Raw genomic sequence first — 56,643 nt, forward strand, 5'->3', positions numbered from 1 at the left:
ACCGACGCCGTTGACGACCGGACCATCCGCCAGCGGGAGGCCGATCTGCTCAGCGCCTGGCTGCGCGATGGCCACTGCTACAGCACACCCATCTCAGCCAAGATCTGCGTGATGGTCCCGGAGGAAACACTCACCGGGGACTCAGAGGAACCCGCCATCACCACCGACCGGGCCAGCATCATCCCCGCGGCAGACATCCGAAAACTCGCCGCTGATCCCGAGGCGGATCACGAGTGGTACACCGCAGGCACCCGCACAAATAAGAGACGTGCTGACCGGGACATCCTCTCGGTGGTCTACAACGGGCGCTTCGCACCAGAACGACTACGTGACGCTGTGATCTTCCGCGACGGGATCTGCCAGGCCACTGGCTGCACCATCCCTGCCGAACGATCCGATCTGGACCATCAGATTCCCTACGAACGAGCCGGACCCACCACAGGATCAAACCTCTGGGCACTCTGCCGGAGACATCACCGGCTCAAATCCCACGGGTACCTCCCACCACCGAATGGGGATCCGCCTCCAGTAAGCCCGGCCGAGAGTTCACACCGTAGGGCCGCGTAGAAGGACACTCACTCCAATTGCTCGCTTAACTGAACCTGCCCAGCGGGACAGGGAACGTACTCTCCTACCCCGCTGGGCAGATAACAGGCGTAGAAACCCGGAATTTAGCCGGGGTGAGTCATGCTCATAACATCGAGGGCCTTATCCAACTGCTCCTCGGTGAGCTCACCGCGCTCGAGGTAGCCCAGAGCGACCACGGCTTCGCGGACGGTGACCTTGTTCTTCACTGCGTGCTTAGCAATCTCAGCAGCAGCCTCATAGCCGATGTACTTATTCAGCGGGGTCACAACCGAGGGGGAAGCCCCGGCCAGGAATGCTGCACGCTCCTCGTTGGCGGTCAGGCCCTTGATCATCTTGTCGGCCATCACGCGGGAGGTGTTGGCCAGCAGGCGGATGGACTCCAGGAGGTTCTGGGCCATCACGGGGATGCCGACGTTCAGTTCGAAAGCACCATTGGTGGAGGACAGCGCCACAGTAGTGTCATTGCCGATCACCTGAGCACAGACCTGGATGGCCGACTCGCAGATGACCGGGTTGACCTTACCGGGCATGATCGAGGAGCCCGGCTGCAGATCCGGAATAGCGATCTCGCCCAGACCGGTGTTCGGGCCGGAGCCCATCCAGCGCAGATCGTTGTTGATCTTCATCAGGGAGTAGGCGATATTGCGCAGCTGACCGGAGGCCTCCACGAGACCATCGCGGTTGGCCTGAGCCTCAAAGTGGTCACGGGCCTCAGTCAGCGGCAGGCCGGTGCCCTCGGCGAGGTTGGCGATTGCCTTCTCAGCGAAGCCCAGCGGAGTGTTGATACCGGTGCCCACTGCGGTACCGCCCAGCGGAACCTCAGCCACGCGAGGCAGCGATGAGTCCACCCGCTCGATGCCGTAGCGGACCTGAGCCGCATAGCCGGAGAACTCCTGGCCCAGGGTCACCGGGGTGGCGTCCATGAGGTGAGTACGGCCGGACTTCACGACCTCAGCGAACTCCCCGGCCTTCTCCTCCAGCGCGGTGGCGAGGTAGTCCAGGGCAGGCTTGAGATCGTTGATCAGAGCGCCGGTGGCAGCAACATGCACCGAGGTGGGGAACACGTCATTGGAGGACTGCGAGGCGTTGACGTGGTCATTGGGGTGGACCTCATTATCCGACCCCTTCTCCTTGAGGTACTTATTGGCCAGGGTCGCCAGCACCTCATTGGTATTCATATTGGAACTGGTGCCCGAACCGGTCTGGAAGACATCCACCGGGAAGTGCTCATCCAGCTCCCCGGAGATGACCTGGTCGGCGGCATGGACAATAGCCTCGGCCAGTTCGTTGTCCAGCACACCGAGTTCCGCATTGGCCTGAGCGGCAGCCTTCTTCACCTGCGCCAGGGCCTGGATGTGGGTGGCCTCCAGAGTGCGCCCGGAGATCGGGAAGTTCTCCACAGCACGCTGGGTCTGCGCACGGTAGAGCGCGTTGACGGGCACTTTGACCTCGCCCATCGTGTCGCGCTCAATACGGTATTCGGTCTCAGTCATGGCATACTCCCGGAACTCGACGGTAGGTGGTGAGCCGCAGTCCGGCTCAGTCTTCAGCCATCCTATCTACCGGGCGGACCAGCCGCCGTCCATGACATAGGCCGAACCGGTCACCATCGCCGAAGCATCCGCGGCCAACCACAGTGCCAATGAAGCCACCTCCTCAGGCTCCACCAGACGCTTCACTGCCGCTTCGGTCAGCATGACCTGCTCGACGACGTCCTCCTCGCTGATTCCGTGGATCTTCGCCTGGTCAGCAATCTGCTTCTCCACCAAGGGAGTGCGCACATAACCGGGGTTGATGCAGTTCGACGTCACCCCGTGTGGGGCTCCCTCCAGGGCGGTGACCTTTGAGAACCCCTCCAGGGCATGCTTAGCCGAGACATATGCCGATTTATAGGCGCTGGCCCGGATCCCATGAATAGAGGACAGGTTGATGATCCGCCCGAAACCACGCTCATACATCCCCGGCAATACAGCTCGGGTCAGCAGAAAGGGTGTCTCCACCATCAGCCGGTGAATCAGGCGCCAATCCTCAGGGACAAACTCATGGATAGCTGCCACCCGCTGTACCCCAGCGTTGTTGACCAAAATATCGGCCTCAAGGCTCAGCGACTCCAAGGCCGCGGTGTCCGAGAGATCAGCCACCCAGGCCTTACCGTCCAGCTCATCGGCCAGGGGCTGGGCGGCCTCCGCATTGAGATCACAGACGGTGACCTCAGCCCCCGCGGCAGCAAAGGCCCTCGCGCAGGCAGCCCCAATCCCAGAGGCACCTCCGGTGATGATCGCCCGGCGCCCGGCCAGGCTTGGGCCCTGTACATCCTGATTCACAGTCATCTGCTCCTACTCCTGGATGTGAACTCGTTACTGTCAATGATCAGCCCAGCAGGGTCACACCGGCGACAAGCAGGGCGACCACAGTGGTCGGAATGGCCAAAGTGACCATGCCGATGTCCTTATACCCCTGCCGGTGGGTCAGCCCACAGACGATCAGCAAGGTGATGACCGCACCCGAATGCGGCAGGGTATCCAGACCGCCGGCCGCCATGGCCGTCAGCCGGTGCATAATCTCCAGGGAGGTTCCCTCATCCTCGGCCATCGCCCGCAGGTCACCGCCCAAGGCGTTGAGCGCAATGGTCATACCGCCCGAGGAAGAACCGGTGAGCCCCGCAGTGATTGAGACTGTGACCACCGAGGTCACCAGGGCATTGGCACCCATGCCGAAGATCGAATCACGGATCACAGCGAAGGCGGCCACGGAGGCTACCACCGCCCCATAGCCAATCTCCGAAGCCGTGGAGAAAATCGGCAGCAGCGAGCGCTTAGCACCCTCGTAGAACCCGGTCTTCAGCTCCTGCCGGTGGCGGAAGTTCAGCACAATCACCAGCCCGATGGCGGCCACAATTCCCAGCAGCACCGCCCAGAGTCCGGCACGGTCATCCAGGCCGATTCCGCCAAAGGTGTCTTCCTCCAGATAGGACCAGTCAAGACGAGGGAAGATGAATAGTGTGCAGGCAAAGTTCACGGCGAAGACAGTGGCCAGCGGCAGGAAGGGCACCACATTATTCGGCGGGGCCAGGACTGCCACAGGTGCCGAGGCGCCGTCGTCGGCCATTCCGCCTGAGACCTTCTCGGACTCCTTGGAGTCGAAGTACTCCCCCTTGGCCTTCAGGCTGCGGCGGCGGTACTCCAACCACAGCAGCCCGATCCCCAGGATCAGCACTGCACCGGTAATACCCACCCCGGCGCCGGCAAAGGAACCAGTGGCGAAATGCTGTGCGGGGATGATGTTCTGCACCTGAGGCGAACCCGGCAGGGCGGTCATAGTGAAGGTGAAGATGCCCAAGGCGATCGTGCCGGGGATCAGACGGCGTGGAATATTGGCCACTCGGAACATCTCCCGAGCCAGGGGATACATCACGAAGGCGACGACGAAGAGACTGATTCCGCCGTAGGTCATCAGTGCCGAGGTGATCACCGTGGCCGGGATCGCACCCTTACTGCCGATCCACCCGGTGACAATCCTGGCGATCGCCTCGGCATAGCCGGTGACCGTCATCAGGATGCCGAATATCGCTCCGGTGAGGAAGACCGGGAAGAAATCCCCGACGAACCCCGCAAGGGCAGGCATATAGACCTCGGTATAGGAGGCCAGGATCGGCGCCCCGGAGAAGACCACACACACCACCGAACAGATCGGGGCCGCAATGATGACCGGCATCCCGCGGTAGGCCAATGTGATCAGCAGAACCAGCGAGAGAATGATGCCGAAGATTCCCAGGAGCATTACGCCTCCATGTCAGTTACCAGGTATTCACCGGAGGTGACATTACATCAGACATGTGACTCACACCACACCAGGGTTAAATCAGGGGGTGACGCAGGACTGATCTTCCGTACGATGGGACTATGACGGATAAGGCCGATCCCTCCCTCGGCAGCGACCTCAAAGCTGCCATGAAACGAACATTCATCCCCGTGCTGGTGCCCCTGGTGATCATGTGGGTGATGTTCCTGTTCTTCATGATCTTTGGAAACCAGTTCAACCGAACCCTCGCCCTGGAGGCGCGGACGGTCTCAGGGCTGAGCGGAATCCTCTTTATGCCGCTGCTGCACGGCGGAATCTGGCACCTGATCAGCAATACGATGTCCTGGCTGGTGCTGGGCGGGATGACCTCCATGCTGACCAAGCGCTTCACCTCGGTGATGCTGGGCCTCTGGCTGCTCTCCGGGGCGATCCTCTGGGTCATCGGCACCCCCTGGCACCCCGGCAGCGTCGGCTACCACGTGGGCGCATCAGCGGTGATCTACGGCTTCGCTGCCTTCATCATCACCTATGCGATCCTCGCCCGGCGGTTCCTGGCGATGATCTTCGGAATCTTCGTCGCCTTCGCCTATGGCATCTCCATGCTGATGAACCTCATCCCCGGCACCCAGGGGATCTCCTGGACCGGTCACCTCGCCGGCGCCATCGCGGGTGTGCTTGTGGCCTTCATCCTCACCAAGGAGGCCCGGGAGGCTCGGGCCCAGAAGAAGGCCCCCATGGCTGCCGCGTCACCGGCCGTTGAGGGAAAACCAAACCGCCGCCGCAGCTCATCGAAGAAAAACGATGAGAGCGACGACGGTATGGATATCGACTACTCGAAGTACATCGAGTAAGCGGCTCAGCCCTCTTCCAGAAGCTCAGTCACCAGGGCTGCGATCCGGCTGCGTTCGCTGCGGGTCAGTGTCACGTGGCCGAAGAGCGGGTTGCCCTTGAGGATTTCGACGACGGCCGCCACACCGTCATGCCGGCCCACCCGCAGATTGTCCCGCTGGGCGACATCGTGGGTCAGTACAATCTTGGAGTTCTGCCCCATCCGGGACATCACGGTCAGCAGGACATTCTTCTCCAGGGACTGGGCCTCATCGACGATCACCCAGGCATCATGGAGGCTGCGGCCGCGGATATGAGTCAGCGGCAGCACCTCCAAAAGTCCGCGGGCCATGATCTCCTCGAGCACGTTCTCACTGACCAATGCGCCGAGGGTGTCATAGACGGCCTGACCCCAGGGGTTCATTTTCTCCGCCTCGGTTCCGGGGAGGTAGCCCAGTTCCTGACCACCCACGGCGTACAGCGGGCGGAAGACGATGATCTTCTTATGCTCGCGCCGCTCCAGGACTGCCTCGAGTCCGGCGCAAAGAGCCAGGGCTGATTTGCCGGTTCCAGCCCGTCCACCCATGGAGACAATGCCGATCTCGCGGTCCATGAGCATATCGATGGCCAGGCGCTGCTCGGCGGAGCGGCCGTGCAGCCCGAAGACCTCCTTATCCCCCCGGACCACCTGAACGTATTTCTTAGAGGTCGCATCGATCTTCACCCGGCCCAGGGCGGAGCCGTGTCCGGATTGGATGACCAGGCCGGTGTTGGTGGGCAGATCATCGGCGGCGTCGAGCTCAATCCGCTCGCCGTCGTAGAGCTCCCCGACCTGTTCCTCAGTGGCGGTGACCTCCGCCAGACCGGTCCAGCCGGAGTCGGCCACCCACTCATTGCGGTACTCATCGGCCGAAAGCCCCATGGCCGAGGCTTTGACCCGCATGGGCAGATCCTTCGAGACGACAGTGACCTCGCGGCCCTCATCGGCGAAGGACTTCGCCACTGCAAGGATCCGGGAGTCATTGTCACCGTGGCGGAATCCGACCGGCAGGACATTCTCATTGATGTGGTTGAGTTCGACCAGCAGATGCCCACCCTCGTCATTGAGTGGGATGGGCTGGTTCAGCGCCCCGTAGTTGACCCGGAGTTCATCCAGCAGCCGCAGGGCGGAGCGGGCGTAGTACCCCAGTTCGGAGTCGTGGCGTTTCTTCTCAAGTTCGGAGATCACCACAATCGGGATGATCACCTCGTGCTCGGCGAATCGGAGCACAGCTTTGGGGTCGGAGAGCAGGACCGAGGTGTCCAACACATAAGACTTCTGGGCCAGTTCGGCCGCTACAGCAGTCTCGAGTTCCTCAGCAACGTCGGGGGTGGTGTTCAAGGAGGCCACAGTTTCTCCAGACCGGGGGCGAACTCGGCAGCGCGGCGGAGCAGTCATAAGCCTGTTCCTGAAACTCTTCCCCAAGTTCAGTCTCAGGCTCGTCCTCCGCTGCGAGCGACGGCACGTCCCCGCAACGATAGTCGGGCGGTGGTCGGTCAGCCCCAAGCAGCCAGTTGCCCAGCCAGGGACCGTACCGGCCCCAACTGCGTATCGGCATCAAGCTGTGGGCCTTCCGGTCAGTGTTCTGACGTTTCCCAATGTAGACCGCGCGACCCCGTGACCGTGCGCAAAACACCGAACTGTATGTGACAGGTAGGTAAACAGTTGCTGAAGCCGCCAGTTCAGCTGCCGAAGCGCCGCTGCCGGTTGGCGAAATCGCGAAGGGCTCGCAGAAAATCAACCCGTCGGAAGTCTGGCCAGAGCGCCTCGGCGAAGTAGAACTCGGAATAGGCCGACTGCCACATCAGGAAACCGGAGAGCCGCTGCTCCCCCGAGGTGCGGATGATGAGGTCCGGATCAGGCTGCCCGCGGGTGTAGAGCCGCTGAGAGATCATCTCCGGGGTCAGCTCCGCGGCGACCTCGGCCGGAGTCTTCTCACCATCGGCCTCGCGCAGGAGGTCTTTGACGGCGTCGACAATTTCCTGGCGCCCGCCGTAGCCGATGGCCACATTCACATGCACACAGGGATCCTCCACCTCACCGGTTTTGGCGGTGACCTTCGGGATTGCCCCAGTGGCATTGGTGACATCCCAGAGCTTGGCGGCAAGGGGCTCGGGCAGCAGCTCGGGCTGCCCCACGGGGTGCACCCGCACCGGACGGCCGCCGGGCCGGGATTCGGCCAGCCGGTCGAGGGTGTCGCTGATGATCTCCAGCAACTGCTCCAGCTCAGCCTCGGAGCGGTTCATATTGTCAGTGGAGAGCATATAGAGGGTCACAGTGGGGATATTCAGCTCCGCACACCAGCCGATGAACTCCACAATCTTGTCCGCCCCAGCCAGATGCCCATCGGCTGTAGGACTGCCGGCGAGTTTGGCCCACCGCCGGTTGCCGTCGACCACCACACCGATATGCTGCGGGATCCGCGGAAGCGGGAGGTCCCGGCGCAGGCGACGCTCGTAGACCGTGTACGCGAGGTCGGTCAGCCCCAGGAGCGATCGTTTGATGGGTCCCCGTTCATTCACCTGCCCCACTGTAGAGGATGTGACTGTGACCAAGCTTCATCCAGAATAAGTTACTCACCGGTCACTTCTGGGCGTACACTAGATATATGGGAACACGAACTGGTGATGTGGCACCGGCGGATCGGCTCTTCGACACCGATGTGCCGCTGAAGCCACGGATGCGCGGCTGGCTGCATGCCGGCATGGTGCCGCTGGCACTGGCTGCCGGGATCGTCGTCGTCGTTCTTGCCCCGACTGCCCAGCTGAAGATCGCCTCTGCGGTCTATGCGATCACCGGTCTGCTGCTGTTCGCAGTCTCGGCCACTTATCACCTGGGGCGGTGGTCACCGCCGACTGCCCGGCTGCTCAAACGCCTGGATCACACCAATATTCTGCTGATCATCGCCGGCACCTATACCCCGCTGACTCTGGCCCTGCTGGAGGATCCGGCCCGGACCATTCTGCTGAGCGCGGTGTGGGTCGGGGCCCTGGGCGGGGTGGCCTTCCGGCTGTTCTGGACCGATGCCCCGCGCTGGCTCTACACGATCTTCTACATTGTGCTGGGCCTGGCTGCCGTGTGGTTCATCGGTGATTTCTTCGCCGCTGATATCGCTGCTGCCGTGCTGGTCTGCGCCGGTGGTGCCGCCTATATCACCGGGGCGATCTTCTATGCGCTGAAGCGGCCGAATATCTCCCTGCAGTGGTTCGGCTTCCATGAGCTCTTCCACGCCTGCACTCTGGTGGGCTTCATCTGCCACTACATCGCGATTGTGATGGGGCTCTACACCTAGAGCAGCTGGGCCAGGGCCTCATCAACTGACGACGACGGCGCCAGGCACCTAGCTGCCGCCGGAGAGTTCAGGCAGATACTGACCTGAAGCTCGTTCCCGTCACTGATGACTGATGCATCTACCGGCTCCACTGGGATGCCATACCGGGCACCTGCGGCCCGGACCTCTTCGAGATCCTCAGGCCCAGCGCTGAAGACCCGCAGTGCCGGGGAGCTGCGATGGGCCCGGCCGGCTGCCAGCAGCGATCCACCCACCGCCAACGGCGCCTTGGCCGCCAATGCCGGCACATGCTGCAGAATCTGATCCGGGGTGATCATTTGAGCCCCCTTCTGGATGCGGACCTCAAGGGCCTCAGCCGACTGCAGTGCTTGGGCCAGGGAGGCGATACTGCTGGGCTCGGGACCGTCCACGGGGGTGGCATGGGCCGCCAGGGCCGCTGAGCGTAGGAGCCCGCCCTCATCCAGGGAGTCCAGAATGGCCGACGCACCGGTGGGGCCTGGACCTTCAGCCTCAGTGATGAAGTTCGCCACGGTGAATTCCAGCAGTGCCGTTCCGCGCTGCAGCCAGGTGGTCGCATTCTCTGCCATACCGGCCAGTGCGAAGCACATACTGGCGGTATTGGCATGATCGGCCAGTGTGCCGAGCCCCTCGCCGCGGACTCCGTCGTAGGAGGTGCGGTAGACCCGGTCGTTCTCAACATGGATATCCCAGAGCCGCTGGGCCACTGAGATTGCGAAGTCCAGGACTTCCCGATCTGCCCAGGTGGCACTTGCCTGCACTATGGAGGTCACTGCCTGGGCGTTCCATGCGGCCACGATCTTCTCGTCTCGGGCCGGCTGCTGGCGGCCGCTGCGGATGCGCTGCAGCTCCGGGAGCACCTGCTGCCAGAGCTCGAGGTTCTCCCCGGTCAGCGGCTCATCGAAGTGCAGGGTCCGGGGTGTGGCACTGGTGATGTTCAGCGGTGCCCCAGAGCGCAGTGCGTGCTCATCGGCGGGAACCCCGCGGTTGAGTTCAGCAAGGGCTTGGGACTGCTGCTGGCTGAGCCCACTGGCAAGCCCTGCCTCGATCAGCTGATCATCGCTGAAGAGATAGGTATCTCCCTCGGCGTGGGTGCCGTCCTCGTAGACCGTATCGGCATCCAGGGAGGAGGCCAGCAGTCCCTGCTCGGTGAGCATCCTCAGTTTCAGCCATTGGATGCTCCGGCGGGTGAGGTCCTCGGCCATCTGGCGAGTCTCTGCATCGGCTGCCGGATGTCGGCTCAGCCGGGCATAGGAGCCGATGAGCTGGGCATTGTCGTAGAGCATCTTCTCGAAATGCGGCAGCTGCCAGGCCTTATCGGTGGCATAGCGGGCGAAACCGCCCTCGATATGGTCGAAGAGCCCCGAGCGGGCCATGGCCTCCATCGTGTGCAGGGCCAGACCGCCGGCTCTGTCGTCACGGCCGCTGTGCAGTGCCCACGATGATTCCTCCAGCAGCCAGTTCAGCAGGGGTGAGGGTGGAAATTTCGGTGCTGCCCCGAACCCGCCGTGGACGGGGTCTTCCTCCTCCACAAGAGCCTCCAGGGCAGCGGTGGCCAGCTCCTGGTGGCTATCACCTGAGTCTTCGCTGGGAATCAGGGTGGCCAGCTGGGACTGTTTGCGCCGCTGGTTGGTCAGTGCCTCGGCGATACTGCCGGCCTGCTCCTCTACCTGGTCCCGCCTTTGGGTCCAGGCCTCCCATACGGCATCGAGGACTTCGGTGAATCCGGGCATCTGCCCCATCCGCTGGGGTGGGAAATAGGTTCCGGTGTGAAAGACCTTGCCCTCGGCTGTGGTGAAGACGCTCATCGGCCAGCCGCCCTGACCGGTCATCGCCTGGGTAGCTGCCATATAGGCGTCGTCGACCTCGGGGTGCTCCTCCCGGTCGACTTTGATGCTGAGGAACCGCTGATTCAGGACCGCGGCGACTTCCTCGTCCTCGAAGGACTCCCCCGCCATCACGTGGCACCAGTGGCAGGCTGCGTAGCCGATGGAGATGAACACCGGCACATCCCGCCGCTGGGCCTCGGCGAAGGCCTCGCTGCCCCAGGGCCACCAGTCCACCGGGTTATGCGCATGCTGCCGGAGGTATGCGGACTGGGCGTCAGCGAGGCGGTTCGCCATGGCTCTCAGCCGGAGTACGGGGTGGCCGAGAGGATCTCGACCTCGATATCGCTGCCGTTGGGCGCCTGGTAGGAGACTTTGTCGCCTTCTTTGGCGCCGCTGATGGCCTCGCCCATCGGGGAGGCGTCGGAGTAGACGGAGAGATCCGTGTTGCCGGCGATCTCTCGGTTGCCGAAGAGGAACTCCATCTCGCGGCCGGCCACTTTGGCCTTGACGAGCATGCCGGGTTCAACCACACCATCATCCGGCGGGGTACCGCCGACCCGGGCGTTCTCCAGCAGGTGGGTGAGGTAGGCGATACGGGCCTCAGCCTTGCCCTGCTCCTCCTTGGCCGCGTGATAGCCGCCGTTCTCCTTGAGGTCGCCTTCGTCACGGGCTGCTGAAATCCGCTCAACGATCTCCTGCCGGCCGGGGCCCTTGAGGTGCTCCAGCTCTGCTGAGAGGCGATCATAGGCCTCCTGCGACAGCCACTGAGCGTTCTCGTCGGTCTCGGGCGTATTCGTTGCCACGGTGCTCTCCTCTTTCCTATGCCTTGGCGGCGGTTTTAGGGTCCACCTAAATACAGACCCCGCCGGGGGCGTTCCCGACGGGGTTGTTGCATGATGAAAACATCGTAGGCGCCCTGACCTGGAATCTCAACGATTTTCCTCAGTATTGCGCCTATTGTGAACGAGCTGAGGGAGGCTGCTGAGCTGCTCAGTCCTCCAACAGCCAGCAGGAGTCCACCACTCCGCTGACACCGCGGTACTCAGTGCGCAGCTCCGAGGTGTAGTACTGGGCGCGATCTGCCTCTCCGCCGCCTTCATGAGGACCGATGGTCACCAGGCGGGAGCCGACGATGGCGTAGGACTCATCGAGCACATGGAGCATGCACTGGGCGGTGGCATCGAAGTCCTTGGTCACCTCATATTCCACTGTGGCCCGGGTATCGGATTCGATGGTGTAGCCGACATCCTGGTACTCCAGCTGCCCGGAGGCTAAGCCGATGGTGAACCATGCGGAGACGGCCACAGCGATCACCAGCGCGGCGATGACGGCGATCTTCTGCCCCAGTGGGGTGATCCGCCGTTTTGTGGGGGTCCCATAACGCTGCGCCAACTCTGTGTGGTCATAGTCACGGGCGGATTCGATGGCGTTCATTACCGGCTATTCTACTGTCCATGCGTGACCAGTCTTTCACCGAGTCCCATGGAAGCGGTTCCGGCACGGTACCGGCCGATGACCCCCGGGCCGCCCAGGCAGGGGCCGCTCTGGCCCAGCAGGCTCCGGAGTCCCCGGCCCTGCCCGATTCCACCGGACTGCGCCTGCTGGCGGTACACGCTCATCCTGATGATGAATCCTCCAAGGGCGCTGCCATGATGGCCGCCTATGTGGCTGCCGGGGCACGAGTCATGGTCGCCACCGCCACCGGAGGCGAGGAGGGCAGCCTCCTGAATCCGGCGGCTGGCGAGATCCAGCAGTGCCACCGGGACCTCGCCGGTGTCCGCCGCCTGGAGATGGCCGAGGCAGCTGAGGCCCTGGGCATTGAGCACGTCTGGCTGGGCTTCAGCGACTCCGGCCTGCCCGAGGGCGATCCCATGCCCCCGCTCCCCTACGGCTCCTTCGCCACCCTGGACATTGAGCATGCCTCTGCCCCCCTGGTGCGGCTGATCCGCCGGTTCCGGCCACATGTTGTCACCACTTATGACGAATCCGGCGGCTATCCCCATCCGGATCACATCATGACCCACCGGATTTCGATGGAGGCCTATGAGGCCGCTGGCGATCCGGAGCGCTATCCCGACTGTGGTGAGCCCTGGCAGCCGCAGAAGCTCTACTACGACCGCGCTTTCAACCCCGCACGACTGAAGGCCCTGCATGAGGCACTGGTCGAAGCCGGTATCGAATCCCCCTATGGTGAGCGCCTGGCCCGCTGGGAGGACGGCGAGCGACCGGATTGGCTCACCGATCACCAGGCCACCACCCAGGTCCCGGTGGGCGACTATCTCGAGGCCCGGGATGCTGCCCTGCGTGCGCACCGCACCCAGGTCGAGCCCGAGGGCTTCTTCTTCGCCACCCCGAATGATTTTGTGCGCGAGGTGTGGCCCTATGACGATTTCGTCCTGGTGGACTCCAAAGTCGAGACCTCGATCCCGGAGGATGACCTCTTCGCCGGTTTGCGTTGAAGACCGGTAGAATAGTGCCGTGATCTCCTGGACCGACACCCTCACCCCCCTCCTGACCCAATGGTGGCCCGGTGGTGGCGGTGAAGAATCTCCTGACCTGGCTCCGGGGATCTCTGAATCGGATATCAGCCCGGGGATCGAGGGCTTTCTGTTCACTGCCCTGATCGTGGTGCTGCTGATTTTTGTGGTCCGTGATCTGGCTAAGCGCACCCGGCGGATGAAGTACCGCAATCAGATGGAGGCCGAGCTCAGCGGTGAAGAGGCTGAGTTCCCCGGTGAGATCACCCCCGCCGAGATCTCTGAGGCTCAGCAGAAGGCCCGCCGTGCTGCTGCTGAGGCCCGATTCGGCCCCAACAGCTAGCAGCTGCCTTCGAGCTAGTTCGTCACCGGCTCGTAGCCCTCGGCGCGCAGGGAGTTCAGCACCAGGGCTGAGTGTTCACTGCCCTTGGTCTCCATATTGATCACAATCGAGACATCCCCCATGGACAGCTCGCCGCCGATCCGGGAGTGATCCACACCGATGACGTTGGCGTCGGTCTCTGCGATGATCCGAGAGATCATGGCCAGCTCACCGGGACGGTCCTTGAGCATCAGCTTCACGGTCAGGAACCGGTCGGCTGCCGAGAGACCGTGCTGAATGACCCGAAGCATGAGCATGGGGTCGATATTTCCGCCGGAGAGAACAGCGACGACGTTCTCCGCCTCGATGCCCAGTTCCTCGAGTTTGCCCTCCATCAGGGCGGCCACACCGACCGCGCCTGCGGGCTCGACCACCAGCTTGGAGCGCTCCATGAGGAAGATCAGCGCCTTGGCGATGGCATCTTCGCTCACGGTGACGACCTCGTCAACCAATTCCTTGATGATCTCGAAGGGGATCTCTCCGGGGCGGCCTACCGCAATACCATCAGCGATAGTGCGCACACCCTGCAGGGGCACCAGAGCATCGGCAGCCAAGGAGGGTGGGTAGGCGGCGGCGTTCTCAGCCTGAACGCCGATGAGATTGATCTTCCGGCCGCGCCGGGCAGCCTCCTGCTTCAGTGCCACAGCGGCCCCGGCCAATAGGCCACCACCACCGATACCCATGATGACAGTATCGACTTCAGGCTCTTGGTCCAGGATCTCAAGGCCGATGGTCCCCTGTCCGGCCACAACGTCGGTGTGGTTGAAGGGGTGGATGAACACGGCTCCGGATTCCTCAGCGAAACGCTGGGCCTCGGCCAGGGCCTCATCCACATTGGATCCGTGCAGTACAACCTCTGCACCGTGGTCGCGGGTTGCGGCCAGCTTGGGCAGCGCGACACCGCGTGGCATATAGATAGTGGCCTGAACACCGAGTTTCTTGGCTGCCAGAGCCACACCCTGGGCGTGGTTGCCGGCGGAGGCCGCCACGACGCCACGGGCCTTCTCCTCATCGGAGAGCCGACTCATCCGTACATAGGCGCCGCGTACTTTGAAGGAGCCGGCCCGCTGCAGGTTCTCAGCCTTGAGGTGGACGGTGGCTCCGAGCATCCGGCCCAGGGCGCGTGAATGCTCCATGGGGGTGTCGACAATGACCCCGTCGAGCAGGCCCCGTGCAGCCTCGATGTCTTCGATCTGTACGCTGAGTTCGCGTCCGGGGAGCTGCTGGTCCACGGTTTGGGTCATGAGTCTTTGGTGTCCTTCTTCTCTTCAGCTGCTGCGGTCTCATCGGAGTCGCCGGCCTCAGTGGATCCTGGCTGGTCCTCCTGCTGGCGCCGGCCGAATGGCGGGCGGTCAGGATCCAGTCCCGGAATGGTCTCGAAGATGCGGCGCTTCAGGGTCGCCATCGTGGCCTGTTCCTCTGCCTCGAGGCGTTCCTTATGGGCTTCCTTGCGAAGGGCCTCTTCCTTGACCGTGCGTTCCATCTCCAGAGCTTCTTCATCACCGCGCCACTCCTCACGGTTGATGTACTGAGTGGAGCGCTTGATGAAGGCCAGCACCGGCACTGCCACCAGCGCACCGAAGATGCCGATCAGGGTGGTGCCGGCAGTCACGGCCAGAACAACGGCCAGCGGGTGGAGTTTGACGGCCTTACCCATGACGATCGGCTGCAGAACATTGGACTCGATCTGCTGGACCAGGATGACCACGCCGAGCATGATCAGTGCGGTGGTGAAGTCGTGGGCAACCCAGGCGAGCAGCACTGCGACTGCACCGGTGACGACGGCACCGACCACCGGGACAAAGCCACCGAAGAAGACCAGCACCGCAATGGGCAGGGCCAGTGGAACATCCAGGATGAGAGCACCGATATAGATACCGACGGCGTCCACAAAGGCCACCAGGACCTGGACCCGCATATACGTGGCCACAGCAGTCCAGCCGCGGCGGCCGGCGCCGTGGATGGCCGGGCGGTGCTTGGCGGGGCTGAAGAGCACCAGGAAGTCCCAGATCTTACGACCATCGGCCAGGAAGAAGATCAGGGTGAAGAGCACCAGCACGGTGCCGATGGCAATATTGGTCGCCGCGGAGCCCACGCCCATGGCCCCGGACATAATCGCGTCCTGGTTCTGTTCAATCCAGCTGAAGAGCTCATTGATCCACTGGTTGAACTCCTCGGTGGAGATTTCCAGTCCGAAGCTCTGGGCGGTCTCATCGGCCCAGTTGATGGCCTCGAAGATACCGGCCTCGACCTGGTTAGCCATCTCCCCGAAGCCAGTGATGATTTCTTGGCCCACGAAGTAGAGGATGCCGAAGACCACGCCCAGCAGAGCCAGGATTGAAGTCATCGCCGCCAGGACCCTGGGGAATTTAGCCTTCAGCAGCAGATTATGCAGAGGCCTCAGCAGGGTCGCCAACAGTCCCGCAATCATCAGCGGGATGAGGATGAGCATCACATGGCCCAGCAGCCAGATCGCCACTCCGACGGCGATCAGGATGATGATGACTCGCCATGCCCATTCGGCGGCGATCCGTACGCCCCAGGGGATGTCCTCGCGCAGCCGCTGCTCATCCGATAGCCGGGGCGAGGCCGTCCCTACGGGTTCGGCCACGGCGGGGTTCTGGGCAGCGTAGGTAGTTGGCGAGGCCTGAGAGGCGCCCTCCGGCGCATTTTCTGGTGAGGAACCAGTACTCATGTGTTCCATCTTGTCATGGAAAGTGGTCGAGCACGCAGTGGATACAACAAAACCCGCCGTAGACCAATTGTGGGGCTACGACGGGTTCTGTCGTAAAAGACTGAGGTCAGTCGGACATCGAGCGCAGGATGACGATCACGCGCAGGATCTCGATGTAGAGCCAGACCAGGGAGGCGGTCAGGCCGAAGGCTGCTGCCCAGCCGTACTTCTGGGCCACACCTGCCTCGACGCCTTCCTGGATGTTGGTGAAGTCAAGGACCAGAGAGTAGGTGGCCAGCAGAATGGCGAAGGCACCGATGGCCACACCGAGCCAGCCGGCACGCATACCGAACATGCCGATATCGGTGAACAGCACCAGGCCGAAGTTGACCAGGCTGAACACGAGGTAAGCGACCGTAGCGACCAGGAAGAACTTGGTGAGCTTGGGAGTGGCACGCACCTTGCCGGACTTGAACAGCGCCAGCACAGTGCCGAAGACCACCAGGGTCGCGGTGACTGCCTGGAAGGCCACACCCGGGTACATCAGCTCGAAGACCCAGGTGATTGCGCCCAGGAAGAAGCCCTGAGTCAGGGAGTAGGCCAGGATCAGCCCGGGGTTGGGCTCGCGCCGGAAGGCGTTGACCATGGCGAGCACGAATCCGGCCAGCACTGCGACCAGAGCCATGCCCATCACGAACTCGGGCACCATCGAAGCCAGGGTGACGGCCACACCTGCACCGAGGAGTACTGCGGCGAAGCTGATCAGGGTCTTGCGGATGACGTCGTCGTAGGTCATCGGAGTGCCCTCGAAACCTGCGGCATCGGGCAGGTTGTACTGGGCCTCGAGCTGCTCCGCACGCGGAACCCCGTGCTGCTGAGCATAGGTCTGCTGGTTCTGATCCTCACGGACAGTGCCCTGGTCAGAGTTCATGTAGAAGCGGCGGCGCTCACGTGCGCGCTGCCCCTCTTCATTGTTCTTGAACTCGGTCGGCATAGCAGCAGAGTTGAAGGCTGGGTTGCTCGAGCTGCCGAAATTGATGGCCATAGTGGTTCCGCTCTCCTTCGAATGGGTTCGTCGTCAACGGCGAATCCGTAGCTTGTATCCATTCTAACCATGTATGGGGCTGAATTATGCCGTCTGGCTCACAGATCCTCTGGCATAGTGGTCGGGTGATTCCGCTCTATCGCCCGGGGCATTCCCTCCTGCACCGCACTCCCGCGTGGCTGAAGCTTGCCCTGATGTTGGCTCTGGGAATCCTGATCGCTGCCTGGCGGGATCATTGGCAAATCGCCGCTTCCGCCTGGGCTGCGGTGCTGGCCGGTTACCTTCTGGCACGCGGCCCACTGCGCGGGTTGCGGGACCTGGGGGCGATGCTCTGGCGATTGAAATGGCTCGCTGTCCTGATAGTGATCCCCCAGCTGATCTTCCGAGATTACGACGACGCCGCCATCACGACCCTTCGGATTCTGGCGGTGGTGCTGCTGGCGGGTCTGTTTACGTTGACCACTCGGGTCTCCGATGTCATGGAGTTGATCCTGCGGCTTTTCACCCCGTTGGAACGGGCCGGGCTGGGCAGGATAGGTCTGACCGCGGAGCGGGTGGGACTGGCCATGTCCCTGGCCATGCGATCAGTTCCGGTGGTCTTCGGCTTCTATTCTGAGATTCGCCGCGCTCGGCAGGCACGAGGTGTGCGTTCTGGGGTCACCGGGACGGTGAAGATGACTACTCCCCTATTGGTGATGACCCTGCGGCATGCGGATCAGACCGCGGAGGCTCTGGCAGCCCGCGGGGTGCGCTGAGACTGAATCCTCGGCCGGGCGTTTACCGAGTGTTCACCGCCGGGCTACCGCCGTGGTGCGTGGAGTTCAATCCCTCTCCCTAAGTTACTCGTCGTATGAGGAGGCCTCTCAGTGCTGGGAGAACGCAGAGTACGGCGGCCCCTGGCGCGAGGGCGATAATGCCGCCCACTATGACCTCTTCAGCGCCGGTGGTGAGGACTTCATCGCTGTGCATCTCCCCTATGGCCACTCCACCCTTCTGGGCCACTATCCCTGGGCCAATGAGGTCCTGGCCGCCTATCCGGACCGCAATGCCATCATCCTGACCCACCAGTACCTGCGGGCTTCCGATGATCCTGCGGCTGAGAGCGGTCTGGGCCGCTATGGGATCGATCCCCTCTACGGCTTCGGCGGGCATGCCCCGATGCTCCGGGAGCGCGTGGTGAATCAGAACGACAATGTCTTCCTGGTCCTCTCCGGTCACTACCACGGTGTGGCCTGGGAGGTGAACTACGGGAACGAGGGCAGGTGGTCGATGAGTTCACCATCCCGGTGAACCTCAACACCCGGACCACCACCGTGCAGACCGATCAGATCTTCCTGGGTGAGGCCCCCGCTGCTCCGGAGGAGGAGCCGGCCGAGGAGCCGTCCCCTGCTGACGACGAGACTCCCTCTGAGGAAGCCACACCCACAGACGAGGCAACACCTGCCGAAGAGCCGACTTCCCCCGAGGAAACAACTCCTACTGAGGAAGTTGAGGAGTCTGTGGAACCCTCCGAGGAAGCTTCACCTACAGAGGAGGAAACCCCTGCGGAGTCCGAGCAGGAGACCCCTGCTCCGGAAGAGGCCCCTGCCCCTCCGACACCTGTGGCTCAGTGTGAGATTTCCGGTGGCACCTGGGATGAGCTGGACTGGGAGGCTGCCAGTGGGGACCTCTCTGAGGAAACCACTGGTCAGTTGGAGCTTCTCTCCGATGAGGCAGCACCTGGCACAGCGGTCGAGGGTGTGCTGAGCGCAGAGGCTGCAGCCAACTGCTCAGAGTTGGTGGCCGCGGTCTTCCCTGGAGGCGCCGGTACTGATGAGCCAGGACTGCCCGTGGAGATCAGCGCGGTCTGGGAGGACGGGTCTATCGTCTTCGAGCTGCCGGATGAGGAGGACCTCCCCGCCGGGCAGGCTGCGCTGGCGGTCTACAGCACTGAAGGCGACACCCTGGGCTGGGCCACCCTGGAGATTCTCTCTCCTGATGAGTTCCCCGAGGCGGAGGAGATCATCAGGCCGTGAGCGTCACCCTCAACCCAACACTGGCCGAACTCGAAGCTGATGAGGATGGCTCCATGGAGGCCGATCTGGTCATCGATGAGGAGGTCGAGGCTGGGGAGTACTCTCTGGTGGTCACCGGCGAAGAATCTGACCGGAGCGGATCTGCTGAGATCGAGGTACTGCCTGCTGAGGGGGACGAGGATGAGATTGCCGCCGCGGCTCCCGGTGATCAGAAGTCTGGTGCTCCCCTGGCTCAGACCGGTGCCAGCACCGCGATGTTGGTCGGCGGTATCGCCTTGGCGCTGATTCTCACCGGCGGTGTGCTCATCGCCCTGCGCCGACGGCAGAGCTGAAAGCTCCCGAGTGTGGGTTCGGGTCCCCCTGGTGGGATTCGAACCCACACTGTATCGATTTTAAGTCGACTGCCATCGCGCGCTCCGCGCGCTCAGGCACTCAATCGCCTCAGAAATGCTCGAGCAAGCTCGGCATTTCGTTCGGCTCAATCGTGCCCCTGCCGGGATTCGAACCCGGACTGAACGGATTTTAAGTCCGCTGCCTCTGCCGGTTGGGCTACAGGGGCGACCGCTTACTTGCTGGCAGTCTTCTTCTTGCCGCCAGCTGCTTCGACGAAGGCCTTTGTGGGGTCCTCGAGGTCGCGCAGCGGGGTGACGTCGCGGCCGAAGATCATCTCGTTGACCCAGCCGCCGGCCACGCGGAGCTTCCGCTCCACAGTGGGGATGGCCATACCGTGGTAACCGCGGTGGGCGGCCCAGGCCAGGACACCCTTGAGCTTGACGCCCATGGGGTTGCCCACGCCCTTGTAGAGACCCAGACCGGCGACAGCGCCGAGGGACTCGTGCTTGTACTCGCTGATCTCACCGGAGGCGAAGCGCACCGAGAAGAGGTTCTTGGCCAGCACCTTGGCCTGGCGGGAAGCGTGCTGAGCGTTCGGCACGCAGAAGCCGCCGGGGCCGGCGCCGGTGAGGTCTGGGATGGCGGCGATATCGCCTGCGGTCCAGGCGCCCTCGATGACCTCGCCGTTCTCGTTGAGGATCTGCAGGGTCGCCGAGCCGGTGATCCGTCCGCGCTCATCCACCGGGAAGGAGGAGGAACGCGCCACAGCATTTGCTGCCACACCGGCAGTCCACACCAGAGTGTCAGCGGCGAATTTGTCCACCTCGGACTTGTCCTTCATGGAGATCAGGGTCAGCTCGCCATCAACGGCCGAGCCCAGGGAGGTGTTCAGCAGCACCTCAACGCCGCGTCCGCGCAGGTGCTCTACTACGCCCTCGGCCTGCTCCTCGGAGACCTCGGGCATGATCCGGCCCATGGCCTCGACCAGCACGATGCGCACATCGGACTGGGCCAGCCGGGGGTTCTGGTCCACAGCAGCCCGGATGATGTCTTCCATCTCGGCGATGCACTCGATACCGGCGAAACCACCGCCGACCACAGTGAAGTTCAGGGCGCGCTTCTTAGCGGCCTCATCGGTCATCACCGAAGCAGTCTCGAGGCGCTCCAGGATGTGGTTGCGCAGCCCGACTGCCTCTTCGATGGTCTTCAGGCCGATGCCGTTCTCTGCCAGTCCCTCGATGGGGAAGACGCGGGTGGTCGCACCTGCGGCCATCACGATGTCCTGGTAAGGCACCTCCACGCTTTCGCCGTCGTCGAGCCCAATGGCTGCGACTTTAGCCTCGTGGTCGACTGAAGTGACCTTGCCGGTGATGATCTCAGTGTCCTTGAGGTGCTTACGGTGCGGGACCACGGCATGCCGTGCCTCGATGTGGCCACCGACCACCTCGGGGAGGAAGGGCTGGTAGGTCATATAGGGCAGGGGGTCCACCAGGGTGACCACACCGCCTGCTGCCTTGACCTTCTTCTGCAGCTGCTGGGCCACAGTCAGACCCACATAGCCGCCGCCGACAATCAGTACACGAGGTTTTTCGGAAAGCTTCAGTGCCATGGGCTCCATCCTATAGGTGTTCAGTGCGGGTCATTGCGGTATTGCGGGCTGAAGGGGCTTCAGCTTCGGTTTCTGCGCGAGAGCAGGTGCAGGGTGGCCAGTAAAAGCAGGAGCACAATGAGCACTCCCCCGGCCACGACAGTCACCGGTCCGGCCCAATCCTGGGCTGTTCGGATATCACTGGCCTGCGGCATCTCGCGGGGTTCACCATCGGGGCCAGCCACCACTCCGGAGTCCTCCGGGATGTCCTCATGGCCGGGCTGCTCATCGTCCTCAGCACGGCGGTGGACCCGGATCCAGTCCTCGAGGGTCTCGTAGTCCCCGGCGTTGAACTCGGGGACGCTGCCGTTGACGGCCTCATCCACATTGAGCACTCCGTGGCCGTATTCGGGGTCCACTCCTGATGCCCCTGTGGAATCCGCGGAGGCGAGCAGACGGTGTTTGACCTCGGCTGCCGAGAGTCCAGGGTGGGCAGCCATCACCAGGGCGGCAGCTCCGGTGACGATGGGAGTGGCCCCGGAGGTCCCGTTCCAGTTCGCGTACCCGCCCTCGGGAAGCGCTCCGACCAGCGGCTCGGAGGCGGCGGCGATATCGATGGCGATGCCCTGGGAGGAGGCGTCCTCGCTGATATTGCGGTCTTCATCGACCCCGGCGACTGTCAGCACGCCCGGGATCGTTGCCGGTGCGCCCACGGAGAAGTGCCCGGAGGCCCGGTTACCGGCCGCGGCGACGACCAGAACATCGTTCTCCTCGGCGTGCATGAAGGCCTCGTCCCAGCTCTCTGGCCAGTCCTGGACCCCGGAGCCGATGGACATATTGATGATGTCCGCCCCGTTGTCCACCGCCCAGGTCACGGCCTCGGCGATCTGCTCCTCAGTGCCGGGCCCATGCGGGTTGGGATCTTCGAGCACCAGGGAGATTGAGAGGATCTCGGCCTTGGGGGCGACGCCGACCACACCGGCAGGACGCTCGGAATATGGGACATCGGGGTCCTCATCGGCCTCCTCTTCGAGTTCCTCCATCCCGGGCAGTTCCCGGGTTTCGTAGAACTCGTCGAGGACTTCCTCATCGACGATCTCGTCGTAATCGTCCCCGTAGGTGTCCTCGAGGCTCTCCTGGAACTCATCGAACCACTCGTCCCACTCGTCGTCGTCGAGTTCGTCGAGCTCCTCGAATTCGGCCAGCTCCTCGGCCTCTTCCTCGTTCTCCTCGATATCCTCACCGCGGCCGGCGGCCAGGGAGGCCACCAGAGTGCCGTGTTCGGTGTACTCCTGCTCCACCGGGGATCCCTCGGAGTCGCCGCCGCCGGAGACATCGGTTCCGCCGATGACGGCGTCTTCGAGCCCGGGGTGGTCGGCGTCGACTCCGGTGTCGATCACCGCGATGGTGATGCCCTCGCCCTGGGTGGTCTCCCAGGCCTCGGCGACCCCGTAGTCTTCCAGCCAGTACTCCTGGTCCCGCCAGGTGATGCCCTGGGCTGGCTCTGCTACTACTGCCGGGGGCACCAGCAACGCTGCGGTGAGTCCGACTGCGCCGAGACCTGCTGTGCGGATTCGGCGACTGGTCATGCTTGGCCTCCTGCTGCGGCGGAAAGGGCGATTCCGTCCAGAATGTCGTGTTCGCTGGCCACTGCCGAGGTGATTCGGCCTTCGGTGACCTTATTGAGGTAGTCGAGGATAGTTCCCCAGATCAACGCGCCTGCACCGATGACATCGACTCGCCCCGGGTGCATGAACGGCATCGCCGCCCGCTGGCTGCGGGTGGTGTTGACCAGGTTGTCCACTGACTGGTGGATAGTGTCCAGGGAGAGTTCGGCACCGTGGATCATCTCGGCGTCGTAATCCTCCAGGCCGAGCCCATGGGCGGTGACAGTGGTGACAGTGCCAGCGACCCCGACAACTGCCTCGGTCTTGTGCAGGGGAATCACCTGGGCGACATCCTCGAGGAAGGACAGAGTCTCGAAGCTGGCCATGGAGCATTCGGTCTCCACAGGCGGATCGGAGCGCATATGCCGTTCAGTGAACCGCACGCAGCCCATATCGGTGGAGATGGCGTGCTGGGCTCCGGCGGAGGTGCCGAGGACGAATTCAGTGGAGCCGCCGCCGAGGTCGACCACCAGGATTTTGCGGTCGGGGTCCCAGTCGAGCACGCTGGCCGCACCTGCGAAGGACAGCCCGGCCTCCTCGGAGCCGCGGATAACCTCGGGGCCGGTGAAACTGGGCACCACCTGCTGCAACCGCTGGGTGATCCCTTTTTCGAAGACCTCTCGGTTGGCCACATCCCGGGAGGCGGAGGTGGCAACGAAGCGCACGGTTTCGGCCCGGTGCCGGTGGATGAGTTCTGCGTAGCCGTCCACCGCCGCGAAGGTCCGTTCCAGGGCTTCGGCGGAGAACTCCCCGGTCTCATCCACCCCTTCACCAAGGCGGACCACGGTCATCACACGCACGACGTCGGTGATCGAACCGGTGTGGGGATCTGTGGTGTCGAGGTCGACATCGGCGATCAGCAGCCGGATGGAGTTGGTTCCGCAGTCGATGGCGGCTACGCGCGTCATGATTCCAGCCTCCTGACATGCCGGGAGAGGTCCTTGGTGGGGACCTCGGCCTCGTGGTCCCAGGCCTGCTGGCAGGTGCAGCTCTGGAGGGTCCACTCATCGGCGATGAGCTCCAGGGTCTCATCCCCCAGCGGATTGAGCCCGGCTCCGGCGGCCAGGGAGTGGCCGAGCAGGGCGTGGAGGCATTTCACCCGATCAGGCATTCCGCCTGCGGTGACGTGGCCGATCTCTTCGACGAGATCGGTGCCTGATTTGACCCGGATGCGTTCGCGTTCGGCGAGGTAGTGCTCATGGGCTCCGCGGTAGCTGGCGGCGAGCTCCTCATCCTCGGCCAGGCGTTGGCTCATCTCTGCCATGACTCCGGCGGCCTCCTGGCGGGAGGCTGCGGCTGTCAGTGTGGGGTGGGTGAGGTAGAAGGTGGTGGGGAATGGGATCCCGTTGCTGAGCCGGGGGGCGGTGCTGGCCACCAGGGGGTTGCCGCAGCGACACCGGGCGGGGATCTCGACGACGTCGCGCACGGGTCTGCCCAGCTGCAGACTCAGGGTGTCCAGATCTGCGGCGGTGGGCTCGGAACGGATGCCGGTTGCGGCTGCTGCCTCATTCACAGCGCACTAGCCTACTCATCTGCCGATTCGACTACCGAATCCCAGAGCTGATCAGTCCATTCGTCCTGCTCTGGAGCGGTCTCCTCGGCGGAGTCGGTGGTGACCTCTGCTTCGGAGAGGTCCCCGATGACGTGATAGCGCCGCTCCCCCGGCATGACGAGGTTGATCCGTTCCCGGGCCTGCTGTTTGACGTATTCGGGGTCGTCCCAGCGGGCGAGGTCGGAGTAGAGCTCGTCCTGACGCTGTTCCTCGGCGGCGATCTGGTCTGAGAGTTCGTTGAGCTCGGCGCGCTGCTGGAGATAGCTGCGCACGGTGGGGACCAGGAAGGAGATGACCACCAGGGTGACGATGGTCAGCACAATCATCCGTCCGGAGAAGGTCCGTTCGGGCACCAGAGTGCGGGCGCTGACCGGGGTTTTTCTGGAGTTCTGGCCCGAGCTCGGGCTGGGCTTATCAGCCCGTTTTGCCCGTCGGGCGGTGATCGCATCGGGGGTGCGGATCTCTCCGGAGATCTGCTCGCGTTCGGCCAATCGGCGCTGGCGGGCTTTCTCCGCCCGTTCCTGTTTGCGCCGTTGGGCAGCGGTGTGTCCGACCTCCGAGGGTCGTGCGTGTCGGGCCACGGGTGGATCACCGCCTTCGCGGGCTTAACTAGGTATGTCTCGATGGTTCGGCTCACCGACCGAACCATCGAGCACACCAATGATGGGAAGCTATTGGTACCACGCTCAGATTAGTGGGCGCGGACTATAACAGCCCCCCTGGACACGCCCAGATACCCCCGATTGACTAGGAGCTGAATCGAGGGAAGGCATCCTTACCTGCGTAGCGGGCGGCGTCGCCGAGTTCCTCTTCGATGCGCAGCAGCTGGTTGTACTTAGCTACGCGCTCGGAGCGGGCGGGGGCGCCGGTTTTGATCTGCCCGGCGTTTACGGCCACGGAGATATCGGCGATGGTGGTGTCTTCCGTTTCACCGGAGCGGTGGCTGATCATGGTGGTGTAGGTGGCCCGCTGTGCCAGGGAGATGGCATCGAGTGTTTCGGTCAGGGAGCCGATCTGGTTGACCTTGACCAGCAGGGAGTTGGCGGTATCGGCGTCGATTCCCTTGGCCAGTCGATCGGGGTTGGTGACGAAGAGGTCATCGCCAACCAGCTGGACCTTGTCCCCGATTGTTTCGGTCAGGGTCTTCCAGCCAGCCCAGTCGTCCTCGTCGAGGGGGTCCTCGATGGAAACCAGTGGGTAGGCCTCGACCAGTTCCTTGTAGTACTGGCTCATCTGCTCGGGGGTCTTGGCCTCGCCTTCGAAGGTGTAGGCGCCGTCGGAGTAGAACTCGGTGGCGGCCACATCCAGGGCCAGGGCGACATCGGTGCCGGGAGTGTAACCGGCGCGGGTGATGGCTTCGGTGATGAGGTCCAGGGCGTCCCGGTTCGAGGGCAGGTCGGGGGCGAAGCCGCCTTCGTCACCGAGTCCGGTGGACAGTCCCTTCTCCTTCAGCAGGGCCTTCAGTGCGTGGTAGACCTCTACTCCGGCGCGCAGGGCCTCGGAGAAGGTGGCTGCGCCGATGGGGGCGATCATGAACTCCTGGATGTCCACATTGGAGTCAGCGTGGGAGCCACCGTTGAGGATGTTCATCATCGGCACCGGCAGCAGGTGGGCGTTGGGGCCGCCGAGGTATTTGTACAGCGGCAGATCCGAGGCATCGGCGGCGGCCTTGGCCACGGCCAGGGAGACGCCCAGGATCGCATTGGCGCCCAGGGAGTTCTTGTTATCGGTGCCGTCGAGGTCCAGCAGCACCTGATCGACAGTGCGCTGCTCGGTGGCATCAAGGCTCTCCAGGGCGGGGGCGATGACCTCGTTGACGGCCTTGACGGCCGCGGTCACACCTTTGCCGAGGTAGCGGTCCTTATCGCCGTCGCGGCGCTCCACGGCCTCGAAGGCGCCGGTGGAGGCTCCGGAGGGAACGGCTGCTTGGCCGAAGCTGCCGTCGTCGAGCAGAACGTCTACCTCTACGGTGGGGTTGCCGCGGGAGTCGAGGATTTCGCGGCCGAACACACTGGCGATCAAGGACATATGCGCTCCTTATGAGAGTGGTGAGTTATGCGGGAGGGAAGGTGGTGACCTCTCCCAGCCTAGTCGAGACCGGCAGCCCGGCTGGCCTCCTCGGCTTTCTCCTGCTGCTTGATGCGGTTCCAGGCGGCGTCGATCTCTTCGATCGATGCCTGCTGGGGGTTCAGGGTGCCGTCGGGTTCGAAGACATGGGGGTTGCGCCGGATGAGTTTGGCGCAGATGGCCTCGGCGACGGCGTCGAAGTCGAATTCTTCGCGTTCCTCAGCGATGGCTGCATGGAGTGCGACCTGCAGGAGGATATCGCCGAGCTCCTTGCGCAGGGGGTCGCCGTGGGCTCCTTCACGGATTTCCTCGGCGACCTCCTGGGCCTCTTCGATCAGATAGGGGGTCAGGCTCTGGTGGGTCAGCTGCCCGGTCCAGGGGCAGTGCTCACGCAGATGCCCGATGATCTCCTTGAGGCGGGTGAAGTTCTCCATCACTGCCAGGCTTCGAGGATGTGGGCCGAGAGGGCCTCGCGCTCCTCGTAGCCGAGGAAGCTGGCCTCGATGGCGTTGATCTGGAAATCGGCCAGTTCGGCCAGGCTGTAGTCGAAGGTCTCTGCCAGCAGGGCCAGCTCGCCGGTGAGACTCACCCCGGAGACCAGCCGGTTGTCGGTGTTGACTCCGACGTTGAAACCTAGCTGGTAGAGCATATCGAAGGGGTGGTCGGCGATGGTCTCGCCGAAGTTGGCGATAGTGCCGGTCTGCAGATTGGAGGTGGGGCTGACCTCGAGGTGGATCTGACGGTCGCGGACCCAGCGGGCCACTGGGCCCAGTTCTACCTCGACGAGTTCCTCCTCGGCCTCGCCTGCCTTGGAGCGGGAGTCGCTGCCTTCGGTCAGGGTGATGTCCTCGGCGACGCGGGTGCCGTGTCCCAGGCGGCGGGCACGCCCGTGGACCAGGGCATCGCGGACAGAGCCGATGCCATCGCCCTCTCCTGCGTGCACGGTTGCCGGGAGCATCTCCTCGGCCAGTTTGGTGAAGGCTGCGGAGAACTTCGACGGCGGGAATCCGGCCTCGGGGCCGGCGATGTCGAAGCCGATGACTCCGGTGTCCCGGTGCCGCAGGGCCAGTTCGGCGATCTCATCGGCGTTATCGGCCTGACGCATCGCTGAGATCAGCTGGCCGACGGCGATGATGCCCCCGTCTGCCCCGACTGCAGCCACGCCCTCTTCGAGTCCGGCCTGGACTGCCTCAACGGCCTCATCGAGGCTCAGCCCCTGCTGAGTGTGCTGTTCGGGGGCCCAGCGGACTTCGGCGTAGACGACACCGTCGGCGGCGAGGTCTTCGACATATTCGCGGGCGACCCGCTGCAGGTTCTGAGCGGTCTGCATCACCGCGGTGGTGTGGGCGAATGCCTCGAGGTACTTCTCCAGGGACCCGGAGTCGGCATTGGCCCGGAAGCGTTCGGCCAGTGCCTCGGGCTCAGTTTCGGGCAGTTCGTGGCCGATTTCGGCGGCCAGTTCGATCAGTGTTGCCGGCCGCAGTGAGCCGTCCAGGTGATCGTGCAGGGAGACTTTCGGCAGCTGACGCAGCTGGGCGGCGAGCCCGGATGTTTTCGACATGCCTCAAGCCTAACTGGCCTCAGGCGTCGTCGTCCTTTCTGCGGCGCAGATTGATGGGCGGTTCCACCGGAACTTCGCCGATGTCCTGATAGCCCTCGGGGTCGAGCTGGTAGCCGCGGCTGTCCAACCAGGTGGTCAGCAGGCGGAAGAGCCGCTCGCAGAGCCAGCCCAGCACAATGGCCACGCAGATGCCCACTGCCATGGCGATGAGCATATTGCCGAACAGGGCGGTTCCGACCGCACCCAGTCCGGTCAGCCAGGAGGCCCACAGCAGTGAGGCGAAGGTGTCGATGAGCAGGAATCGGCGCAGCGAAAACTGGGTGGAGCCGGCGACGAAGTTGATGGCGACCCTGGCCCCGGGGATGAACCGGCCGACGAAAATCACCAGCACTCCGCGTTTATCGAGTTCGTGGCGGGCCCAGACCAGGGATCGCTGCGGCGCGGGCCGACGCATCCAGCGGAAGCGGTCGGTGCCGATCCAGCGCCCGAGGTTCCAGGCGATGAAGTCCCCGATCACCGCCCCGGCCGCGGCGACCAGAATCACCCAGACCCAGAAGGGTGTGCCGGGTTCGCCCTGGACGGAGCCCAACCCCAACACGATGGTGTCTGAAGGCAGGACGGGGAAGAACCCATCGGCGATGCAGAAGGCCAGCAGGCCCACCAGAGTCCACCAGCCGGAGGCAGCCTCGATGATCAGCTCATTGAACTGATCGAAGAAATCGCTGATGCCCATGTCTGTATGTCAGAGGTCCTGGGCGGTGATCCGGGCGCTGATGAGCTCGGGGGCGCTGAATGCGGCCTGCTGGGTGATCTCGACGGCTTCTGCCAGGGCCTGTTCGGCACGGTCGATGCGCTCGGCCTCGTCGGTCTGCAGGGTCAGCAGTGGGGTCCCGGCGGTGACCTCATCTCCGGGTTTGGCGTGGATGCGCACACCCGCGGCGGCCTGGACGGGGTCCTCTTTGCGGGCCCGGCCGGCACCGAGCCGCCAGGCGGCGATACCTACGGCGAAGGCATCCAGCTTACTGAGGGTTCCGGATTCGGCGGCGGTGATGACATGTTCGTGCTTGGGCTTGGGCAGGGCGGCATCGGGATCTCCCTGCTGGGCGCTGATCATGGCTCGCCAGGTGTCCATTGCTTTGCCGTTGCGCAGGTTCTCGGCGGGGTCCACATCGGTGATCCCCACTCCGGCGAGCATCTCTGCGGCCAGGGCGACAGTGAGTTCGACGACGTCCTCGGGCCCTCCGCCGGCGAGCACCTCGAGGGATTCCTCGACTTCGACCGCATTGCCTGCGGTTTTGCCCAGCGGGGTGTTCATCTCGGTCAGCAGGGCGGTGGTGCGCACTCCGACGTCCGTGCCGAGTGCGACCATCGTCCGGGCCAGTTCGGCGGCTTCTGCTGCGGTTTTCATGAAGGCACCGGAGCCGACTTTCACATCCAGCACCAGCGCGTCGGTGCCCTCGGCGATCTTCTTGGACATGATCGAGGCGGCGATCATGGGGATCGATTCCACAGTTCCGGTGACGTCCCGCAGGGCATAGAGCTTCTTATCGGCCGGGGCCAGTCCGGAGCCTGCCGCGCAGATGACCGCCCCGATGGAGTCCAGCTGGTCGAGCACCTGCTGGTTGCTGAGTGCGGCCTGCCAGCCGGGGATGGATTCGAGTTTGTCCAGGGTGCCGCCGGTGTGCCCGAGGCCGCGGCCGGAGAGCTGCGGGACCGGGACCCCGTAGGAGGCCACCAGGGGTGCCAGTGGGAGGGTGATCTTATCCCCCACTCCCCCGGTGGAGTGTTTGTCTGCGGTGAGCCGGCGGCTGCCGTCGGCCTGGCGCAGGGAGCTGAAGTCCATCCGCTCGCCGGTGTTGATCATGGCGGTGGTCCAGTGACTGATCTCCTCGCGGTCCATACCGCACAGCAGGACGGCCATGGTCATCGCGCTCATCTGCTCTTCGGCCACGCCGCCGGCGGTATAGGCGTTGATCAGCCAGCGGATCTGGTCGCCGGTGAGCCTGCCGCCGTCGCGTTTGGTGCGGATGAGGTCCACTGCATCGTGGGCCTGGGTTTCTGGGGAGCTCATCGGGCCACCTCACTGAGATCTTGGGGGCCGAATGCCTGGGGCAGGATGCCTGCCATATCGCGGATTCCTTCGGGGGTGAGGATCTGGAAGTCCTCGGCGGCGAACTCATTGAGCAGCTGGCGGCAGCGCCCGCAGGGCATGATAGTCGCCCCGTCGGCATTTACGCAGGTGAAGGCTGTGATTCTTCCGCCGCCGGTTAGCTGCAGCTGACCGACCAGGGTGTTCTCAGCGCATTGGCCGAGCCCATAGGAGGCGTTCTCGACATTGCAGCCGGTGATCAACTGGCAAGTCTCGGTGATCGCAGCGGCTCCCACCGGGTACTGCGAGTAGGGGGCATAGGCCCTGGTCATAGCCTGTTGGGCGGCCTGGGTGAGCCTCTCCCAGTCGTCGTCGTTCATGTTCTCAACTCTAGCTGGGATGGGCTCACAGCTGGTTGATACATGACTGGGCCACCGCGGTCATGACTTTGACCCCGACGGCGATGGCCCGCTCATCGGGAATATAGTCACCGCGGTGGAGGTCGTAGTCCTCTCCGCCGGGGGTCTTTGTGCCCAGCCGGAACATGGAGCCGGGGACTTCCTGGGTCATCCACCCGAAGTCCTCACCACCCATGGACTGCTCAGCCAGGGTGAGGCTGCCATCGCCGAGCACCTTCTTTGCTGCGGAATCGATGATGGTGGTCTCGTCCTCTTCGTTGACCACTGGGGGTACCCCGCGGACGTGATCCAGTTCCACGGTGACCCCATAGGCGGCTGCGGCCTGGTTGACCACCGGGGCCAGCACTCCCCCGGCGTCCTTCCACGCATCGGCGTCGAGGATGCGCATGGTCCCGTGCAGGGATCCCTTGGCGGGGATGGCATTGGCGGCATTGCCGGCGTTGATATGTCCCCAGACCAGGGAGACTCCGCTGCGGGCGTCGATGCGGCGGGCCAGTACGGCCGGCACGCTGGTGGCGATATGGGCCAGGGCGCCGACGACGTCCTCGGTCAGATGCGGCCGGGAGGTGTGTCCGCCGCGGCCGGTGACATCGACCCGCACGAGGTCGGAGGCAGAAGTGATGGGACCGATCCGGGTGCCGATGGAGCCTACGGTGAGTTTCGGATCGCAGTGCAGGGCGAAGATCCGCGGCAGAGGCTTCAGCACTCCCTGTTTGACGACTTCTTTGGCCCCGCCGGGGAACTGTTCCTCGGCCGGCTGGAAGATGACTCGCACCCGGGCACCGAGTCCGCCGGGGGTCTGCTGGTGCAACTTCTGCAGGGACAGTGCCACGCCGAGCATCACAGTGGTGTGAATATCGTGACCGCAGGCGTGGGTGACTCCCTCGTTCTGGGAGGCGAAGTCCAGGCCGGTGGTCTCTGTCAGCGGCAGGGCGTCGATATCTCCCCGGAAGCCTGCGGCGAAGGGAGTCGCGGGGTCACCGACGTCCACATAGCAGCCGGTGGTCTCCGGAAGGTTGACCGGATCCAGTCCGGCCTCACGCAGGGCTGCGCTGATCTGCTCTGTGGTGCGGACCTCCTGCCAGGAGAGCTCCGGGTGGGAGTGGATATCGCGGCGGAAGGCGATCAGTGCCTCTTCCAGGGAGGCGATGATCTCGCCGGCCTCGGCGCTGGTGGAGGTGGCCCGGGCGACCTCTTCATCGATCCGCGCGGTGGTGTCCCCGTCATAGGACATCGGAATCTCCCTTCTCCTTCAACGCCTCTACGGCTTTCTTCACGCTCTGGGCATGGTCGGTGGTGGTCACCAACAGAGCATCCTCTGTATCTACCACAACAATGTTCTCCACACCGATGAGCGCGACCACCCTTTTAGTCTCTGAGACGACGACCCCGGAGGCGTCCTCGGAGTAGACCCGCGGTTCAGGGCCCAGCACGGTCATGCTTTCCTGCTGAGCGGCTGGATTGAGACGGGCGATAGCGGCGAAGTCCCCGACATCGTCCCAGGTGAAGTTGCCGGGGATCACGGCGACGTCGCCGGCTGCCGCGGCCGGTTCTGCCACGGCGTAGTCGATCGCGGTCTTGGGCAGCTGGGGCCAGACCCGCTGAAGGGTCTCCTCCTGGACCTCGGTGCCCCAGGCGGCGGCAATCTCGGTGAGCCCGGCGTGCAGCTCGGGTTCGGCCTCGGCGAGGTGCTTGAGCATCAGTGCCACCGGAGCGACAAACATTCCGGCGTTCCAGACATAGTTGCCGCTGGCCACATACTTCTCGGCCATATCCTCATCGGGCTTCTCCACGAACTCGATGACCTCATGGGCATTCGGGGCGCCGGGGACATGGTATTTCTCACCCTGGCGGATATAGCCGAATCCGGTGGAGGGATGGGTGGGGGTGATGCCGATGGTCACAATCTTGCCCCCAGCAGCGGCCGCCACTGCCTCGCTGACCGCCTCGCGGAAATCGTCCACCGGGGCGATCACGTGGTCGGCGGCGAAGGACCCCATGATGATCTCGGGGTCACGCCGGTGCAGAATTGCCGCGGCCAGGCCGATGGCGGCTGCGGAGTCCTTGGGGCTGGGTTCGAGGACGAGATCCTCGGCTCCGAGCTCAGGAATCTGTCCGACGACGGCCTCACGATGAGCTTCTCCTGTGACGACCATCACATCCGTTCCGGACAGTGGAGCCAGTCGTTCATAGGTGGAACGGATCAGTGTCGTACCGGATCCAGTCAGGTCGTGAAGGAATTTTGGCGCGCCAGCACGGGAAAGTGGCCACAGACGCGTGCCCACTCCCCCGGCGGGGATCACCGCGTGGAATCGATCCAGCAGGGCCTCGATTGAGTCATAGCTTTGATTCACCTAACCAAGGGTAGACCCTCAAATCGGCTACGATGTTTCAAGATCACCCAACGCATCTGGCGTCACACACTTCGGGCCGGCCCGGTGACACGCACCGCACCGGCGAACTGCTGGCCTGAACGCCATGCGACGTTGCAGGAAAGGTAGTAGACGTGACGCAGACAAAAAGCACCCCCGGAGGTAGGGGGACGCTGTACAAGGGCCGCGAAGGCATGTGGTCCTGGGTCGGCCACCGGATCACCGGTGTCGGCATTTTCTTCTTCCTTCTTGTCCATGTGCTGGACACTTCGCTGGTCAGGGTCTCCCCGGAGGCCTATAACGCTGTGATCGGCGCGTATAAGCACCCCATTATGATCTTCGGCGAGATCGGGCTGGTGGGCGCCATCGTCTTCCACGCCTTCAACGGCCTGCGGATCATCCTGGTGGACTTCTGGAAGCAGGGCACCCGCTATCACAAGCACATGCTGTACGCGGTTCTGATCCTGTGGTTCGTGACCATGGCGGCGTTCTCCGCGCGGCACCTGATGATTTTCTTCGGCGGAGAGTGAGGATTCCCATGACGACGACGAATTCTGACGCAGTGCTCCCGAGCCAGGGCATCGAAGCCCCCCGTTCGGGCCGCATCGACCCCAAGTACCTGCGCTCGAACCCCTCCACCGGCTCTTTCGAGATGGTGGCCTGGGTCTTCATGCGGGTATCCGGCGCCGCCCTGGTGGTGCTGATCTTTGTTCACCTCTGGACCAACCTCATGGTCGGTGACGGTATCCACCAGATCGACTTCGCCTTCGTGGCTGGCAAATGGGCCAATCCGGTGTGGCAGTTCTGGGATCTGACCATGCTGTGGCTGGCGATGCTGCACGGCACCAACGGCATGCGCACCATCATCAATGACTACGCAGAGAAGGATTCGACTCGCCTGTGGCTGAAGTCGATGCTCTACGTGGCCTCCGCGGTGATCATCATCCTGGGCACCATGGTGATCTTCACCTTCGAGCCCTGCCTGACCGACGACGCCGGCAACCTTCTGGAAGGTGTCGCACCGCAGTTCTGCCACGGTGTGACCAACTGATCCCGTAGGTCATCCGAGTTGCACGCACCCATAGATCAAGAAAAGAGAGCCGAAAGCTGATGCAGGTTCACAAGTACGACGTCGTGATCGTCGGCGCCGGCGGTGCGGGTATGCGCGCCGCCATCGAATCCGGCCAGCGCGCGCGCACCGCCGTGCTGACCAAGCTCTACCCCACCCGGTCACACACCGGTGCGGCCCAGGGCGGCATGTGCGCCGCTCTGGCCAATGTGGAAGAGGACAACTGGGAATGGCACACCTTTGACACTGTCAAGGGTGGTGACTACCTGGTGGACCAGGATGCCGCCGAGGTCATGGCCAAGGAGGCCATCGACGCGGTGCTGGACCTCGAGAAGATGGGGCTGCCCTTCAACCGCACCCCCGAGGGCAAGATCGACCAGCGCCGCTTCGGCGGTCACACCCGCGATCACGGTAAGGCTGCGGTCCGCCGCGCCTGCTACGCCGCTGACCGCACCGGTCACATGATTCTGCAGACCCTCTACCAGAACTGTGTGAAGCACAACGTTGAGTTCTTCAACGAGTACTACGTGCTGGACCTGATCACCGTCGATGAAGAGGCCACCCGCGAGGACGGCACCACCTACACCCAGAAGCGGGTCGCCGGTGTTGTCTCCTATGACCTGGCCTCCGGCGAGATCCACGTCTTCCAGGCGAAGTCCGTGGTCTTCGCCTCCGGCGGTCTGGGCAAGATCTTCAAGACCACCTCCAATGCGCACACCCTGACCGGTGACGGAATGGCCATCGCCTACCGCGCCGGCATCCCGCTGGAGGATATGGAGTTCGTCCAGTTCCACCCCACTGGTCTTGCCGGATTGGGTATTCTGCTCTCCGAGGCGGCCCGTGGTGAGGGCGGCATTCTGCGTAACTCCGAGGGTGAACGGTTCATGGAGCGCTATGCGCCCACCATTAAGGACCTCGCCCCGCGTGACATTGTGGCCCGCTCGATGGCCAATGAGGTGCGCGAGGGACGCGGCTGCGGTCCGAATAAGGACTATGTGCTGCTGGACCTCACCCACCTGGAGCCCGAGCATATCGACGCGAAGCTGCCGGATATCACCGAGTTCGCCCGCACCTACCTCGGTGTGGAGCCCTACACCGAGCCGGTCCCGGTCTTCCCGACCTGCCACTACGCCATGGGTGGCATCCCCACCAACATCAAGGCCGAGGTGCTGCAGGACAATGACACTGTGGTCCCGGGCCTCTACGCAGCCGGCGAGGTCGCCTGTGTCTCCGTCCACGGTTCGAACCGTCTGGGCACCAACTCCCTGCTGGACATCAACGTCTTCGGTAAGCGCGCCGGCATCTACGCCGCCGAGTACGCCAATGACGCGGAGTTCGTGGAGCTGCCCGAGACTCCGGAGACCTTCGTGACCGATCAGCTGAACATGCTGCGCGAGGCCACCGGCTCTGAGCGGGTCGGTCAGATCCGCGCCGAGCTGCAGGACACCATGGACGCCAATATGCAGGTGTTCCGCTCCGAGGAGACCATCAAGGAGGCCCTGACCAAGATCGGGGAGCTCAAGGAGCGGTACCAGCAGATCACCGTCCAGGACAAGGGCAAGCGCTTCAACCTGGACCTCCTGGAGGCCGTGGAGCTGGGCTTCCTGCTGGATATGGCAGAGGTTATGACCGTCTCGGCCCTGCACCGCCAGGAGTCCCGTGGTGGTCACTACCGCGAGGACTTCCCGGACCGTGACGACGAGAAGTTCATGCTGCACTCGATGCTCTACAAGGATCCTGAGGCTGTGACCGAGGGCATCAAGGGCATTCGTTTCGACACTAAGCCGGTCACCTTCACCCGCTACGAGCCGATGGAGCGTAAGTACTGATGAGCACTGCAACTGTTGAGCAAGAACCTGCCTCCAAGGTCGATCTGGCCGAGTCTGGCGATGGCGCCGGTGCGGTGGAGAGCTTCGATGTCACTCTGAAAGTCCGCCGCTACGACCCCGAGCGTGCTGTGGACGCATGGTGGGACGAGTGGACGCTGACCATGTACGGCACCGACCGTGTGCTCGATGCCCTGCACAAGGTCAAATGGGATATCGATGGGTCGCTGACCTTCCGGCGCTCCTGCGCCCACGGCATCTGCGGCTCCGACGCCATGCGGATCAACGGCCGCAACCGTCTGGCCTGCAAGACTCTGCTGAAGGACCTCGACACCTCTAAGCCAATCACGGTGGAGGCCATCAAGGGCCTGCCGGTGGAGAAGGATCTCATCGTGGACATGGAGCCCTTCTTCCAGTCCTACCGGGAGATCATGCCCTTCCTGGTCAACAACTCCCCCGCTCCCACCGCGGAGCGGCTGCAGTCCCCTGAGGACCGGGAGCGCTTCGATGACACCACCAAGTGCATCCTGTGCGCAGCCTGCACCTCCTCCTGCCCGGTGTTCTGGACCGATGGCCAGTACTTCGGTCCGGCGGCGATTGTGAACGCTCACCGCTTCATCTTCGACTCCCGCGACGACGCCGGCGATATGCGCCTGGAGGTCCTCAACGATAAGGAAGGTGTGTGGCGCTGCCGCACCACCTTCAACTGCTCGGATGCCTGCCCGCGTGGCATTGAGGTCACCAAGGCCATCCAAGAGGTCAAGACCGCAATCCTGACCCGCTCGCTTTAAGCACTGCGGGAATACAGAGGAGCCCCTCGGCTTACCGGTTGAACCGGTTCGCCGAGGGGCTCCTTCGTATCTTCTGCTGAATTACATATTCTCCATCAGGTATGACTCGAACTCAGCTTCACTCATCGTCTGATCTGGGGAGGGCTCATCGGGAATCTCAGCACTGTTCCAGTCTGAGAACCCCATATAGGCTTCTTCGCCGTCCATGATTCCCTCTACATAGACCAGATAGGGCTCTGAGGAGTCTGCGACCACAGCCAGCTCCATCATCTCGCCCTCATCCTCGTAACTGTAGACCCAGACGTCCTGACCATCATGGGAGGACAGCTCTCCGGAGGTCGTCCCGCCCATCGCATCCGGGATTTCGTCGAGGTCGAAGTCCTGGGTCAGTTCAGCAATGTCGATTCCCAGGGGTTCGCCGGCGTCCATCCAATATCCGTCGAGGTCAGCTGCCATGGTTGAGAAATCAAGGTCCTGAAACTCAGGCGGGGCGGTCAGCTCTGCGATCCCGAGGAAGGTTTCTGCCGGCATATATGCGGTGGTACCTACATCGAGGATCTCGACGTCTGTGCCGAGCATCTCGAAGCTCATCCAGAGGTTACCGCCGGGCTCCCCGGTGATGACCGCCTGCTGGGTCTCCCCTGGCACAGCGCCGAAATCCTCTGCCTCGTCGCCCCAGAAGTCTCCCTCGAGATCCAGACGGAGGGACTCTGCCGACTGCATCAGGCTGAAGGTATCGGTGGCGATGTCCTCGAAGTCAGGGACCTCGTCCTCCATGGCGGGTTCCTCTCCCCCACCGTTGTCCTCTGGATCAGTCTCCCCGTTAACGTCGTCGCCGTTTTCCTCTTCATCGGTGGGAGCTTCCTGCTCGTTCTCGGTCTCCTCCGAGGCGGTGCCGCCGTTGTCATCGTCGTCGTCGCCCATGGCTTGGACCACCAGGAAGCCGACGACACCGCCGATGGCGGCTGCACCGACACCAAGTGATCCCCAGAGCAGGCCGCGGTTGTTCTTGGGCAGTTCCTCCTCCTGGCCGGGCTGGGGTGGGTAGCCTCCGCCGTAGGGTGGCTGCTGGTAGCCCTGTTGCGGGGCTGTCCGGGCTGCGGAGGATAAGCGCCCTGGGTATAGGGGTCATGCCCATAGGGAGGCTGCTGAGGCTGTCCCTGACCAGGCTGCTGTGGCGGATAGTTGTTTCCGTCTTGGTCCGTCATTGTGTTTTCCGTTCCCTTGCTGGACCGATCTGTCGTCGGTATCAGTGTTCCATGATCCTAGGCAGTCTGCCTTAATGAATGGTGAATCAACGGGCTTTCTCCGCCTGATCCGCCGCGGCAATCGCGCCCCAGGCTGAGGCCATGAGGTAGACGAGGCTGAAGAGATAGAAGTAGAAGAACAGACCCAGCACGGTCGCGAAGGGGGCCAGCACCGGGTTCTCAGTATCAGCGAAGTTATTCAGCAGTGTGGTCGAACCCAGGCGCAGCAGCGATGCCCCCAGGCCGGCTATCAGGGCTGACTGCCACAGTGCCGAGATCGGCATGACCAGGCGGGATGCCACTCTCATCAGCAGAACGGCTACGATCATGTCCAGGAACAGGGAGATGACCAGGGTCGCGATGCGGGTCAGCCGGTTGCCGATACCCTGGTGGTCCCAGTCGAAGAAGTCCCAGATCTCGTCGATGAACACATTGCTGGCGACCCCGAGGGCGGCGGTGGTGAGGATGATGATGCCCAGGGTCAGCATGAGGCCGAGATCCCGGGTTTTGACCAGGATGACGTTTTCGGCCATCAGGGGGCGTTCCCAGATGCTGCGGATCCCTGAGCGTAGTCCGTGCATCCAGGACAGTGAGGTGATCACTGCCACTGGGACTGCCACTGCAAGGCTGAGCCCCAGTCCTGAGGTGCTGAACAGTTCTGAGGGCGAGGCGAGGTAACCGTCTCCGTAGCCGATGACCCCGGGCAGCACTGTGTTGACCGCCTCGACGATGAGGGCCTGCATCTCTTCGTCGCCGCCGATGATGAGGCCAGCCACCGCGAAACTGGAGAACAGGATCGCGGCCACGGAGAAGAACATCATATAGGCGGCACCGGCGGCCATCACCGTGCCGTAGTGGAAGAAGAAAAGGTTGAAGGCCCGGAGGAACCGGGTGCGCTGCAGGCGGGCCAAGCCCCAACCCAACAGGGGCATGATCAGCCCGAAACCGCGGGTTCCCTGTCGTTTGGCACGCCCGTAGGCCATCCGGGCTTGCAGTTCGTCCTGTTTGAGCCGCTCGATGTTGAGCGGATTGACTTTGGCCCGGACTTCGCGCCGCTCATCCAGCCTCTCCACCCGGGCTTTGGCGGCCTCAAGGATTCCGCCGCTGTCCTCCCCGTGTTGTCCGGGGCGGCCATTCTGGGCTCGCGGACGCAGGCGGGAGGGGTATGACATATCTGCCTACGCGGGGGCCGCCGGGAGGAATCCGACCTTGTCGTAGACATCAGCCAGGACCTCGGAAGCCACCTCTCGGGCCTTGGCAGCTCCCTTGGCCAGCAGGGCCTCGAGCTGGGCGGGGTCTTCAAGCAGTTCCTCCGCGCGGTCGCGGATCGGGCCGAGGCGTTCCACAGCGATCTCGGCGAGGTCGACCTTGAGGTGGCCGTACATCTTGCCCTGGTACTGCTCGACGATCTCCTCGATGGGCTTATCGGTCAGAGCGGAGTAGATGCTCAGCAGGTTGGAGACACCGGGTTTGGTCTCCCGGTCGAAGCGGATCTCGGAGCCGTCGTCGGTGACTGCGGATTTGATCTTCTTGGCGATCTTCTTATCGGTGTCCAGGAGGTTGAGCAGGCCATTGGGGGATTCTGCCGATTTGGACATCTTTGCGGTGGGGTTCTGCAGGTCGTAGATCCGCGCGGCATCCTTGGGGATGATCGGCTCCGGGATCCGGAAGGTCTCGCCGAACCGGTGGTTGAACCGCTGGGCGAGGTTGCGGGTGAGCTCCACATGCTGTTTCTGATCCTCACCCACCGGCACCGCATGGGGCTGGTAGAGCAGAATATCGGCGGCCTGGAGCATGGGGTAGGTGAAGAGCCCGACGCCGGCAGAGTCAGCGCCCTGCTTGGCGGATTTGTCCTTGAACTGGTTCATCCGCCCGGCCTCGCCCATACCGGTCTGGCAGATCATGACCCAGGCCAGCTGGGCGTGTTCGGGGACGTGAGACTGCACGAAGAGGGTCGAGCGATCGGGGTCGATTCCGCCGGCGATGTACTGGGCTGCGGTGCGGCGGACCCGCTCCTGCAGTTCCTCCCGAGGCTGGGGCACGGTGATGGCGTGCATATCGGGGATGAAGAAGAACGCGTCGTACTCCTCCTGCATCCGGACCCAGTTGACCAACGCCCCGAGGTAGTTGCCCAGGTGCAGGGAGTCGGCTGAGGGCTGCATACCGGAGAGTATGCGTGCCCCGGCTTTTGCGGCGTCGTCGGTCACGTCACGTCCTTCAAGAAAATGATCAGGGAATGCTGATAAGTCCAGCTCATTGTAAGACCTGGGCCACCGGCTGTGCAGAGTTGTTTCAGCGCATCGGCACGGTGAACTGCGAGGTGGTCAGCTGCTCCAGCAGCTCAGTTTTGACCGCGTAGCCGCGTCCTGCGGTGGTGGGGACTTCGATCTGCCCCTCGGTCATCACCACTTCGGGTTCGATGATGTCCTCGGCCCAGTACCGGGAGGAGGGGGCGGTGTCCCCGGGGAGGTTGAAACCGGCGAGGCTGGCGATGGCCACGTTATGGGCCCTGCCGATACCGGTCTCCAGCATCCCGCCGCACCAGAGTTCGATGCCGGATTCCCGGCAGAGCTGTTCGATCTTCAGGGATTCAGCCAGACCTCCGACCCGGCCGATCTTGAGGTTGATGATCCGGCAGGATTCCAGCTCCAGGGCCTGACGGGCATCGTCATAGGAGTGGATGGATTCATCGAGGCAGACCGGGGTGCTGATGGCTGCCTGCAGATGGCGGTGGTCGACGATGTCGTCGTGGGCCAGGGGCTGTTCGACCATCAGGAGGTTGAGCTCGTCCATGGCCTGGAAGAGTTCGATGTCGTTGAGGGTGTAGGCGGAGTTCGCATCGGCCATGATGACCGTATCGGGGAATTCCCGGCGGACCTCGCGCAGCATCTCGAGGTCACGGCCGGGTGCGATTTTGATCTTGATGCGCTTATATCCGGCATCCACGGCGGCACCGACGGTTTCGACCAGCTCGGCATCGGTGGGTTTGATCCCGATGCTCAGGCCGACGTCGACCCGGTCTTTGCTGCCGCCGAGGGCCTTGGCCAGTGAGATGCCCTCACGGCTGGCCCAGAGGTCCCAGACTGCGCCTTCGATGGCGGCTTTGGCCATGTTGTTTCGCTTGATGGGTGCCAGCAGTTCGCTGATTTCACGGGGGTGGCTGATCTCGGCACCGGCTAGGCGGGGCAGGATGTACTCCTGCAGCGCCAGAGCGCAGGTTCCGGTGGCTTCCTCGGAGTAGAGGGGTTCAGCCATGGCCACGCATTCGCCGTATCCGGTGCTGCCTTCGCCGTCGGAGGCCTCCACGATCAGCAGGTCCCGGTGGGTCTGGGTGCCGAAACTGGTGGTGAACGGAGTCAGCATCTCCATGGACACGCGGCGGACAGTGACGGAATCTAACTGCATGGCGGCACTCATTCACTTCTGTGGAGGTCAGTTACCTTTATGACAGTATCACTGGCCTGCCCGAGGAAATCGCCTAGTCACCGAGGTTGAAACCGGTTTCTAGATCGCGTTGGGAGAAAGTGCGGAAGGCGACCATCGTCTCGGTGCTGTGGATGGCCCCGGCTTTGGAGATCTTTCCGGGCACGAGGTCGCTGAGGTCTTCGAAGTCAGGCACTTTGACGATGACGACAAGGTCCCAGGCTCCGGTGACGGAGTAGACGGCTTCGACTTCTTCAATGGATGAGATCTTCTCGGCAGTCTCCGGGATCTTATCCGGGTCCGTCTTGATCATGGTGATGGCGGTGATCATAGTTGCTCCCTTATCTGAGGTGAGTATCTGAGGACAAGCATGCAGCTGCCCAGTCCCCTGATAATGTATCGACTATTTTCGGGCACTACCGTGGAGGAGACACAGCATGGCAACCCCGGCTCAGACGGCTTGGAACGTCCCGAACCGCGTCACCACTACTGTCCTCATAGCGTGTTGGCTCTCCATCTTGGCCGAAGGGTACGACATCGGTGTGCTTGGGGCAGTCCTTCCCTCACTGGCCGATTATGAGCCATGGGACCTTTCACCTGTGCAACTGGCAGGGTTGGGCTCCTATGCGCTGATCGGCATGCTGATCGGTGCGCTCTTCATCGGCCAACTCAGCGACCTCTTCGGCAGGCGCCGGGTCCTACTGGCCTCCTTCGTCCTCTATAACGCCGCAGCCTTAGGTGCCGCCCTAGCGCCCACGGCCGAGGTATTCGGCCTCTTCCGTTTCATCGGAGGCCTGGGGATGGGCGGGCTGATGCCCATCGCAGCAGCCATGACCATTGAATTCTCTCCACCATGGCGACGCTCAATGAACTACACCCTGATGTTCTCTGCCTACTCATTCGGCATCGTCGTTGCTGCCATGGTCGCCCTGGTGACCTTCACCTCCACGGATAACCCTGAAGCCTGGCGATGGGTTGTAGGAATCGGGGCTGTACCGCTGCTGCTTTACCCGCTGATTTCGAAGATGATGCCGGAGTCGCTCGAGTATCTGGTCAATAAGGATAGGACCGAGCAGGCGCTTTCGCAGGCAAACCGGATGGGAATTTCCGACTTCGACCCCGACACAGTGCGCATCGCTGAATCGGAGAAAGTCTCCAGTGTTCCGTGGCGCCAGGTTCTAGCCGTGATGTTCACCCGGAAGTTCATCCGCTCAACCATCTTCTTCTGGGTAGGCCTCTTCATGGGCCTGTTGCTGGTCTACGGTCTCAATACCTGGCTCCCCTCCATCATGCGCGATGCCGGGTACAACCTGGGCAGTTCGCTGACCTTCCTGCTGGTCTTCAGCCTCACTGCCGGCTTCGGCGGGATCCTCGTAGGCTGGCTGGCAGACCGGCTGGGCCAACAGACCGTCCTTGTCGTCTTCTACACCCTCGGCGGCCTAGGCGTTCTGCTGCTGATGATGGACTTCCCCTTCATGGTCAACATGATTCTGGTCGGTTTCGCGGGCCTCGGTGCTATCGCCACCTCAGCGATCCTGACCGGATTCATCACCGATTACTATCCGCCCAATGCCCGAGCCACCGCCGCTGGTTGGGCCTTGAGCTTTGCCCGTGTGGGCGCCATCCTCGGCCCCTTCGTGGGTGGTTGGATCACCGCTTCAGCTCTTGGCTTTGAGTGGAACTTCTATATCTTCGCGATGGTGGCTGGGCTCGCGGCGTTCTGCCTGGCCTGTATCCCCCGTCAGCGGCCAAGCGTCACAGCCATCGAGAAGATGGTTGAAGAACGTGCCGCTGCCGAAGCCCCCAAGGCTGCGGAGAAGGAGCTGTCGTGACAGCTGATGATGCCAGTGTTCTCCAGCGCCCCGCCGAGCCCCCTGATTTCTTACACGCTTACGGCACTGAGGAAGAGCATATCGCCGATGTCTGGAAACCCCAGCAGCAGACGGATCGACCGCTGATCCTCTTCCTTCATGGCGGATACTGGCGCCCGAAGATAGACCGTCAGCACGCTCGTCATACCTGCGCAGAGTTGAGCAGACGAGGTTGGCCGGTGGCTTCCCTGGAGTACCCACGGGTGCCTGGTGACCCCGATCAATCGCACCGTGCAGTCCAGCAGGGCGTCCAGGCGCTTCCGGAATCACTGGGCTTCCAGGATGCGCTTCTGGTGGGCCATTCTGCAGGTGGGCAACTGTCTCTCTGGCTTGCCGCCACATCGCCGCCGGCTTCCCTCCGCGGGGTTCTGGCCCTTGCCCCAGTGGCTGATTTGAAGCAGGCACACACCATGGAACTGGGGGAAGGTGCGGTGGCGGATTTCCTGGGCGAAGACCCCACTGCCCGACCTGACCTTGACCCTGCACAGCACCCGGCCCCTGAAGTTCCTACAACAGTGCTGCACGGAGTCCACGACTCCCGAGTACCGGTGAGCATCAGCGAGGACTACGTGCAATCACACCCGAGCGTGAGGCTTCTCAGGCTCGATCCTGGAGATCACTTCACGGTGATCGACCCAGAACAGTCTCAATGGCGTCATATCCCAGCCGAGCTGGAGCGGCTCCAGGGTCAGTCGCTCTCATAGACGTTGTAGAAGATGTCCCCGGAGAGCGGAGCGTATTCGTAGCCCTCGATATCGGCACGCATGCCGGTGACTGTCCACTTATCCCCGAACTTCACCATCGGCAGATAGTCGTAGAAGCCCTGCTGAAGGTCCTCTGCGGCATCTAGAGCGGATTCCTCATCGGCAGCGGTGCTGATCTGGTCCAGGGCTACAGCGATATCCTCACTGTCTGTCCAGCCCGGCCAGTTGTCATAGAGGAAGACATAGGTCGCCGGCACGGTAACCGGAGCGAATCCGGTGATGAAGATGTCATAGGCCTCCGGGTCGGTCCGGTTCTGCAGGACAGTGGCCCAGTCGGTGACATCCAGCTCAACGTTCATCCCCGCCTCTTCGAGCTGCTGCTGCAGGGGGACTGCGGCGTTGTAGTGGTCGTCGTACTCGCGGGTGGTCAGGATAGTGACCGTCTCACCATCATAGCCGGCGTCCTCCAGGAGGTCCTCGACCACGGCGGGATCGTCATTTTCGAACAGCTCCTGACCCACATCGGAGTACCAGGCGGAGTCCTCCGGCATCAGAGCACCATTGGTGTTGTAGAACTCCTCATCGACAAAGGCGGACTGCTGAAGCTCCTGGGCATCAATAGCAGCCAATACCGCCTGTCGCATGGTGACATCGGACATCAGGCCCTCGGACTTATTAAAGACCGCTCCGTTAAAGCCCTGTTCCCCGGAGACCAGCTCTAAGTTGCCGTCACCTTCAAGCATTTCGACATTGTCCAGCGGTAGGGCGTTGGCGGCGTCGTACTCACCGGACTGAAGACCCGAAACCCGAGTGGAGGAGTCGGTGACGATATGGAAGGTGATGGTGTCGTAGTAGGGGGCCTTCTCCCCTGCCGTTCCACTTGCCTCACCCTCTGGTGGCTCGTAGTCCTCGAAGCGCTCCAGACGGATGAACTGATCTGTGGACCACTCGGCCATCTCATAGGGGCCGGTGCCGATGAACTCCTCAACCCCTTCTTCGGGGGCGTTCTCGATGATCTCTGCAGGCATGATCACCGGCAGCTGGGACTGATCGGCCAGAAGTTCAACGGCGATATACATCGGCTCCGGAAGGGTCACGGTCACCACGCCTTCCTCCGGCGAGCTCACCTCGGCCTCGCTGAAGAAGGTCTGCCCGGCACCAGAACGCTCAATCCACCCTTCGAGTGAGGCGACCACATCCTCAGCCTCCATCTCTGAACCGTCGTGGAAGAGCACTCCCTCGCGCAGGGTGAAGGTGATCTCCAGTCCGTCCTCGGAGACTTCGTAGTCCTCGGCCAGTACAGTCTGGACCTCACCTTCGGCGTCGATGGTGATCAGCGGCTCATAGAAGTTCCGGGAAATATCGCGGGTGGAAGTGGCTGTGGTGACTAAGGGATCCAGTGTTGGGGGCTGGGCGTTCCAACCGATGTTGAACTCCCCTCCTCCACCTTCGCCGGCAGTTCCATTGCTGCCGTCCCCACCTCCGCAGGCGCTGAGGGTCAGAGTCAGGATGGCCCCTGTGGTGATCACTTTGCGGGTTGTCATGTTCGTCCTCGCAGTTGGTCCGGTGGCTGAGTGATTCTTCGCGATCCGTCTCTTCTTATGAATTGTTCAAACTATACATTCGATTTTCGTTCACCTGTGGACCAAGTCACTGTGATCAACACACCCATGGGCTAAGGTGTGGACTAATTGTCCAATTAATCATGTGTACCGACCGAAAGACGCTGGCACCCATCATGGCCATGGAACCTATGACCCTGGATATCGACGACGTTCCCAGCCTTCCGCTGCAAGGACAGTTCCGGCTGGGGGTCACCGGTGATCTCATCTACCTGCGCCCGATGGCTGCGACCCTGAAGGCACAACGGCCCGACTTGGTCAAAGAGCTGCTGAGCACTGATGTGCTGATCGGAAATCTGGAGACAGTCCTACTGGAGCTCGACACATTCTCCGGCTCCCCTCAGGCCCAGTCAGGGGGAACGTGGATGCTGGCAGATCCCGCAGTCGCAGCAGACCTCAAGAGTTTGGGCTTCTCTATCCTGGGCCTGGCCAATAATCACGCCACGGACTGGGGCGTTGAAGCTCTGCTGGGCACCCGGGAGCATCTTGATGCCGCTGGCATTCAGCATGCCGGTGCCGGCCGGAGCATGTCCCAGGCACGCTCTGCCTGTTATGTCGATGCCCCGCAGGGGCGTCTCGGTTTTCTTGCCGCCAGCGCCACCTTCACTCCGATGTCTCCAGCGGCTGATCCCCTGGGTCGGGTCCCGGGGCGACCCGGCATCAATACGCTGCGCACCACCCCCTACAGTGCGGTGAACCCGGCGGACTATGAGCGTCTGGCGGGGCTGGCTGAGACCACGTTCAGCGGCAACGTCATCCGGGAGGGGTCGCTGAAACTGATGGGTGGTGAATTTGAACCAGATGCCTCAGTTCCTGAGGGCTCTTCTCGACTGGAGTATCGAGTTGAGGAGCGCGATGCCCAGGAGATCCTCCGGCAGGTCCGTCAGGCGAAGCAGAACTCCTCTTTGGTGGTCTTTGGTTTCCACTACCATGAGCCCGCCAATGCTGCTCAGGAACCTGCCGCATTCGCTGCAGAGTTCAGCCGTCGGGTTGTTGACGCCGGCGCCGATGTGGTGGTCTCCCATGGCCCCCATCAGCTGCGCGGAATCGAGCTCTATAAGGGCGCTCCGATCTTCCATTCCCTGGGGAACTTCGCCATGATGACAAACAGTCTAGATTCGGTTCCACGCGAGACCTATGATCTCTATGGCCTCTCGCCGGAGGAGGCGACAGTTCCGGAACTGCTCAGTGCGCGCAATGCAGCAGTCTTCGGCAAACCCGAAATGAGTGAATCTGTATTTCCAGTGCTCGAATATCGCGAGGGTCGGCTGACCTCCGTGGAACTGGTTCCCTTGGATATCGCACCCGATATCGGCGCTGCTCTAGGCACACCAGCTAAGGCAGATGAGGAGAAGTCCTCGGCCATTCTACAACGGCTGCAGAACCTCTCGGCGCCCTTTGGAACATTCTTCACCAGCACCGCGGGCCGCACCTTCCTTGACCTCGCCAAAACCTGAAGAAAGAGGAGACACCTATGCAGTTGTCTGACATGGTGGCGCTTCGCCGCCGCATCCACGCCCATGCAGAACCCGGGTTTCTGGAGTTCCACACCGCATCCTTAGTGATGGACACCCTAGATGACCTGGGGGTTCGTTATCTCTGTGGGGCTGAAGCCATGGATGTTGAGGCGATCCTCGAGAAACCTTCCGATGAAGAGTATGAGGCCTGGTCTGAACGTGCCTTCGAAGCGGGTGTGAGCAAGGAGCGGGTCCAATTCCTCCGTGACCAGGGAACAGCCATCATCGCCGTACTTCGCGGCAATCGCCCAGGACCGGTCTGGGGCATTCGCTGCGATATCGATGCTCTGCCCATTGATGAGACCAAGGACCGCGACCATTTTCCCAACCAGGAGGGGTTCCGCTCTCAGACCCCCTATATGCATGCCTGCGGACATGATGGTCATACTGTGATGGGTTTGGCCTTGGCCAGCCGACTGGCCGATGGGGACTTCCCCGGGGAGGTCAGGCTCCTCTTCCAGCCGGCTGAAGAGGGTGTGCGCGGGGCGATTCCGATGATCGCCGCTGGTGCGGTGTCCGATGTCGAGATCATGCTGGCGATTCATAATCAGGCCAACCAGCCGCTGGGCACTGTTGTCGGCGGCATCGTGAACCATAAGGCCACTACGAAGTGGAGGGCCACCTTCTCCGGAGAGCCGGCCCATGCCGCCGGCGCCCCGGAAAAGGGCCGGAATGCACTGGCCGCCGCGGCTCAGGCGTCATTGGGAATCCTGGGTCTCCCCCGCTATTCCACAACCGATACCCGAGTCAATGTCGGAACATTCCAGGCCGGCGGTTCGGCGAATATCATTCCGGCCGATGCGACCATCACCTATGAGGTCCGCTCTGAGGACAATGACGTCGTCGCCGATATGGACAGCCGGGTTGAGTCCCTGGTTCGCGGGGCGGCACAGATGTACGGCGTTGATGTCGCCACGAATGTCTACGGCCGTTCTGTGAACACCCGTCCCGATGACGCGGTGATCGAGCGGATCTCCTCAACGGTGAAGACGCTTCCGTGGGTGACTGACTACTCCCCGACGGCTCGTCCGACAGCCGGCAGCGATGACGCCCACCTGTTTATCCATGAGGTTCAGAAAGCTGGCGGCACCGGGGCGTATATGCGCATCGGCGCTTATCAAGCCAATGCGCCTGCCCATCATCACTCCTATGACTTCCACGAGGAGGCCCTATCCCATGGGACGGACCTCCTCGAAGCAGTCGTGCGTCAGGAGCCCTGAGTAAGTTACTCGGCCGGGCGCATGTTGTAGTAGATGGCTCCTGACGGTGCGGTGAAGTCGAAGCCCTCGTAGTCGCTGCTCAGCGCGGTGACCAGCACGCCATCGCCGAATCGGGCGGCGGGAAGATAGTCGTAATAGGCCTCATGGAGCTGGCCGATGGCTTCCCGGGCCTCGTCATCGTCCTCGGCCAGGATGATGGCGTCCATGGCTGTTTCGATGGCCTGATCCTCAGTCCAGCCGGCATTGGTCGGCTGCAGGTGATTATGGAGGTTCGGCAGGGCCCGCCAGCTGGGGCTGTCGATGAAGATGTCCCAGTCATCGGGGGTCTGGATCGCCTCGCTGACTGTGGGCCAGTCGTGGACATTCATCTCGGTGTTGATCCCGGCTTCCTCCAGCTGATCCTGCAGCACCACGGTGAGGTTGTAGAGCTGGTCGTAGTCGCGGGTTGTGATCAGCCGGACCGGTTCACCGTCGTAGTCGGCTTCTTCGAGGTATTCCTCAACGGCATCGAGGTCCCGGCCCTGTTGCAGTTCCTCATCCACGTCGACGAAGAGTGGGGAGTCCTGCGGGAGCAGGGCCCCGCTGACCGAGTAGAACTCGGAGCTGTTGAATGCCGAATCGAGGTTTTCAGTGGGTTCGATCGCAGCCAACACGGCACGGCGCATATTGACATCGGCCATCGGTCCTTCGGCCTTGTTGTAGATGCCGATGGTGAAGCCTGATTCGTCCACGGAGAGGTTGACGTTGTCGTCGTTATCGAACATATCGGCGTTATCCCAGGGGATGGAGGCCGCGGCGTCGTACTCTCCTGATTGGATACCGGCGACACGGGTGCTGGCATCGGGGACGAAGTGGAAGGTGATGGTGTCGAAATAGGGGTTCTTCTCACCGGCGCTTCCGCTGCTCTCCCCTTCGGGCGAGACATAGTCCTCGAAGCGTTCGAAGCTGATGTGCTGATCGGTGGCCCAATCGCCCAGTTCATAGGGGCCGGTGCCGATATGCTCCTCCACGCCATCGGGTCCGGCTTCCTCAAGCAGCTCAGCCTTCATCACTGCCAGCGAGATGTTCTGATCGGCCAGCAGGACCGGGGCCATGGGCACTGGTTCCTCGAAGGTCATGGTGACCACACCCTCTTCAGGGGATTCCACCTCAGTTCCGGGGAAGTAGGCCGCCGCGGTGCCGGATTCCTCCAGCCAGCGTTCGGCCGAGGCGACCGCATCCTCTGCGTCCATAATGTCGCCGTCGTGGAAAGGAACGTCCTCGCGCAGCGTGAAGGTGATGGACTGGTTATCCTCAGCCATTTCGAAGCTCTCGGCCAGCACTGGCTGCACCTCGTCATTGGCATCCAGGGTGACCAGGGGCTCGTATATATGACGCCCCAGGTCGCGGGTGGCGTTGGCGGTGGATTTCATGGGATCCATCGAGGGCGGCTGGGCGTTCCAGGCGATATTGAATTCCCCGCCTCCCTCACCCTCGGCATCGCCGCCGTTTCCGCCTCCACAGGCGCTCAGTGCCAGAGCGAGGGTCATTCCAGTTGCCAGTACTGCTGATTTCCTCATGGGAACAACTTTCTTTTAGGTGCTGAGTGATAGTGGTAATGCGTAGTAACATTTCACCACTGAAGTCCCTTAATATCCATAGCGAGACCGCTCCAATTCCTGCCAAGCGGGGGCAGCGCTTTCATCACGCACCGCTTCCCACCATTTCATCGCCCCCAACACGGTGGGGTCCTGCCCCATCTGGCCGGTGAGCTGCAGTCCGATCCAGCGGCCGTCCTCGCTGCGGCCGGCATTGACGCTGCCCGAGGGCTGGCCGGACATATTGAACGGGACGGTATAGGAGATATGCGCCATGGGTGTGGAGGGGTCGTTATCGGGCATCGGGAGCTCCGCGGGGAAGGCCAGCACAGGGGTTACCGGTGATAGGAGCAGGTCCAGACCTGCTGTCATATTCCGCGCTCGGGAGCCGAGGGCGAGCATGGCTTCATAGCCTTCGACGGCAGTGGCGCCGTCCGCCTGGGCTCCGCCCTGGGCCCATTCAGCGATGTAGTCCAAGACCACTGTCTTTTCCTCAGGAGCCAGCCCTCGATACTGGCTCCAGGCCCGGGAACGCCAGAACTGGTCGATGCCGGTGAGGTATTCATCGGTGGCAATCGGCGAGATCTCAACGATCTCCGCGCCTGCTTCGGCGAACTTCTCAGCGGCAGCCTCTACAGTTGTTCGCACCTCGGGATCTGTGGGCAGCCCCGGTCCACCGTCGAGCTGCAGACCGACCCGCAGCCCCCTGGGCTCCAGCGCATTGGGGGTCCAGTCGCAGGCTGGATACGGCTGGGCAGTGGTATCGGCGGTGTCGAACTGCCCCGTGGTGGCCATAGCCAGGTAGAGGTCATCTGTCCGACGAGCCATCGGCCCAGCGGCCCGGCCGTAGTAGGGAGCATCGAGGGGAATCAGGCCATGGGATGGTTTCAGTGTGGCCAGCCCGCTCCAGGTGCCGGGCAGCCGGACCGATCCACCGATATCGCTGCCCATATGGATGGGCCCATGCCCTGCGGCGGCAGTGACGGCGGCACCTGCTGAGGACCCACCGGTGGTCCATGAGGGGTCCCAGGCATTCCTGGTGATGCCGTGCCGTGAGCTGACTCCCGAGGAGAGCATGCCGAGATCCGGCATGGTGGTTGAGCCGACGATCACCGCACCGGCTTCTTTGAGCCGGCTGACCAGTGGGCAGTCAGTTTCGGCGATGGGCGGATTCTCCGCGGCCCATCCGCCCGGGTAGGAGACCCCTCGGTAGTGCATATTCTCTTTGATGGTCACCGGCACACCGTCGAGGGGCCCTGCGGGCTGGCCCTGTGCCCATCGGCGGTCGGAGGCCTCCGCCGCGGCCTGGGCCTGCTGTGCCAGGACTGCGTGATAGGGGTTCAGGGGTTTATCGGTTTCGATCCGCTGCAGCACCTCGGCCAGCACCTCAGTGGGTGTGGCAGTTCCTGATGAATAGGCAGTGCGGAGTTCCGCTGCTGAGCTGCCTGCCCATTCCTGGCCGGTTACGCGGGTTTCGGTTTCTGCAGTCATATCTCCCTCTGTGTTCGGGCTCCGCGGGCTTATTCGGCCGGTGCGACCCGGTAGAAGATATCCCCGGACATATAGCCGTATTCGTAGCCCTCCCAGTCAGTGCTCACCGCGGTGAGGTTCATCTGGTCGCCGAACTTCACTACGGGGATGTAGTCGTAGATGGCGTCCTGCAGCTCATCCATGGCCGCAATGGCCTCGTCCTCGCTGCTGGCCTGGTAGATCATGGCGTCGATGGCGTCCTGGATCTCTTCGCTCTCGGTCCATCCGGCCCAGCTGGGCAGCAGGAAGGGGAAGGTGGCCGGAACTGATCCCCAGCCGTTTCCGGTGATGAAGATTTCCCAGCCTTCGGGGTTCTCACGGTCGTTGGTCAGTGTGGCCCAGTCGGTGACCTGGAGGTCTGTGTTGATCCCATGTGCTTCGAGCTGGTCCTGCAACACCACCGAGAGGTTGTAGAGGTGGTCGTAGTCGCGGCTGGCCAGAATTCGGATGGGTTCGCCGTCGTAGCCGGCTTCCTCCAGGTATTCCTGGACCACATCTTCATCGAGACTGGTCCGCAGGTCATCGGCTGGCTCCACGTACCAGGGGGAGTCCTCGGGTACGAAGGCACCGCTGTCGCCGTAGAGTTCTTCAGAAGCGTAGGCTGCCTGCAAAGCCTCATCGGGGTCGACGGCGGCCAGGATGGCTCGACGCATATTGATATCGGCCAACTGTCCTTCAGCCTTATTGAGGATGGCTGAGGAGGGCCCGTAGTCTCCCACTGAAAGTTCAAGATTGGGGTCGTCCTGGATCACATCAGCGTTGTCCCAGGGGATCCAGTCGGCGGCGTCGTACTCTCCGGTCTGCATACCGGAGACGCGTGTGGATGAGTCGGAGACGAAGTGGTAGTAGATGGTATCGACGCCGGGTTCACGGCTGCCGGCGTCACCATTGGGCTCTCCTTCAGGGGATGTGTAGTCCTCGAATCGCTCGAGGTGGACATGCTGGTCGGTCGCCCATTCGACCATTTCGAAGGGACCGGTTCCGATGTGTTCTGGCACCCCGTCGGAATCGGCTTCGGCGATGATCTCAGCCTTCATGATCACAGGTACCTGGGACTGATCCGCCATCAGCAGCGGGGCGGCGAACATCGGCTCGGGCAGGTGCATAGTGACCACGCCGTCCTCAGGGGAATCGATCTCGGTTCCCTCGAAGAAGGACTGACCGACTGAGGTGAGCTCGATCCACCGTTCGATGGAGGCGATGACGTCCTCTTCGGTCATGGGCTCGCCATCGTGGAATGTCACATCGTCACGCAGGGTGAAGGTCAGTTCAGAGTGATCGTCGGAGAGCTCGAATGATTCGGCCAGCACCGGATGCGGTTCGCCGTCGTTTCCCATGGTGATGATGGGCTCGTAGAAGTTCCGGGCGATATCGCGAGTGGTGTTCGCCGTCGTGAGCAGTGGATCCAGAGTGGGCGGCTGGGCGTTCCAAGCGATGTTGAACTCATCGCCGACCTCGCCGCCTCCACCGTTGTCCCCTCCCCCACAAGCACTGAGCCCGAGGGCGAGAACGGAGAGTGCTGCAACACTTCGTGAAGTCTTCATCGGTTTCCTCATTTGTGGTCTTTGTCTGCGAGCCTCTGAACTAGACAGAAACTCTTGATCTGACTTGAGCGACAGTATTTACGATATCCCGCACGGTTGAGTTTCCGCCCTGTTTCACCCGCGTAAAAAGACTAATTGTCAGGGGCTAATGCTAACTTGGAGCAGGCGGGGCCGCATATGCCATGCATAGACTGTTTGACCATTCGGCATGGTGAGCCGCTCGCCATTTCACGGTCATAGTTTGTGCTTTGGCGCTGACCGCCTGCGGAGGCGGTGGTGGCAATGGAGCAGCCAGTGGTGATGGTGCTGTGGCTGAGGAGATCAACCTCGCATATGGGGCCAGCCGCCCTCGATGGATCCGGTGCCCACGACCGCCTCGGTCACCCGTAATACCTCCATGCTGATGTACGAACCGCCGCTGGTTCTGGATGCTGACGGCGAGGTCCAGCCCATGCTGGCTGAGGACTACGAAATGAGTGAGGACAATACGGTTCTCACCCTGACCATGCGGGAGGATGTGCCCTTCCACAACGGGGAGACCATGACCGTCGACGACGTCGTCGCCTCTCTAGAGCGATGGGCGGAGGTCTCCAATCTGGGGGTGGACTATTTCTCGGAGGCCGAGATCGAAGCAGTTGACGAGCAGACGGTCACTATTACTCTGGTCGAACCGATGGCCCTGGCTCCGGTGATGCTGGTAGAACCTGCGCAGCTGCCGATGATCATGCCCGCCGAGATCTTAGATGACCTCGATGAGGCCAGCACCAATGTGGAAGAACATATCGGCACCGGCCCTTATCAATGGGGTGAATGGGTGGCCGATCAGTACATCGTGATGGAACGCTTCGAGGACTACGCCACCCGGGATGAGGATCCCAGTGGTCTGGCCGGTGCGAAATCGGCGAATTTCGAGGAGATCATCGTTCACTTCGTCAGTGACTCCTCCACCCGGATCAACGGTCTGAACTCCGGCGAGTACGACTGGATCGAGTCCGTCCCTTATGACAACACCGAGATGATTGAGGACAACCCCGAAACCGAGCTCATCTCTGGTGAAGCTGGCCCCGCCATCGGTGTCTTCAATAAGGCAGAGGGCCCACTGGCCGATGAGACCATGCGCGAGGCCGTTATGATGTAGATTTCCCAGCCCTCGGCGGAGTCCAGTTCGCTGGTCACCGTGGGCCAGTCTGCAACGACCATGTCGGTATTGACCCCGGCGTCCTCCAACTGCTGCTGGAGGACCACTGACATGTTGTAGAGGTCCTCGTAGTCCCGTGTGGTGATAAGGCGGACGACTTCGCCGTCGTAGCCGGCTTCTTCCAGCAGGGATTCCGCAAGGAAGGAGACCACCTCCGATCTCGTAGAACTCCTCGCTGGTGTACGCGGCGGCAAGGATCCCCTCGGGCTCGGCAATGGCCATCATCGCGTCGCACATCAAGGGGTCGGTCATCATGCCCTCAGCTTTGTTGAAGATCGCCAGGGCGTATCCTGTCTCCGCGACTTCGAGGTGGAGCTCCTCATCTGCCTCCAGCATCTCCATATTGTCCCGTGGGACGTCTGTGGCGGCGTCGTACTCTCCGGTCCTTCGAAATATTGACTGGCCAGTCCCGAAGTCGTCAGCCACCGCTCAATGGAGGCCTCCACGTCCTCGGCCTGCATCGTAGAACCATCATGAAAGGTCACGCCCTCACGCAGTATGAAGGTCAGAACTTCGCCATCCTCGGAGACTTCATAGTCCTCAGCAAGGACAGGTTGCACCTCACCATTTGCATCGATCGTGACCAGCTGCTCGAAGACGTTCCTGGAGATGTCGCGCGTGGAGTTCGCCGTGGTCACCATGGGGTCCATCGATGGTGGCTGGGCGTTCCAGGCGATATTGAACTCTCCTCCCACGGCGGCCTCTCCCCCTGCGTTACCTCCTCCGCAGGCGCTGAGGACTAGGACAGTGCTGAGGGCTGCTCATGGCGCGGCGAAACGGTTCATTGATGATCCTTGATCTCGATAGCGAGGCAGTTTTCAGGCGGGGTAGGTGATCCATTCCTCCTCTGAGATGCGTGAGGCGCTGCCGGGACAGCAGTGCAGCTGGGAATTGACGACGTCGACCACGACCGTTGCTTTGGTCCGTATCTGCTGGAACCAGGGTTTGCTGAGGTCGGGTTTCACATCCACGGGGAAATCGGTTGCGGTGAACTGTCTTGCCCGTTCGAGGTCGTCAGCAATGCTCATCACGACCTCACCGTGGTCGGCTGCGCATTGGTAGCGGTCATGTGTGGTGGACAGGGTGTTCGGCTGTTCGCCGGCTGCCAATTGGGGATCCACGAAGTGGTTGGTGTGAACCAGTGGACGCCCCACCTCTGCATGCAGTGCTGCAGTACCCTGCGGGGAGAGCTCCACGCAGGCTGCTTGGGGGCCTGCCTGGCCATCGGCGACAACTGTGATGACCGTCGATGCCTCTAGATTCGCGGCTTCAGCGATGGCCACGGCCTCCTCCACCGTGGAAGCCTCATCCAGAATCCGCTTGGCCACCAGATGCACGGGCACCCCGGATCCCTGTCCATCGGTCTGGTGGTTGAGGATATTGAAATGGTTTCCCAGCCCTTCGGAGTTCACGCCGATCTTGGCGAGCTGGCCGAACTCCGCGAAAGTTGTCACCGTCCGGCCACTGGGGGTGGGATAGCGCCGGATGAGCATGTCCTTATTGAGGTCTTCGATCCAGTCCCAGGTCTGCACGGTTCGCGGAGCGCTGCCATCCTGGGGCAGCAGAACAGCTGTAGAACATTCCCCTTCGCCAGCCGGAGGTGCGGCTGCCAAGAGTTCTGTCCGGGAGTTCAGGGCGATAATGTCCTCCAACTGACACCCCGCCCCCGCGGCGATTCCCTGCATTTCTTCCAACATATGGGGCGCCCAGGTCCTAAGGTTCCCGCGGATTCGGTCGATAACCTCCTGCCGGGTCTCGGCACTGATGGCCCGGGCAGTCAGGAACCGTTCGTAATCGGCGATATTGTCACTGATCTGGCGGCTGAACCGCTCACCGAGGTCCCTGCCCAATTGGTGGTGGCTGAAATTTCCTGAGACTGCTTCCACCTGGTCGTATTGGTAAAACATCACTTCTCACCTCTGCTTTTCATACTGTGTTCAGTCACGGTCTCCGCTGTGCTTCTGGCCCCTAGTCCGGAGGTTTTCCCTGAGGCTTACCCTGCGGCACCAGTTGCTGGGCGCCTGAGCCGAGCACCAGGGAACAGGCCAGCCAGATCGGCGCTGCCGGGCCCCAAAGTCCCGCCAGTGCCCCGGCTGCCAGGGGGATACCGATCCAAAACGGTGAGACACCAGCTGCTTCGCCCAGCAGAGGCAGGAAGGTCATCAGCATGTCCACCATCGCCAGCAGCGCCACCGAAGCCAGGATGTAGGAGGGCATTTTGGGGACCTTGAGGAGCTGCAGCAGCCTGGGCTTAGATTCCGGCTCCTTGGTTGTCTCCTCCTTGGCCACCGGAACTGGGGCTCGGAAAATGCGCCCGGCTGCCAACAGGATGATCAGAACAGCACCGGCGGCCGCTGCACCGACCCACAGGGTCACATCGATATCTGCGTGTCCGGCTGCACCCGTGGTCGCCTCTCCCAGCATCACTCCCCCGGCGATCGGGCCCAGCATCTGACCGGTGGAGAATCCTGCGGTGAACCATCCGAAGGCCAGATCCAGCTGATTATTGGCAGCGAACCGCGCGATGGTGGCCTGTCCCGCGATGGCGAAGATCAACTGCCCCATCCCGACCACTACGGTGCCCAGGGCCACCATGGGGATATTGCCGCTGACCGCCAATAGGGCTGAGCCGGCTGCGACCGTGACGGATCCACCGATCAGCAACGGCTTCAGGGAGGGGGCTCGTTGGGCCCTTCCGCCGAGGTAGAAGATGCAGAACAGCGGCAGCAGCGAATACAGGGCACCGATCCACCCAATGGTGAAACCCCCGGCATCCAGGGCCAGAAGCTTATAGGTGGTCATCGGGCGGACCAGCGAGATCGCGCCCATCACCAGAACCGCAGCCAGGGTCAGGCACCACAGCCACG

Annotated in this window: 54 protein-coding genes and 1 tRNA gene (1 of these 55 only partly in view); 18 read left to right on the forward strand and 37 right to left on the reverse strand. The window is 62.7% G+C overall.

Features of this window, described 5'->3' with window-relative positions; all coding sequences use genetic code 11:
* On the forward strand, positions 1-567 hold a 567-nt coding region (locus HGQ17_RS09965; RefSeq protein WP_168887800.1), incomplete at its 5' end, for an HNH endonuclease.
* A 104-nt stretch (positions 568-671) separates the two neighbouring features.
* Here HGQ17_RS09965 and HGQ17_RS09970 read toward each other — a convergent pair.
* The 3 genes from HGQ17_RS09970 to HGQ17_RS09980 all read right to left on the reverse strand — a co-directional run bounded on the left by HGQ17_RS09970 (position 672) and on the right by HGQ17_RS09980 (position 4,368).
* The gene (locus tag HGQ17_RS09970; RefSeq protein ID WP_168887801.1) at positions 672-2,081 is read right to left on the reverse strand and encodes a class II fumarate hydratase; all 1,410 of its coding nucleotides are present in this window, start codon (positions 2,079-2,081) and stop codon (positions 672-674) included.
* A 66-nt stretch (positions 2,082-2,147) separates the two neighbouring features.
* On the reverse strand, positions 2,148-2,918 hold the full coding sequence (locus tag HGQ17_RS09975; RefSeq protein WP_168887802.1) for a 3-hydroxybutyrate dehydrogenase: 771 nt from the start codon (positions 2,916-2,918) through the stop codon (positions 2,148-2,150).
* A 40-nt stretch (positions 2,919-2,958) separates the two neighbouring features.
* The gene (locus HGQ17_RS09980; RefSeq protein WP_168887803.1) at positions 2,959-4,368 is read right to left on the reverse strand and encodes a GntP family permease; all 1,410 of its coding nucleotides are present in this window, start codon (positions 4,366-4,368) and stop codon (positions 2,959-2,961) included.
* A 122-nt stretch (positions 4,369-4,490) separates the two neighbouring features.
* On the opposite strand from HGQ17_RS09980, the gene HGQ17_RS09985 reads away from it, so the two are divergent.
* Positions 4,491-5,240: a rhomboid family intramembrane serine protease gene (locus HGQ17_RS09985; protein ID WP_168887804.1), complete on the forward strand. Its 750-nt coding sequence runs from the start codon at positions 4,491-4,493 to the stop codon at positions 5,238-5,240.
* Between the two features lie 5 nt (positions 5,241-5,245).
* Here HGQ17_RS09985 and HGQ17_RS09990 read toward each other — a convergent pair whose 3' ends face one another.
* Positions 5,246-6,655: a PhoH family protein gene (locus HGQ17_RS09990; protein ID WP_168887805.1), complete on the reverse strand. Its 1,410-nt coding sequence runs from the start codon at positions 6,653-6,655 to the stop codon at positions 5,246-5,248.
* Positions 6,656-6,939: 284 nt separating this feature from the next.
* A complete protein-coding gene (gene uppS, locus HGQ17_RS09995) occupies positions 6,940-7,746 on the reverse strand; it encodes a polyprenyl diphosphate synthase (protein WP_168887902.1) in 807 nt (268 codons plus the stop codon).
* Positions 7,747-7,865: 119 nt separating this feature from the next.
* Between uppS and trhA the strand changes: the two genes are divergently transcribed.
* Positions 7,866-8,549, forward strand: a complete 684-nt coding sequence (trhA, locus tag HGQ17_RS10000; protein ID WP_168887806.1) for a PAQR family membrane homeostasis protein TrhA — start codon at positions 7,866-7,868, stop codon at positions 8,547-8,549.
* On the opposite strand, the gene HGQ17_RS10005 is transcribed toward trhA, so the two are convergent.
* The 3 genes from HGQ17_RS10005 to HGQ17_RS10015 all read right to left on the reverse strand — a co-directional run bounded on the left by HGQ17_RS10005 (position 8,546) and on the right by HGQ17_RS10015 (position 11,830).
* Positions 8,546-10,690, reverse strand: a complete 2,145-nt coding sequence (locus HGQ17_RS10005) for a thioredoxin domain-containing protein (RefSeq protein ID WP_168887807.1) — start codon at positions 10,688-10,690, stop codon at positions 8,546-8,548. The genes trhA and HGQ17_RS10005 overlap by 4 nt on opposite strands.
* Positions 10,691-10,695: 5 nt before the next feature.
* Entirely contained in the window at positions 10,696-11,199 is a 504-nt protein-coding gene (gene greA / locus HGQ17_RS10010) for a transcription elongation factor GreA (protein WP_168887808.1), read from the reverse strand.
* Between the two features lie 187 nt (positions 11,200-11,386).
* A complete protein-coding gene (locus tag HGQ17_RS10015) occupies positions 11,387-11,830 on the reverse strand; it encodes a DUF4307 domain-containing protein (RefSeq protein ID WP_168887809.1) in 444 nt (147 codons plus the stop codon).
* Positions 11,831-11,850: 20 nt separating this feature from the next.
* Between HGQ17_RS10015 and mca the strand changes: the two genes are divergently transcribed.
* Positions 11,851-12,855 carry a mycothiol conjugate amidase Mca gene (mca, locus tag HGQ17_RS10020; protein ID WP_168887810.1) on the forward strand — a complete coding sequence of 335 codons (1,005 nt, stop codon included), beginning with the start codon at positions 11,851-11,853 and terminating at the stop codon, positions 12,853-12,855.
* Between the two features lie 19 nt (positions 12,856-12,874).
* A complete protein-coding gene (locus HGQ17_RS10025) occupies positions 12,875-13,216 on the forward strand; it encodes a hypothetical protein (protein WP_168887811.1) in 342 nt (113 codons plus the stop codon).
* Positions 13,217-13,230: 14 nt separating this feature from the next.
* Here HGQ17_RS10025 and ilvA read toward each other — a convergent pair whose 3' ends face one another.
* The 3 genes from ilvA to HGQ17_RS10040 all read right to left on the reverse strand — a co-directional run bounded on the left by ilvA (position 13,231) and on the right by HGQ17_RS10040 (position 16,923).
* On the reverse strand, positions 13,231-14,499 hold the full coding sequence (gene ilvA / locus HGQ17_RS10030) for a threonine ammonia-lyase (protein WP_168887812.1): 1,269 nt from the start codon (positions 14,497-14,499) through the stop codon (positions 13,231-13,233).
* Positions 14,496-15,950, reverse strand: coding sequence for an AI-2E family transporter (locus tag HGQ17_RS10035; RefSeq protein WP_168887813.1), 1,455 nt, complete (start codon positions 15,948-15,950; stop codon positions 14,496-14,498). Before HGQ17_RS10035 ends, ilvA begins: the two co-directional genes overlap by 4 nt.
* 106 nt (positions 15,951-16,056) lie before the next feature.
* Positions 16,057-16,923, reverse strand: a complete 867-nt coding sequence (locus HGQ17_RS10040; protein WP_229503465.1) for a Bax inhibitor-1/YccA family protein — start codon at positions 16,921-16,923, stop codon at positions 16,057-16,059.
* Positions 16,924-17,060: 137 nt separating this feature from the next.
* On the opposite strand from HGQ17_RS10040, the gene HGQ17_RS10045 reads away from it, so the two are divergent.
* From HGQ17_RS10045 to HGQ17_RS15545, 4 genes are read left to right on the forward strand one after another with little or no spacing between them, the layout of a single operon-like run.
* Complete coding sequence (locus HGQ17_RS10045; protein WP_168887815.1) at positions 17,061-17,729, forward strand: energy-coupling factor transporter transmembrane component T family protein; 669 nt, start codon at positions 17,061-17,063, stop codon at positions 17,727-17,729.
* Between the two features lie 52 nt (positions 17,730-17,781).
* A complete protein-coding gene (locus tag HGQ17_RS10050) occupies positions 17,782-18,264 on the forward strand; it encodes a metallophosphoesterase family protein (RefSeq protein ID WP_168887816.1) in 483 nt (160 codons plus the stop codon).
* Positions 18,237-18,989 (forward strand): hypothetical protein, encoded by a 753-nt coding sequence (locus HGQ17_RS10055; protein ID WP_168887817.1) that lies wholly within the window; start codon positions 18,237-18,239, stop codon positions 18,987-18,989. Before HGQ17_RS10050 ends, HGQ17_RS10055 begins: the two co-directional genes overlap by 28 nt.
* A complete protein-coding gene (locus HGQ17_RS15545) occupies positions 18,986-19,321 on the forward strand; it encodes an LPXTG cell wall anchor domain-containing protein (protein ID WP_168887818.1) in 336 nt (111 codons plus the stop codon). The genes HGQ17_RS10055 and HGQ17_RS15545 overlap by 4 nt, the downstream gene beginning before the upstream one ends.
* Before the next feature lie 153 nt (positions 19,322-19,474).
* Here the strand turns inward: HGQ17_RS15545 and HGQ17_RS10065 are convergent.
* The 14 genes from HGQ17_RS10065 to HGQ17_RS10135 form a co-directional block, all read right to left on the reverse strand.
* Positions 19,475-19,548 (reverse strand) — tRNA-Leu (locus tag HGQ17_RS10065).
* 6 nt (positions 19,549-19,554) lie between these two features.
* Positions 19,555-20,931, reverse strand: coding sequence for an NAD(P)/FAD-dependent oxidoreductase (locus tag HGQ17_RS10070; RefSeq protein WP_168887819.1), 1,377 nt, complete (start codon positions 20,929-20,931; stop codon positions 19,555-19,557).
* Positions 20,932-20,990: 59 nt separating this feature from the next.
* Positions 20,991-22,499: a S8 family peptidase gene (locus tag HGQ17_RS15340; protein ID WP_229503466.1), complete on the reverse strand. Its 1,509-nt coding sequence runs from the start codon at positions 22,497-22,499 to the stop codon at positions 20,991-20,993.
* Positions 22,496-23,485, reverse strand: a complete 990-nt coding sequence (locus HGQ17_RS10085) for a Ppx/GppA phosphatase family protein (RefSeq protein ID WP_168887820.1) — start codon at positions 23,483-23,485, stop codon at positions 22,496-22,498. The genes HGQ17_RS15340 and HGQ17_RS10085 overlap by 4 nt, the downstream gene beginning before the upstream one ends.
* Positions 23,482-24,090, reverse strand: coding sequence for a DUF501 domain-containing protein (locus HGQ17_RS10090; RefSeq protein ID WP_168887821.1), 609 nt, complete (start codon positions 24,088-24,090; stop codon positions 23,482-23,484). The genes HGQ17_RS10085 and HGQ17_RS10090 overlap by 4 nt, the downstream gene beginning before the upstream one ends.
* Positions 24,091-24,101: 11 nt before the next feature.
* Positions 24,102-24,710 carry an FtsB family cell division protein gene (locus tag HGQ17_RS15730; RefSeq protein ID WP_168887822.1) on the reverse strand — a complete coding sequence of 203 codons (609 nt, stop codon included), beginning with the start codon at positions 24,708-24,710 and terminating at the stop codon, positions 24,102-24,104.
* A 166-nt stretch (positions 24,711-24,876) separates the two neighbouring features.
* Positions 24,877-26,157: a phosphopyruvate hydratase gene (eno, locus tag HGQ17_RS10100; protein ID WP_168887823.1), complete on the reverse strand. Its 1,281-nt coding sequence runs from the start codon at positions 26,155-26,157 to the stop codon at positions 24,877-24,879.
* A 59-nt stretch (positions 26,158-26,216) separates the two neighbouring features.
* Positions 26,217-26,630, reverse strand: coding sequence for a MazG nucleotide pyrophosphohydrolase domain-containing protein (locus HGQ17_RS10105; protein WP_168887824.1), 414 nt, complete (start codon positions 26,628-26,630; stop codon positions 26,217-26,219).
* The gene (locus tag HGQ17_RS10110) at positions 26,630-27,757 is read right to left on the reverse strand and encodes an adenosine deaminase (RefSeq protein ID WP_168887825.1); all 1,128 of its coding nucleotides are present in this window, start codon (positions 27,755-27,757) and stop codon (positions 26,630-26,632) included. The genes HGQ17_RS10105 and HGQ17_RS10110 overlap by 1 nt, the downstream gene beginning before the upstream one ends.
* Before the next feature lie 19 nt (positions 27,758-27,776).
* On the reverse strand, positions 27,777-28,490 hold the full coding sequence (locus HGQ17_RS10115; RefSeq protein ID WP_168887826.1) for a DedA family protein: 714 nt from the start codon (positions 28,488-28,490) through the stop codon (positions 27,777-27,779).
* A gap of 9 nt (positions 28,491-28,499) precedes the next feature.
* A complete protein-coding gene (locus tag HGQ17_RS10120) occupies positions 28,500-29,828 on the reverse strand; it encodes a thymidine phosphorylase (protein ID WP_168887827.1) in 1,329 nt (442 codons plus the stop codon).
* Positions 29,825-30,226 (reverse strand): cytidine deaminase, encoded by a 402-nt coding sequence (locus tag HGQ17_RS10125; RefSeq protein WP_168887828.1) that lies wholly within the window; start codon positions 30,224-30,226, stop codon positions 29,825-29,827. The genes HGQ17_RS10120 and HGQ17_RS10125 overlap by 4 nt, the downstream gene beginning before the upstream one ends.
* Positions 30,227-30,251: 25 nt before the next feature.
* The gene (locus HGQ17_RS10130) at positions 30,252-31,499 is read right to left on the reverse strand and encodes an amidohydrolase (protein WP_168887829.1); all 1,248 of its coding nucleotides are present in this window, start codon (positions 31,497-31,499) and stop codon (positions 30,252-30,254) included.
* A complete protein-coding gene (locus tag HGQ17_RS10135; RefSeq protein ID WP_324615248.1) occupies positions 31,489-32,619 on the reverse strand; it encodes a mannose-1-phosphate guanylyltransferase in 1,131 nt (376 codons plus the stop codon). Before HGQ17_RS10135 ends, HGQ17_RS10130 begins: the two co-directional genes overlap by 11 nt.
* A gap of 152 nt (positions 32,620-32,771) precedes the next feature.
* On the opposite strand from HGQ17_RS10135, the gene sdhC reads away from it, so the two are divergent.
* The 4 genes from sdhC to HGQ17_RS10155 are packed head-to-tail and all read left to right on the forward strand — an operon-like array spanning position 32,772 to position 36,323.
* Positions 32,772-33,167, forward strand: a complete 396-nt coding sequence (gene sdhC / locus HGQ17_RS10140) for a succinate dehydrogenase, cytochrome b556 subunit (protein WP_324615249.1) — start codon at positions 32,772-32,774, stop codon at positions 33,165-33,167.
* An 8-nt stretch (positions 33,168-33,175) separates the two neighbouring features.
* Positions 33,176-33,688, forward strand: a complete 513-nt coding sequence (locus tag HGQ17_RS10145; protein WP_168887830.1) for a succinate dehydrogenase hydrophobic membrane anchor subunit — start codon at positions 33,176-33,178, stop codon at positions 33,686-33,688.
* A gap of 59 nt (positions 33,689-33,747) precedes the next feature.
* The gene (gene sdhA, locus HGQ17_RS10150; RefSeq protein WP_168887831.1) at positions 33,748-35,535 is read left to right on the forward strand and encodes a succinate dehydrogenase flavoprotein subunit; all 1,788 of its coding nucleotides are present in this window, start codon (positions 33,748-33,750) and stop codon (positions 35,533-35,535) included.
* On the forward strand, positions 35,535-36,323 hold the full coding sequence (locus HGQ17_RS10155; protein ID WP_168887832.1) for a succinate dehydrogenase iron-sulfur subunit: 789 nt from the start codon (positions 35,535-35,537) through the stop codon (positions 36,321-36,323). Before sdhA ends, HGQ17_RS10155 begins: the two co-directional genes overlap by 1 nt.
* Before the next feature lie 81 nt (positions 36,324-36,404).
* Here HGQ17_RS10155 and HGQ17_RS10160 read toward each other — a convergent pair whose 3' ends face one another.
* From HGQ17_RS10160 to HGQ17_RS10180, 5 genes are all read right to left on the reverse strand, one after another.
* Positions 36,405-37,259 (reverse strand): hypothetical protein, encoded by an 855-nt coding sequence (locus HGQ17_RS10160; protein ID WP_211090590.1) that lies wholly within the window; start codon positions 37,257-37,259, stop codon positions 36,405-36,407.
* Between the two features lie 358 nt (positions 37,260-37,617).
* A complete protein-coding gene (locus tag HGQ17_RS10165; RefSeq protein ID WP_168887834.1) occupies positions 37,618-38,742 on the reverse strand; it encodes a YihY/virulence factor BrkB family protein in 1,125 nt (374 codons plus the stop codon).
* Between the two features lie 6 nt (positions 38,743-38,748).
* Entirely contained in the window at positions 38,749-39,777 is a 1,029-nt protein-coding gene (gene trpS, locus HGQ17_RS10170) for a tryptophan--tRNA ligase (RefSeq protein WP_324615250.1), read from the reverse strand.
* 85 nt (positions 39,778-39,862) lie between these two features.
* Entirely contained in the window at positions 39,863-40,975 is a 1,113-nt protein-coding gene (menC, locus tag HGQ17_RS10175; protein ID WP_168887835.1) for an o-succinylbenzoate synthase, read from the reverse strand.
* Positions 40,976-41,048: 73 nt separating this feature from the next.
* Complete coding sequence (locus tag HGQ17_RS10180) at positions 41,049-41,324, reverse strand: Lrp/AsnC ligand binding domain-containing protein (protein ID WP_168887836.1); 276 nt, start codon at positions 41,322-41,324, stop codon at positions 41,049-41,051.
* A gap of 106 nt (positions 41,325-41,430) precedes the next feature.
* Here HGQ17_RS10180 and HGQ17_RS10185 point away from each other — a divergent pair, with 106 nt between their 5' ends.
* Positions 41,431-42,825 carry an MFS transporter gene (locus tag HGQ17_RS10185; RefSeq protein WP_168887837.1) on the forward strand — a complete coding sequence of 465 codons (1,395 nt, stop codon included), beginning with the start codon at positions 41,431-41,433 and terminating at the stop codon, positions 42,823-42,825.
* Positions 42,822-43,568, forward strand: a complete 747-nt coding sequence (locus tag HGQ17_RS10190; RefSeq protein WP_168887838.1) for an alpha/beta hydrolase family protein — start codon at positions 42,822-42,824, stop codon at positions 43,566-43,568. Before HGQ17_RS10185 ends, HGQ17_RS10190 begins: the two co-directional genes overlap by 4 nt.
* Here the strand turns inward: HGQ17_RS10190 and HGQ17_RS10195 are convergent.
* Positions 43,553-45,112 carry an ABC transporter substrate-binding protein gene (locus HGQ17_RS10195; RefSeq protein ID WP_168887839.1) on the reverse strand — a complete coding sequence of 520 codons (1,560 nt, stop codon included), beginning with the start codon at positions 45,110-45,112 and terminating at the stop codon, positions 43,553-43,555. The genes HGQ17_RS10190 and HGQ17_RS10195 overlap by 16 nt on opposite strands.
* Positions 45,113-45,306: 194 nt before the next feature.
* On the opposite strand from HGQ17_RS10195, the gene HGQ17_RS10200 reads away from it, so the two are divergent.
* Both HGQ17_RS10200 and HGQ17_RS10205 read left to right on the forward strand, forming a co-directional pair.
* Positions 45,307-46,647 carry a CapA family protein gene (locus tag HGQ17_RS10200; protein WP_168887840.1) on the forward strand — a complete coding sequence of 447 codons (1,341 nt, stop codon included), beginning with the start codon at positions 45,307-45,309 and terminating at the stop codon, positions 46,645-46,647.
* Positions 46,648-46,664: 17 nt separating this feature from the next.
* Positions 46,665-47,927 carry an amidohydrolase gene (locus HGQ17_RS10205; RefSeq protein WP_168887841.1) on the forward strand — a complete coding sequence of 421 codons (1,263 nt, stop codon included), beginning with the start codon at positions 46,665-46,667 and terminating at the stop codon, positions 47,925-47,927.
* 5 nt (positions 47,928-47,932) lie between these two features.
* Here HGQ17_RS10205 and HGQ17_RS10210 read toward each other — a convergent pair whose 3' ends face one another.
* From HGQ17_RS10210 to HGQ17_RS10220, 3 genes are all read right to left on the reverse strand, one after another.
* A complete protein-coding gene (locus HGQ17_RS10210; RefSeq protein WP_168887842.1) occupies positions 47,933-49,486 on the reverse strand; it encodes an ABC transporter substrate-binding protein in 1,554 nt (517 codons plus the stop codon).
* Positions 49,487-49,555: 69 nt separating this feature from the next.
* Positions 49,556-50,995 (reverse strand): amidase, encoded by a 1,440-nt coding sequence (locus HGQ17_RS10215; RefSeq protein ID WP_168887843.1) that lies wholly within the window; start codon positions 50,993-50,995, stop codon positions 49,556-49,558.
* Positions 50,996-51,024: 29 nt separating this feature from the next.
* The gene (locus HGQ17_RS10220; protein ID WP_168887844.1) at positions 51,025-52,578 is read right to left on the reverse strand and encodes an ABC transporter substrate-binding protein; all 1,554 of its coding nucleotides are present in this window, start codon (positions 52,576-52,578) and stop codon (positions 51,025-51,027) included.
* 361 nt (positions 52,579-52,939) lie between these two features.
* Here HGQ17_RS10220 and HGQ17_RS10225 point away from each other — a divergent pair, with 361 nt between their 5' ends.
* Positions 52,940-53,716 carry an ABC transporter substrate-binding protein gene (locus tag HGQ17_RS10225; protein WP_168887845.1) on the forward strand — a complete coding sequence of 259 codons (777 nt, stop codon included), beginning with the start codon at positions 52,940-52,942 and terminating at the stop codon, positions 53,714-53,716.
* Between the two features lie 311 nt (positions 53,717-54,027).
* On the opposite strand, the gene HGQ17_RS10230 is transcribed toward HGQ17_RS10225, so the two are convergent.
* From HGQ17_RS10230 to HGQ17_RS10240, 3 genes are all read right to left on the reverse strand, one after another.
* The gene (locus HGQ17_RS10230; protein ID WP_168887846.1) at positions 54,028-54,471 is read right to left on the reverse strand and encodes an ABC transporter substrate-binding protein; all 444 of its coding nucleotides are present in this window, start codon (positions 54,469-54,471) and stop codon (positions 54,028-54,030) included.
* Between the two features lie 123 nt (positions 54,472-54,594).
* Positions 54,595-55,683 carry a C45 family autoproteolytic acyltransferase/hydolase gene (locus HGQ17_RS10235; protein WP_168887847.1) on the reverse strand — a complete coding sequence of 363 codons (1,089 nt, stop codon included), beginning with the start codon at positions 55,681-55,683 and terminating at the stop codon, positions 54,595-54,597.
* A 61-nt stretch (positions 55,684-55,744) separates the two neighbouring features.
* Positions 55,745-56,643, reverse strand: the 3' portion of a protein-coding gene (locus HGQ17_RS10240; protein WP_168887848.1) for an MFS transporter. 43 nt of this gene lie beyond the right edge of the window; only the last 899 of its 942 coding nucleotides appear in the window; the start codon falls outside the window, past its right edge — the gene reads right to left on this strand; it ends in the stop codon at positions 55,745-55,747.

Origin of the sequence: Nesterenkonia sedimenti (assembly GCF_012641515.1) — a bacterium.
Taxonomy (GTDB): Bacteria; Actinomycetota; Actinomycetes; order Actinomycetales; family Micrococcaceae; genus Nesterenkonia; species Nesterenkonia sedimenti.

Bases quoted from the DNA above. Each gene is read 5' to 3' on its own strand.
- HGQ17_RS09970 (WP_168887801.1), bottom strand. From the start codon at position 2,081: ATGACTGAGACCGAATACCGTATTGAGCGCGACACGATGGGCGAGGTC.
- HGQ17_RS09975 (WP_168887802.1), bottom strand. From the start codon at position 2,918: ATGACTGTGAATCAGGATGTACAGGGCCCAAGCCTGGCCGGGCGCCGG.
- HGQ17_RS09980 (WP_168887803.1), bottom strand. From the start codon at position 4,368: ATGCTCCTGGGAATCTTCGGCATCATTCTCTCGCTGGTTCTGCTGATC.
- HGQ17_RS09985 (WP_168887804.1), top strand. From the start codon at position 4,491: ATGACGGATAAGGCCGATCCCTCCCTCGGCAGCGACCTCAAAGCTGCC.
- HGQ17_RS09990 (WP_168887805.1), bottom strand. From the start codon at position 6,655: ATGACTGCTCCGCCGCGCTGCCGAGTTCGCCCCCGGTCTGGAGAAACT.
- trhA (WP_168887806.1), top strand. From the start codon at position 7,866: ATGGGAACACGAACTGGTGATGTGGCACCGGCGGATCGGCTCTTCGAC.
- HGQ17_RS10005 (WP_168887807.1), bottom strand. From the start codon at position 10,690: ATGGCGAACCGCCTCGCTGACGCCCAGTCCGCATACCTCCGGCAGCAT.
- HGQ17_RS10015 (WP_168887809.1), bottom strand. From the start codon at position 11,830: ATGAACGCCATCGAATCCGCCCGTGACTATGACCACACAGAGTTGGCG.
- mca (WP_168887810.1), top strand. From the start codon at position 11,851: ATGCGTGACCAGTCTTTCACCGAGTCCCATGGAAGCGGTTCCGGCACG.
- ilvA (WP_168887812.1), bottom strand. From the start codon at position 14,499: ATGACCCAAACCGTGGACCAGCAGCTCCCCGGACGCGAACTCAGCGTA.
- HGQ17_RS10035 (WP_168887813.1), bottom strand. From the start codon at position 15,950: ATGAGTACTGGTTCCTCACCAGAAAATGCGCCGGAGGGCGCCTCTCAG.
- HGQ17_RS10040 (WP_229503465.1), bottom strand. From the start codon at position 16,923: ATGCCGACCGAGTTCAAGAACAATGAAGAGGGGCAGCGCGCACGTGAG.
- HGQ17_RS10045 (WP_168887815.1), top strand. From the start codon at position 17,061: ATGCCGTCTGGCTCACAGATCCTCTGGCATAGTGGTCGGGTGATTCCG.
- HGQ17_RS10070 (WP_168887819.1), bottom strand. From the start codon at position 20,931: ATGGCACTGAAGCTTTCCGAAAAACCTCGTGTACTGATTGTCGGCGGC.
- HGQ17_RS15340 (WP_229503466.1), bottom strand. From the start codon at position 22,499: ATGACCAGTCGCCGAATCCGCACAGCAGGTCTCGGCGCAGTCGGACTC.
- HGQ17_RS10085 (WP_168887820.1), bottom strand. From the start codon at position 23,485: ATGACGCGCGTAGCCGCCATCGACTGCGGAACCAACTCCATCCGGCTG.
- eno (WP_168887823.1), bottom strand. From the start codon at position 26,157: ATGTCCTTGATCGCCAGTGTGTTCGGCCGCGAAATCCTCGACTCCCGC.
- HGQ17_RS10105 (WP_168887824.1), bottom strand. From the start codon at position 26,630: ATGGAGAACTTCACCCGCCTCAAGGAGATCATCGGGCATCTGCGTGAG.
- HGQ17_RS10110 (WP_168887825.1), bottom strand. From the start codon at position 27,757: ATGTCGAAAACATCCGGGCTCGCCGCCCAGCTGCGTCAGCTGCCGAAA.
- HGQ17_RS10115 (WP_168887826.1), bottom strand. From the start codon at position 28,490: ATGGGCATCAGCGATTTCTTCGATCAGTTCAATGAGCTGATCATCGAG.
- HGQ17_RS10120 (WP_168887827.1), bottom strand. From the start codon at position 29,828: ATGAGCTCCCCAGAAACCCAGGCCCACGATGCAGTGGACCTCATCCGC.
- HGQ17_RS10125 (WP_168887828.1), bottom strand. From the start codon at position 30,226: ATGAACGACGACGACTGGGAGAGGCTCACCCAGGCCGCCCAACAGGCT.
- HGQ17_RS10130 (WP_168887829.1), bottom strand. From the start codon at position 31,499: ATGTCCTATGACGGGGACACCACCGCGCGGATCGATGAAGAGGTCGCC.
- HGQ17_RS10145 (WP_168887830.1), top strand. From the start codon at position 33,176: ATGACGACGACGAATTCTGACGCAGTGCTCCCGAGCCAGGGCATCGAA.
- sdhA (WP_168887831.1), top strand. From the start codon at position 33,748: ATGCAGGTTCACAAGTACGACGTCGTGATCGTCGGCGCCGGCGGTGCG.
- HGQ17_RS10155 (WP_168887832.1), top strand. From the start codon at position 35,535: ATGAGCACTGCAACTGTTGAGCAAGAACCTGCCTCCAAGGTCGATCTG.
- HGQ17_RS10165 (WP_168887834.1), bottom strand. From the start codon at position 38,742: ATGTCATACCCCTCCCGCCTGCGTCCGCGAGCCCAGAATGGCCGCCCC.
- menC (WP_168887835.1), bottom strand. From the start codon at position 40,975: ATGCAGTTAGATTCCGTCACTGTCCGCCGCGTGTCCATGGAGATGCTG.
- HGQ17_RS10180 (WP_168887836.1), bottom strand. From the start codon at position 41,324: ATGATCACCGCCATCACCATGATCAAGACGGACCCGGATAAGATCCCG.
- HGQ17_RS10185 (WP_168887837.1), top strand. From the start codon at position 41,431: ATGGCAACCCCGGCTCAGACGGCTTGGAACGTCCCGAACCGCGTCACC.
- HGQ17_RS10195 (WP_168887839.1), bottom strand. From the start codon at position 45,112: ATGACAACCCGCAAAGTGATCACCACAGGGGCCATCCTGACTCTGACC.
- HGQ17_RS10200 (WP_168887840.1), top strand. From the start codon at position 45,307: ATGGCCATGGAACCTATGACCCTGGATATCGACGACGTTCCCAGCCTT.
- HGQ17_RS10205 (WP_168887841.1), top strand. From the start codon at position 46,665: ATGCAGTTGTCTGACATGGTGGCGCTTCGCCGCCGCATCCACGCCCAT.
- HGQ17_RS10210 (WP_168887842.1), bottom strand. From the start codon at position 49,486: ATGAGGAAATCAGCAGTACTGGCAACTGGAATGACCCTCGCTCTGGCA.
- HGQ17_RS10215 (WP_168887843.1), bottom strand. From the start codon at position 50,995: ATGACTGCAGAAACCGAAACCCGCGTAACCGGCCAGGAATGGGCAGGC.
- HGQ17_RS10220 (WP_168887844.1), bottom strand. From the start codon at position 52,578: ATGAAGACTTCACGAAGTGTTGCAGCACTCTCCGTTCTCGCCCTCGGG.
- HGQ17_RS10235 (WP_168887847.1), bottom strand. From the start codon at position 55,683: ATGTTTTACCAATACGACCAGGTGGAAGCAGTCTCAGGAAATTTCAGC.